General features: G+C 40.3%; 49 protein-coding genes and 2 pseudogenes (1 of these 51 running past the window's edge). 39 read left to right on the top strand and 12 right to left on the bottom strand.

The window, feature by feature from the left end:
* The 7 genes from JOC78_RS14095 to JOC78_RS14065 form a co-directional block, all read left to right on the top strand.
* Nucleotides 1–45 carry the 3' portion of a DUF305 domain-containing protein gene (locus tag JOC78_RS14095; protein ID WP_204556978.1) on the top strand. Its footprint begins 411 nt before the window's first position, so 45 of the gene's 456 nt are visible here — the last part of the coding sequence; its start codon lies off the left edge, out of view; it ends in the stop codon at nucleotides 43–45.
* Between the two features lie 252 nt (nucleotides 46–297).
* Entirely contained in the window at nucleotides 298–1,488 is a 1,191-nt protein-coding gene (locus tag JOC78_RS14090; protein ID WP_204556976.1) for a hypothetical protein, read from the top strand.
* A 25-nt stretch (nucleotides 1,489–1,513) separates the two neighbouring features.
* Nucleotides 1,514–3,616 carry a hypothetical protein gene (locus tag JOC78_RS14085; protein ID WP_204556975.1) on the top strand — a complete coding sequence of 701 codons (2,103 nt, stop codon included), beginning with the start codon at nucleotides 1,514–1,516 and terminating at the stop codon, nucleotides 3,614–3,616.
* Nucleotides 3,617–3,678: 62 nt separating this feature from the next.
* Nucleotides 3,679–4,254, top strand: a complete 576-nt coding sequence (locus tag JOC78_RS14080; RefSeq protein WP_204556974.1) for a sortase — start codon at nucleotides 3,679–3,681, stop codon at nucleotides 4,252–4,254.
* A 279-nt stretch (nucleotides 4,255–4,533) separates the two neighbouring features.
* The gene (locus JOC78_RS14075) at nucleotides 4,534–4,923 is read left to right on the top strand and encodes a double zinc ribbon domain-containing protein (RefSeq protein ID WP_204556973.1); all 390 of its coding nucleotides are present in this window, start codon (nucleotides 4,534–4,536) and stop codon (nucleotides 4,921–4,923) included.
* A gap of 19 nt (nucleotides 4,924–4,942) precedes the next feature.
* On the top strand, nucleotides 4,943–5,299 hold the full coding sequence (locus JOC78_RS14070; protein WP_204556972.1) for a DUF2085 domain-containing protein: 357 nt from the start codon (nucleotides 4,943–4,945) through the stop codon (nucleotides 5,297–5,299).
* A 17-nt stretch (nucleotides 5,300–5,316) separates the two neighbouring features.
* Complete coding sequence (locus tag JOC78_RS14065; protein ID WP_204556971.1) at nucleotides 5,317–5,742, top strand: zinc ribbon domain-containing protein; 426 nt, start codon at nucleotides 5,317–5,319, stop codon at nucleotides 5,740–5,742.
* Between the two features lie 69 nt (nucleotides 5,743–5,811).
* Here JOC78_RS14065 and JOC78_RS14060 read toward each other — a convergent pair whose 3' ends face one another.
* Nucleotides 5,812–7,104, bottom strand: coding sequence for an ATP-binding protein (locus JOC78_RS14060; protein WP_204556970.1), 1,293 nt, complete (start codon nucleotides 7,102–7,104; stop codon nucleotides 5,812–5,814).
* Nucleotides 7,105–7,357: 253 nt separating this feature from the next.
* Between JOC78_RS14060 and JOC78_RS14055 the strand changes: the two genes are divergently transcribed.
* Nucleotides 7,358–8,353 (top strand): aromatic acid exporter family protein, encoded by a 996-nt coding sequence (locus JOC78_RS14055; RefSeq protein ID WP_420829944.1) that lies wholly within the window; start codon nucleotides 7,358–7,360, stop codon nucleotides 8,351–8,353.
* 70 nt (nucleotides 8,354–8,423) lie between these two features.
* Here the strand turns inward: JOC78_RS14055 and JOC78_RS14050 are convergent, their stop codons facing one another.
* Nucleotides 8,424–8,993, bottom strand: a complete 570-nt coding sequence (locus JOC78_RS14050; protein WP_204556966.1) for a sulfurtransferase TusA family protein — start codon at nucleotides 8,991–8,993, stop codon at nucleotides 8,424–8,426.
* A 91-nt stretch (nucleotides 8,994–9,084) separates the two neighbouring features.
* Nucleotides 9,085–10,494, bottom strand: a complete 1,410-nt coding sequence (locus tag JOC78_RS14045; RefSeq protein ID WP_204556964.1) for an MBL fold metallo-hydrolase — start codon at nucleotides 10,492–10,494, stop codon at nucleotides 9,085–9,087.
* Between the two features lie 922 nt (nucleotides 10,495–11,416).
* Here JOC78_RS14045 and JOC78_RS14040 point away from each other — a divergent pair.
* From JOC78_RS14040 to msrB, 12 genes and pseudogenes are all read left to right on the top strand, one after another.
* The gene (locus JOC78_RS14040; protein WP_204556962.1) at nucleotides 11,417–12,415 is read left to right on the top strand and encodes a permease; all 999 of its coding nucleotides are present in this window, start codon (nucleotides 11,417–11,419) and stop codon (nucleotides 12,413–12,415) included.
* 12 nt (nucleotides 12,416–12,427) lie between these two features.
* A complete protein-coding gene (locus tag JOC78_RS14035; RefSeq protein ID WP_204556961.1) occupies nucleotides 12,428–13,345 on the top strand; it encodes a TIGR03943 family putative permease subunit in 918 nt (305 codons plus the stop codon).
* A 240-nt stretch (nucleotides 13,346–13,585) separates the two neighbouring features.
* The gene (locus tag JOC78_RS14030; RefSeq protein ID WP_204556960.1) at nucleotides 13,586–13,891 is read left to right on the top strand and encodes an antibiotic biosynthesis monooxygenase family protein; all 306 of its coding nucleotides are present in this window, start codon (nucleotides 13,586–13,588) and stop codon (nucleotides 13,889–13,891) included.
* Entirely contained in the window at nucleotides 13,891–14,244 is a 354-nt protein-coding gene (locus JOC78_RS14025) for a hypothetical protein (RefSeq protein ID WP_204556959.1), read from the top strand. Before JOC78_RS14030 ends, JOC78_RS14025 begins: the two co-directional genes overlap by 1 nt.
* A 21-nt stretch (nucleotides 14,245–14,265) precedes the next feature.
* Nucleotides 14,266–14,919, top strand: coding sequence for a cobalamin B12-binding domain-containing protein (locus JOC78_RS14020; RefSeq protein ID WP_204556958.1), 654 nt, complete (start codon nucleotides 14,266–14,268; stop codon nucleotides 14,917–14,919).
* Entirely contained in the window at nucleotides 14,906–15,670 is a 765-nt protein-coding gene (locus tag JOC78_RS14015; RefSeq protein ID WP_204556957.1) for an STAS domain-containing protein, read from the top strand. Before JOC78_RS14020 ends, JOC78_RS14015 begins: the two co-directional genes overlap by 14 nt.
* A 518-nt stretch (nucleotides 15,671–16,188) precedes the next feature.
* Nucleotides 16,189–17,142 (top strand): annotated as a pseudogene (locus JOC78_RS17910) (HAMP domain-containing protein); the annotation flags it as partial.
* A 192-nt stretch (nucleotides 17,143–17,334) separates the two neighbouring features.
* On the top strand, nucleotides 17,335–18,081 hold the full coding sequence (locus JOC78_RS17905) for a methyl-accepting chemotaxis protein (RefSeq protein WP_420829945.1): 747 nt from the start codon (nucleotides 17,335–17,337) through the stop codon (nucleotides 18,079–18,081).
* Between the two features lie 150 nt (nucleotides 18,082–18,231).
* Nucleotides 18,232–18,434: pseudogene (locus JOC78_RS17505) on the top strand (glutathione-dependent formaldehyde dehydrogenase); the annotation flags it as partial.
* A gap of 210 nt (nucleotides 18,435–18,644) precedes the next feature.
* A complete protein-coding gene (locus JOC78_RS14005) occupies nucleotides 18,645–19,580 on the top strand; it encodes a YsnF/AvaK domain-containing protein (protein WP_204556953.1) in 936 nt (311 codons plus the stop codon).
* Between the two features lie 226 nt (nucleotides 19,581–19,806).
* Nucleotides 19,807–21,228: a M20/M25/M40 family metallo-hydrolase gene (locus JOC78_RS14000; protein ID WP_204556951.1), complete on the top strand. Its 1,422-nt coding sequence runs from the start codon at nucleotides 19,807–19,809 to the stop codon at nucleotides 21,226–21,228.
* A gap of 202 nt (nucleotides 21,229–21,430) precedes the next feature.
* Entirely contained in the window at nucleotides 21,431–22,387 is a 957-nt protein-coding gene (msrB, locus tag JOC78_RS13995) for a peptide-methionine (R)-S-oxide reductase MsrB (RefSeq protein WP_204556949.1), read from the top strand.
* Nucleotides 22,388–22,447: 60 nt separating this feature from the next.
* On the opposite strand, the gene JOC78_RS13990 is transcribed toward msrB, so the two are convergent.
* Nucleotides 22,448–23,542 carry an acyltransferase gene (locus tag JOC78_RS13990; protein WP_204556941.1) on the bottom strand — a complete coding sequence of 365 codons (1,095 nt, stop codon included), beginning with the start codon at nucleotides 23,540–23,542 and terminating at the stop codon, nucleotides 22,448–22,450.
* Nucleotides 23,543–23,827: 285 nt separating this feature from the next.
* Here JOC78_RS13990 and JOC78_RS13985 point away from each other — a divergent pair, with 285 nt between their 5' ends.
* The 4 genes from JOC78_RS13985 to JOC78_RS13970 all read left to right on the top strand — a co-directional run bounded on the left by JOC78_RS13985 (nucleotide 23,828) and on the right by JOC78_RS13970 (nucleotide 30,665).
* Nucleotides 23,828–25,906 (top strand): hypothetical protein, encoded by a 2,079-nt coding sequence (locus tag JOC78_RS13985; RefSeq protein ID WP_204556939.1) that lies wholly within the window; start codon nucleotides 23,828–23,830, stop codon nucleotides 25,904–25,906.
* A 12-nt stretch (nucleotides 25,907–25,918) separates the two neighbouring features.
* Nucleotides 25,919–27,889, top strand: coding sequence for a beta-propeller fold lactonase family protein (locus JOC78_RS13980; protein WP_204556937.1), 1,971 nt, complete (start codon nucleotides 25,919–25,921; stop codon nucleotides 27,887–27,889).
* 245 nt (nucleotides 27,890–28,134) lie between these two features.
* Nucleotides 28,135–29,292 carry a cation:proton antiporter gene (locus JOC78_RS13975; RefSeq protein ID WP_338023213.1) on the top strand — a complete coding sequence of 386 codons (1,158 nt, stop codon included), beginning with the start codon at nucleotides 28,135–28,137 and terminating at the stop codon, nucleotides 29,290–29,292.
* A gap of 77 nt (nucleotides 29,293–29,369) precedes the next feature.
* Nucleotides 29,370–30,665: a PAS domain-containing sensor histidine kinase gene (locus JOC78_RS13970; protein ID WP_204556935.1), complete on the top strand. Its 1,296-nt coding sequence runs from the start codon at nucleotides 29,370–29,372 to the stop codon at nucleotides 30,663–30,665.
* 91 nt (nucleotides 30,666–30,756) lie between these two features.
* On the opposite strand, the gene JOC78_RS13965 is transcribed toward JOC78_RS13970, so the two are convergent.
* Nucleotides 30,757–31,737: a DUF4003 family protein gene (locus tag JOC78_RS13965; RefSeq protein ID WP_204556933.1), complete on the bottom strand. Its 981-nt coding sequence runs from the start codon at nucleotides 31,735–31,737 to the stop codon at nucleotides 30,757–30,759.
* A 148-nt stretch (nucleotides 31,738–31,885) separates the two neighbouring features.
* On the opposite strand from JOC78_RS13965, the gene JOC78_RS13960 reads away from it, so the two are divergent.
* The 5 genes from JOC78_RS13960 to JOC78_RS13940 all read left to right on the top strand — a co-directional run bounded on the left by JOC78_RS13960 (nucleotide 31,886) and on the right by JOC78_RS13940 (nucleotide 36,098).
* Nucleotides 31,886–33,829 (top strand): GTP-binding protein, encoded by a 1,944-nt coding sequence (locus JOC78_RS13960; RefSeq protein ID WP_204556929.1) that lies wholly within the window; start codon nucleotides 31,886–31,888, stop codon nucleotides 33,827–33,829.
* A 20-nt stretch (nucleotides 33,830–33,849) separates the two neighbouring features.
* On the top strand, nucleotides 33,850–34,077 hold the full coding sequence (locus tag JOC78_RS13955) for a group-specific protein (RefSeq protein WP_204556927.1): 228 nt from the start codon (nucleotides 33,850–33,852) through the stop codon (nucleotides 34,075–34,077).
* A gap of 147 nt (nucleotides 34,078–34,224) precedes the next feature.
* Complete coding sequence (locus JOC78_RS13950) at nucleotides 34,225–34,944, top strand: YebC/PmpR family DNA-binding transcriptional regulator (RefSeq protein WP_204556920.1); 720 nt, start codon at nucleotides 34,225–34,227, stop codon at nucleotides 34,942–34,944.
* A 194-nt stretch (nucleotides 34,945–35,138) separates the two neighbouring features.
* Nucleotides 35,139–35,549: an SET domain-containing protein gene (locus JOC78_RS13945; RefSeq protein ID WP_204556917.1), complete on the top strand. Its 411-nt coding sequence runs from the start codon at nucleotides 35,139–35,141 to the stop codon at nucleotides 35,547–35,549.
* A gap of 138 nt (nucleotides 35,550–35,687) precedes the next feature.
* Entirely contained in the window at nucleotides 35,688–36,098 is a 411-nt protein-coding gene (locus tag JOC78_RS13940) for a YbaN family protein (protein WP_239587181.1), read from the top strand.
* 28 nt (nucleotides 36,099–36,126) lie between these two features.
* On the opposite strand, the gene JOC78_RS13935 is transcribed toward JOC78_RS13940, so the two are convergent.
* The 3 genes from JOC78_RS13935 to JOC78_RS17500 form a co-directional block, all read right to left on the bottom strand.
* Nucleotides 36,127–36,567, bottom strand: a complete 441-nt coding sequence (locus tag JOC78_RS13935) for a hypothetical protein (RefSeq protein ID WP_204556914.1) — start codon at nucleotides 36,565–36,567, stop codon at nucleotides 36,127–36,129.
* A 12-nt stretch (nucleotides 36,568–36,579) separates the two neighbouring features.
* Nucleotides 36,580–36,930 (bottom strand): ASCH domain-containing protein, encoded by a 351-nt coding sequence (locus tag JOC78_RS13930; protein WP_204556912.1) that lies wholly within the window; start codon nucleotides 36,928–36,930, stop codon nucleotides 36,580–36,582.
* A 280-nt stretch (nucleotides 36,931–37,210) separates the two neighbouring features.
* A complete protein-coding gene (locus JOC78_RS17500) occupies nucleotides 37,211–40,099 on the bottom strand; it encodes a bifunctional diguanylate cyclase/phosphodiesterase (protein ID WP_239587180.1) in 2,889 nt (962 codons plus the stop codon).
* Between the two features lie 182 nt (nucleotides 40,100–40,281).
* Here JOC78_RS17500 and JOC78_RS13920 point away from each other — a divergent pair, with 182 nt between their 5' ends.
* Nucleotides 40,282–40,977, top strand: coding sequence for a pseudouridine synthase (locus JOC78_RS13920; protein WP_204556910.1), 696 nt, complete (start codon nucleotides 40,282–40,284; stop codon nucleotides 40,975–40,977).
* A 40-nt stretch (nucleotides 40,978–41,017) separates the two neighbouring features.
* Here JOC78_RS13920 and JOC78_RS13915 read toward each other — a convergent pair whose 3' ends face one another.
* Entirely contained in the window at nucleotides 41,018–43,990 is a 2,973-nt protein-coding gene (locus tag JOC78_RS13915) for an EAL domain-containing protein (protein ID WP_204556908.1), read from the bottom strand.
* Between the two features lie 179 nt (nucleotides 43,991–44,169).
* Between JOC78_RS13915 and JOC78_RS13910 the strand changes: the two genes are divergently transcribed.
* A complete protein-coding gene (locus JOC78_RS13910) occupies nucleotides 44,170–44,400 on the top strand; it encodes an excisionase family DNA-binding protein (RefSeq protein WP_204556900.1) in 231 nt (76 codons plus the stop codon).
* Nucleotides 44,401–44,585: 185 nt separating this feature from the next.
* Here the strand turns inward: JOC78_RS13910 and JOC78_RS13905 are convergent, their stop codons facing one another.
* The 3 genes from JOC78_RS13905 to argJ all read right to left on the bottom strand — a co-directional run bounded on the left by JOC78_RS13905 (nucleotide 44,586) and on the right by argJ (nucleotide 48,421).
* Nucleotides 44,586–44,933, bottom strand: a complete 348-nt coding sequence (locus tag JOC78_RS13905) for a hypothetical protein (protein WP_204556898.1) — start codon at nucleotides 44,931–44,933, stop codon at nucleotides 44,586–44,588.
* A 566-nt stretch (nucleotides 44,934–45,499) separates the two neighbouring features.
* Complete coding sequence (locus tag JOC78_RS13900; RefSeq protein WP_204556896.1) at nucleotides 45,500–46,729, bottom strand: NAD(P)/FAD-dependent oxidoreductase; 1,230 nt, start codon at nucleotides 46,727–46,729, stop codon at nucleotides 45,500–45,502.
* A 534-nt stretch (nucleotides 46,730–47,263) separates the two neighbouring features.
* Nucleotides 47,264–48,421, bottom strand: a complete 1,158-nt coding sequence (argJ, locus tag JOC78_RS13895) for a bifunctional glutamate N-acetyltransferase/amino-acid acetyltransferase ArgJ (protein WP_204556894.1) — start codon at nucleotides 48,419–48,421, stop codon at nucleotides 47,264–47,266.
* 180 nt (nucleotides 48,422–48,601) lie between these two features.
* Between argJ and JOC78_RS13890 the strand changes: the two genes are divergently transcribed.
* The 8 genes from JOC78_RS13890 to glaH all read left to right on the top strand — a co-directional run bounded on the left by JOC78_RS13890 (nucleotide 48,602) and on the right by glaH (nucleotide 57,527).
* Complete coding sequence (locus JOC78_RS13890) at nucleotides 48,602–49,075, top strand: N-acetyltransferase (RefSeq protein WP_204556892.1); 474 nt, start codon at nucleotides 48,602–48,604, stop codon at nucleotides 49,073–49,075.
* Between the two features lie 290 nt (nucleotides 49,076–49,365).
* A complete protein-coding gene (gene gabT / locus JOC78_RS13885) occupies nucleotides 49,366–50,703 on the top strand; it encodes a 4-aminobutyrate--2-oxoglutarate transaminase (RefSeq protein WP_239587179.1) in 1,338 nt (445 codons plus the stop codon).
* Between the two features lie 19 nt (nucleotides 50,704–50,722).
* Nucleotides 50,723–52,177, top strand: a complete 1,455-nt coding sequence (locus JOC78_RS13880; protein WP_204556888.1) for an aldehyde dehydrogenase family protein — start codon at nucleotides 50,723–50,725, stop codon at nucleotides 52,175–52,177.
* A 142-nt stretch (nucleotides 52,178–52,319) separates the two neighbouring features.
* Nucleotides 52,320–53,747 carry an APC family permease gene (locus JOC78_RS13875; protein WP_204556886.1) on the top strand — a complete coding sequence of 476 codons (1,428 nt, stop codon included), beginning with the start codon at nucleotides 52,320–52,322 and terminating at the stop codon, nucleotides 53,745–53,747.
* A gap of 247 nt (nucleotides 53,748–53,994) precedes the next feature.
* Nucleotides 53,995–54,672, top strand: a complete 678-nt coding sequence (locus tag JOC78_RS13870) for a GntR family transcriptional regulator (protein WP_204556884.1) — start codon at nucleotides 53,995–53,997, stop codon at nucleotides 54,670–54,672.
* Nucleotides 54,673–54,699: 27 nt separating this feature from the next.
* Nucleotides 54,700–55,911 carry an L-2-hydroxyglutarate oxidase gene (lhgO, locus tag JOC78_RS13865; RefSeq protein ID WP_204556882.1) on the top strand — a complete coding sequence of 404 codons (1,212 nt, stop codon included), beginning with the start codon at nucleotides 54,700–54,702 and terminating at the stop codon, nucleotides 55,909–55,911.
* Nucleotides 55,912–55,939: 28 nt separating this feature from the next.
* Complete coding sequence (locus JOC78_RS13860; protein ID WP_204556881.1) at nucleotides 55,940–56,275, top strand: DUF3870 domain-containing protein; 336 nt, start codon at nucleotides 55,940–55,942, stop codon at nucleotides 56,273–56,275.
* A 313-nt stretch (nucleotides 56,276–56,588) separates the two neighbouring features.
* The gene (gene glaH / locus JOC78_RS13855; RefSeq protein WP_204556880.1) at nucleotides 56,589–57,527 is read left to right on the top strand and encodes a glutarate dioxygenase GlaH; all 939 of its coding nucleotides are present in this window, start codon (nucleotides 56,589–56,591) and stop codon (nucleotides 57,525–57,527) included.
* Nucleotides 57,528–57,671 lie beyond the last annotated feature (144 nt).

The raw sequence follows: 57,671 nt of genomic DNA, 5'->3' as shown, positions 1-57,671 counted from the left end.
GAAATGAAGGCTCTAATCAAAGATATTGAAGAAGAGAAAAAATAATATGTAATAAAACTATTCGTAAAATACTTAAATGGATAAAGATAAGCTAGAAAAGAATTTAATTAGTAAATAGTAAAGCAACTATAAATTAATTGCTGAGCACTTCTTGAAGGGTAAAATTTTCAAGAAGCGCTCAGCAATTTTTATATTTATCAGCTCGTTAAAAAAAGAGCTAATAGTGAGTTTGGTTTTTTCATTTTAATGGTAAATATGTTAAGAAGGTCCACCTATTTGAAAGGAGGTGAAAAAAGCGTGCGCGCCCGTTTATGGAGCTATTTTATTGTCGCTGCAGCCTGTTTTTTACCGAGTCAGGCTCTTGCAGAAGAACTGTTGATGCCGCTTAATCCCAATGATACTATTGCAAATGCCGTGCCAGCTATTGTTGAAGCTGCAAAGGAAATAGTGAAGGTGGAAGCACCTGCAGATAAAGTGGAAACAAGTCCAGAGACGGGATCGGAAGTAACGACTCCCCTAGCAGAAATTAAGGTCGCGGAGGAAGCAGTGAAAGTAACAGCTTCATCGGTACAAGCAGAAGTAAGCAAGGAGTCCGGAGTAAAAGTGTCCACTCCAATTGCGGAAGTGGAAGCTTCAAACAAGGCGCTGCAAGTAGAAGTGCCAGACGTCAAATTGAAAGCAGAAGCAAGTCCAGAGACGGGATTGGAAGTAACGACTCCCCTAGCAGAAGTTAAGGGCACGGAGGAAGCAGTGAAAGTAACAGCTCCAGCGGTACAATCAGAAATAAGCAAGGAGTCTGGGGTAAAAGTGACCACTCCGATTGCGGAAGTGGAAACCGCGGGAGAAGCAGTGAAAGTGTCGACTCCAGCGGTAGAGACTGGAATCAATAAAGAAACACAGGTAAATGTCAAAGCTCCGGTGGCAGAAGTAGAACCTAGATCACCGCAGCCAGCAGATCTGCCAGAGATTGTACCAAATGTAGTAACTGAACCAGTAGTAGAAGGAGAGAAAGTAAATCCACCAAAAGAAGTTATTTCTTCTATTGTAGCTGTTGAAGAGGCAGCTGCTAATGAAGTAATGCCGCAACTAGTGATGGAACCAAAGCAGGTCAACAAAAATAATAAGACTGAATATTCAAATTTTAATAGTCGGAATTTAGTATTATTTGATTTTACAGATGTGAAAGAAAAGGAAAAAATTCAGTCAGCTCAGCCTGTTCCTCCTATAAATAACTCAGCAGAACAGACAACCATTCATTCTAGTGAAATGGTTGTTCCTGGAAATGGTTTTTCGGGAAGTAACGCACAAAATACAGCATCAGGAGCAGGGTTTGGTTTTCAGTTAGTCATTTGTGCCGCGTTTCTAATGATTCAAATTGCTCTTAGCCATCAACAGAATAACAAGCTTGCTTTTTTAATGAATCAATGGAAAAACGCTCCTCCCACTCCACCGCCGAATACCTTCTTCTTCTCAAAAGTAATTAGTTAAAAAATGAGAAGAAGGAGAGAGGAAAATGTATAAAAAAAACATGCTTCAAACATTGGTAATGGCCGGGATAGTGACAGGTTTGTTTTTTGGAACAAATGAAGCAGCAGCAGAAGAAAATACATCTTTGCCAATCAGCGAAACACAAGTAACAGAGACCGTCTCCGAAATTCAAAAAACTGTCGAGGAGCCCATTAAGCCAGTGGTTGATAGTGTGAGTCCAAGTGAACTGGCTGAGCCTCCTGTAACTGAAAAACCGCAAGAGAGTCAGCTGATTAAGGTTGAAGTGAAAAGTGAACCGATAGGGACTGTGGAAGTGAGTGTGGTGGAAAAGGAGAGCTCACCAAACAGTGAAAGCATAGCTTTAGTTGCTGCAGAAGTGGAGAAAACGCCAGTCGGTGATGTAAAAGCTGATGTTTTAGAAAATAAACAAACGAGTACAGCCACTGTAGAAAAAGAGGAAAAAGCAGTAGTAAACACAGATGTAACGAACACACCAGTTGGCGACGCGGATGTAGATGTGGTGAAAGAAACAAAAACAACTATGGAATCAGCGACGCAAGACCGTAGTGCAGTAGTGGATACGGATTTGGTGGATACACCAGTTGGTGATGTGGATCTGGATGTGCTGGAAGACACCAAAACGACTACAGATTCAATGACGCAAGACCGTAGCGCAGTAGTGGACACGGATTTGATGGACGCACCGGTAGGTAACGTGGATCTGGACGTGCTGGAAGATACAAACACAACTACGGAATCAACGACGCAAGACCGCAGCGCAATAGTGGACACGGATTTGATGGATACGCCAATCAGTAACGTAGATCTGGATGTGTTGGAAGACACCAAAACGACTACAGATTCAATGACGCAAGACCGTAGCGCAGTAGTGGACACGGATTTGATCGATACGCCAATCGGTAACGTGGATCTGGATGTGTTAGAAGATACAAACACAACCACGGAATCAACGACGCAAGACCGAAGCGCAGTAGTAGACACGGATTTGATCGATATGCCAGTAGGTAACGTAGATCTGGACGTGCTGGAAGATACAAACACAACTACGGAATCAACGACGCAAGACCGAAGTGCAGCAGTAGACACGGATTTGATGGATACACCAATCGGTAACGTAGATCTGGATGTGTTGGAAGACACAAAAACGACTACAGATTCAATGACGCAAGTCAGTAGCGCAGTAGTGGACACGGATTTGATGGACACACCGGTAGGTAACGTGGATCTGGACGTGCTGGAAGAAACAAACACAACTACGGAATCAGCAACGAAAGACCGCAGTGCAGTAGTAGACACGGATTTGATGGACACACCGGTAGGTAACGTGGATCTGGACGTGTTAGAAGATACAAACACAACTACGGAATCAATGACGCAAGATCGCAGTGCAGCGGTAGACACGGATTTGATGGATACGCCAATCGGAAACGTGGATCTGGATGTGTTAGAAGATACAAAAATTACCACAGACACTACAACGCAAAACCGCAGCTCAGTAATAGACACAGACTTGATCAACACGCCAATCGGTACGGTCGATCTAGATGTAGCGGAAAACTCAAACTCAGATCCGTTTACACAAGACCGCTCTGAAGCAGCGGAAGAGACGGACCTGATCGGTGACCCGGTTGATGAGATCGAGATTGATGTACTAGATGATGTGGTTCAAGTGACTGATGAAGAGGAACAGACAGCTGCATCTTCACCAGCGCCGGTTTTTGACGTTTTAGATGAAATCACAGTTCCTGATACAGATGAGGAAGTGGGAACAGATCAACAGCCATCTCCAGCAAAAGGAGAGTTGCCGGTAAATAGCGGTGGGACCGTTGACGTAGCCGATTCTCTAGTAAATGACATTAGTGAAGGAAGAGATAAGCAAACTCCGATTCTGCTAGACAACCGCTTGACAGCTGCAGATTCAGTTCGTTCTAGTTTGATGCCTATTGAGACAGCTGTCGAAGACGATTCAGCACAAGCTTTCGCACATGATCAGCAGCTTTTGCCAAAAACAGGTGGGCTTTTTGATCAAAGACTATTACTTGCTTTATCGATTTGTCTCATTTTACTAGGTGTGTATTTCACTTATTTCAAAAAAACTCAAGTGTAAGCTGTAGAGATCCGCTAGAAAGGACACACTTCTTCTTTCTAGCGGATTTTTTCACAAGTGAGGTGTTCATCATACGCAAGCTAGGTCTTTTATTCATCATTTTAGGAATTGGAATAGGCGGTTATGTATTATATGGAAGCTATCAGCAAGACAAACGGACAGAGAAAATGGTGAGAGAAATCGAACAATTGGGAGAACGGACGGTACCCACTTCTGCAGAAGCTTCTCAAGAGGAGCCACCTTCAAGGTGGGTACTCGTTATTCCCAAAATTGATTTAACCGTGCCAGTGTTAGAAGGTACTACTGAAGAGGTGCTGGATGTGGCCGCTGGAAAGCTAGAGAGTAGCGGACAGCTGGGTAAGAAAGGTCATAACTTTGTTGTAGCTGCACACCGAGCCTATCAATTCGGCCGTTTCTTCAATCGGCTGGATGAATTAGAAGGTGGGGATGAAGTGCTTGTACAATCAGCTGACACGACCTATCAATTTCAAGTGTCAGAGAAAAAAATCATCAATCCCAATCAAGCGGAATATTTAAACCCAAAACCTGATCACGCCATGCTTACTCTTCTGACATGCCATCCGATGTATTCAGATAGCAAGCGTTTGCTCGTATTTACAGAGTTACAAAACAATTAATTTCTTAGCTATCTAAGATTATGCTGTAATGAACAACAAAACTTAGATGAATCAATCGAAAAGGCAGCCGCATAGGCTGTTTTTTTTAATGAAAGCGAATCTATCTGCCAGCGGCTTCATTCTGTCAAATAAGCTTTATCACTAGCCAGTTTCACATATAACTAATGAACTCGAAAGCACTGAGGTATATTGACCTACATCTCTTAATATAAATTAGGGAACTGACATTTACTTAATATGGGTGCAGCTGCTTCTAGAAGTGGAGAGGAGACGATCAGATTGTATTGCAGAGAGTGCGGAAACAGCGTAAATGATCGAGCAGAGGTATGTTCTAGTTGTGGGGTTCGGCCTTTAAATGGCCAAAATTTCTGTCAGTCTTGCGGAACGGAAACGAAAGCGGCTCAAGAGCTATGTACGAAATGTGGGGAACGTCTAAAGAATTTAAAAGGTGCGGGGGTTGGTCAAGATCAGCCATCCGGCTTAGTAAACCTTGCTGCTTGCTGTTTTCCAATAGTTGGTTTGATTCTTTATTTTGTATGGAAAGATGAAAAGCCGAAGTCTGCTAAATCAGTATGTAAATGGGCAGCCATTGGGTTCATTGCTACGGTTGTGCTTTATGCCTTGTCGTTCTTTTTAGGAATACTGTCTGAAACTATGTACTATTATTAAAATGTTTGCGGGGAGTTCCATGGATAAAGTACTTCATGCTTTATTTGCTTGTCATAGACTGCCGGAGAGGTCTTTTTTTCATCGGGGTAAACAGTTTCCAATTTGCGCGAGGTGCACAGGAATTCTTGCGGGTTATCTGCTTGGACTCATTTATGCGATCGTAGTTGGAGCCATTCCACTATTAATAGCTGGTCTGCTTTTACTTCCGTTAATTGTGGATGGGGGGCTTCAATATATAGGTAAATGGCATAGCACGAATACACGCAGATTCATCACTGGCATATTAGCAGGTGTGGCTGTAGATTTCTTGATTTGGGGAATCGTTACGGCGGGTTTTAGTCATGGCAAACTAATCGTGCAGCATCTGATCGAATAAATGTAAGGGGGAGCTACATGTATTGTTCGAACTGTGGGGAACAAATATCAGACAAAGCAGAAGTATGTCCAAAGTGTGGAGTGCGGCCTTTTCATATAAGAAACCATTGCTTTAATTGCGGAAAGAAGGTAAACGAAAGCCAGGAAATTTGTGTGGATTGTGGTGTTTCGTTAAATAAAAGAAGCGTGTCTGTGTCTGTGACTAGTGATGCGAAAGAACCTTTGCTTATCGCCCTGCTGTCATTCTTAATTACTGGATTAGGGCAAATGATTGTTGGGCAGGTGAAAAAGGGAGCTGTTATTTTAATCTGCAGCGTTATTTTTGGAATGATTACCTTTGGTATGTCTGCCTTCATCACTGTTCCGATCGCTATCATTGATGCCTATTTAATTGCTAAGAAAAAGAAAGAAGGGAAAGAAGTCGGTGAATGGGAGTTTTTCTAACGGAGAATCGCTAATAGCAGTAACAGGACTGACACGCGGTGTCAGTCCTGTTTAAGTTATAATCTCCAATCACCCTGTTAATGAAGTGATATGATCCGACTGTACAGAAGGTTTATCAGGAAAGCATATCGGAAGTTTAATGGTGAACTTTGTTCCTTTTCCGACTTCACTTTCGACCTCAATTTTCCCCTTCATTAAGTCAATAATTTGATAAGAAATAGTTAATCCCACCCCTGTTCCGAGATCTTTTGTAGAGTAAAAAGGAGTGCCGAGCAGATCGATCTGATTTTTGCACATTCCTTTTCCATTATCAATAATTTCAATGACTGCCCACTTATCCTCTCGGAAGCTGTTGACTTGAATTCTTCCATTATTTCCGGTTGCTTCAATACCATTTTTTATTAAGTTAATTAACACTTGCTTTATTTCGCCTTGATTCCCTTTGACGAACAGTTGATCTTGAATGTTAGATTCGATAATGACACTTTGAATATTTGTATAGGATCGCATCAGTTCAATCACTTTTTCCATTTCGATACTGAGGTTGATGGGTTGCACAATTTTCGTGTTGGGTTTGGCCAGTGATAGGTAGTCATTAATAATTAATTGGACTCTGTCTAATTCTTCTAGTGAAATATCGATGTACTTTCTTTGAGTGTCATTGATGTTATTATCAGAGTACATCAGCTGCATAAATCCGCGGATAGAGGTCATTGGGTTACGAACTTCATGCGCCACAGAGGCAGCGAGCTGACTCACTACGCTCATCTTTTCCGACCTTTGAATTTGCTTTTGAAGAGCCAGTTGCTCGTTTAAGTTTTCGATGAATGAAATCACTACCAGCAGCGTGCACCAAATAATGATGGTGAACAGTAAATAAAGATCAATGTACTCATGTTGTTCGATATTATAAAGCTGAAATGCGCGGTTGCCAGCAATGAGCCAGTAGATTAAGCTGACAAAGATGTTTTTTCTAAGGAGAGTTAATTCATTATAGCGACGATAAAGACCAACTAACAGGACAAAGGCAATCGTGTAATTAAGTAAGCTTACAAGCAGTCCTGCTTGATCAAGGTACGTTCGATATATAAACATAGCTGCAATAACAATTAATCCTTGCATCGGTCCGCCATACAAAGTGGCGATGATAACTGGTACGATCCGTACATCGAAATGAAAGCCGCTGTCCATTTGGACCGGAAATGACATGGTCAGAAAAAGCATTACTATCAGCGCAAACAACAATTTCCCTTTCCATTTTGAATGGAATCTATAGCTACGTGTGAACCCCAATTGATAAAAAACAATCGGAAGTAGAACAATAAGAGCGTGTAAAAAAATTTGATCTACATGTAACGACATAAGCATACTCTCCCGTGTATATAGACTAAAAGTACTATATAATTATTTTCTACAAATTACGAGTGATATCCTTCTTTTTGGGTTTAAGGGGTTGAGGGGTCAGACCCCCGGTGCTTTAAAGTGATAAAGGAGATTTTTATATGGTGCTAAAGTATGAGTAATTCTGCGTTATAATGAATGAATACCAAAGTGGAAAAAGGACTGTTGTTATGTGGAATACTTAAAAAAGTTTAAGTTTGTTGGAGGAAGAGTGGTGAAAACAGGCATTGCGGTTTTTCTTACTGCTCTTATCTGCCAATTGCTCGGCTGGCCGCCGATGTTTGCGGTAATTACAGCGATTGTGACGATTGAGCCTACAGCAGCAGACTCTATTAAAAAAGCATATGTCAGATTTCCTGCTTCAGCTATTGGGGCGGCATTTTCAGTTATTTTTAATTTTGCATTTGGAGATAGTCCGTTAACTTACATGTTAGTGGCCATGGCTACGATCATCGCATGCTACAAACTTCGCCTTCATGAAGGAACATTAGTAGCTGTGCTGACTGGAGTCGCTATGATCTCAACGGTTCATGATCATTATGTGTCGTCCTTTTTTGTACGGCTCGCAACTACAGGGATTGGATTATCAGTGTCCACTTTAGTTAATTTGCTTGTCATAAGACCTAATTATTTTGATGCCATTCGAACGAAAACCGCGCAATTTATTTTAAAGACTGGTGATTTGATTGAAAAAAGAGGAAAAGAAATTATTGAGCTTCAGCCTCTTCATCAAGAGACAAAAGCTGATTTCGAGAAACTTTTGAAAGACATTGAATCAGTGGAGACGCTCTGTCAGTACCAAAAGAAAGAGTGGAAGCTGCACCAATTTAATCGGGAAGACATCCGAACGTTTCGGTATGAATATAAAAAGTTGAATCTTTTGCGGCAAATTAATTACCATGTGGGCAATTTAATCTCAGTTCCTACGCTGGAATTGTCTTTAAAGAAAGAAAGAATCATCGCTAATATGGTGACTGCTTTGAAGACGACTTTACATCATCCGCACTTTGAAATGGACCATCAGCATGTGCAGGTTGTTGAAGAACTGCTCGCCCATTTTAAACATACGGTAGGGGAGCAGGTACCGTTAGGACACAGTTTTTCTCCAGGAACAATTATATTGTACGAATTGTTATCTATTCATGACCTGCTGGAAGAGCTGCGGCACCTTCATACGCTGGAAATGCGTCATCAAGAGTTATTTGAATAGAAATAAAAAAGCCATGCAGAAAAAATTTCTGCATGGCTTTTGCGCTTTAAAGCGATGGGGGACTGTCCCCTTAGCTTTTTGGTGTGAATTGTTTTTCAACTGGGCCGTTCCAGTCGCCCATGCCAGGTACGACGCGGATGATGTTTGTATGACCCTTCATCCACATGGTGTCGCATGCCATTTGGCTTCTCATTCCAGATTTACACATAACGTAAATCGTTTGATCTTGAGGGATGGCGTTTAAATAGCCTTCTACTTGTGAAAGGGGAACAGAGTATGCTCCTGGTACGTGGCCTGCAGCATATTCTTCAGGCTCGCGCACATCTAATACAAGCATTGGCTCTGAGCCCAATTTAGAGATTAACTCTTCGTTAGAAATAGAAACGACGTCTGTTTCTACGTTTTCTTTTGGCTCTGCTTTTTTTACATAATGAATGAAAAGATCGCCTTCTTCAACAAGTGATAAATATTCGTGGCCTGTGCTTTTTGCCCAAGCAGGAATATCAGCTACGGAACCTTTATCAGTCGTAATCAATTCAAGTGTTTCTCCAGCGTTCATGTTTTTGATCGCGTTCTTAGTTTTTACGATTGGCATCGGGCAAGCAAGGCCTTTTGCGTCAACAGTTACATCTGCATTCATGTTTTAATAATCCCCTTTATTTTTAAAAATATTTTTAGACAGAGTTAATACATTTTTTTAGAAAGAGCTGACTTTCATCAGCTCTATTTAATTACTTAGGAGTCACAACGGAATCGCTGTTTTTCTTGCTCCAAGCACTGAATCCGCCTTCTAAGTGAGTAACATCTTCAAAGCCAAGGTGTTTCATAACACTAGCTGCAATCGCAGAACGAGCGCCAGATTGACAGTGAATCAGTACTGGTTTTGATTGATCAAGCTCTTTGCCTGTTTTTCTTAAATAGCCAAGCATTTTGTGTTCTGCACCTTGAATATGACCTTGTTTCCATTCAGTGTCATTACGAACATCGATGACTTGTGAATCTTCTTTTAATTGGTCAAACTTTTCTACATCCACTGTTTTGTATGTTTCTGTAGCTGCGCCTTTCACTGATTCAGCTGCAACTAGCTTCACGACATCGTCAAGGTGAATAGAGCGAAGGGCAATTAATGCTTCTTCAGCTTGATCTTTGTCTACAATAACAGCCATTTCTTCATCATAGCCAACTAACCAGCCAGCCCAGTTCGTAAGCATTTTTCCGAACGGAATGTTAATGGCACCTGGGATAAAGCCCTTTTCAAATTCAGAAGCCGGACGAGTATCTAATAATACGTGTTTGTCTTCTTTTGCCCAAGCTTCTACTTCAGCAGCATTGTCCGTCCATTCAGGCATGTCACCTGAAACGACATTAGGCCCAACTTTATTTACACGTTTCATTTCTGCAAAGTAAACAGGTGCTTCAGGCTGATCTTTTAATAATTCAGCAATGAACTCTTCTTTGTTATCAATCTTCATTGCCCAGTTGAATTGCTTTTCATAGCCAACTGTAGAAGAAGGCACCGCACCAAGAGATTTACCGCAAGCACTGCCTGCACCGTGTGCCGGCCATACCATCATGTAGTCTGGAAGCTGTTTGAAGCGTTGTACAGAATCATACATTTGCTGCGCGCCGCTGTCAGCTGTACCAGCCATTCCAGCTGCTTTTTCCAGCAAGTCAGGACGTCCGATATCACCAACAAACACGAAGTCTCCTGTGAAGATTCCCATCGGCTTAGAAGCACCGCCGCCAATGTCAGTTAAAATGAATGAAATACTCTCTGGTGTATGACCAGGTGTATGCATAACTTCAAATTCAATATTACCTACTTTAAATTTATCGCCGTCTTTAACAAGTTCAGCATTTATATCATCAACATATTGATATTTCCAGTTTTCATCGCCTTCATCTGATAAATACAGCTTTGCATCATGTTTCACGGCAAGCTGACGAGCACCAGAAACGAAATCAGCGTGGATATGTGTTTCTGCAGCAGAAGTAATAGTCATTCCTTCTTTTTTTGCAGCTTCGATAATGTGATCGACATGACGTGGAGGATCGATAAGGATCGCTTCACCTGTTCTTTGACATCCTACCATATAAGCGTATTGAGCTAACTTTTCATCAAAAAATGTACGAAATAACATAAGTTTACTTCCTCCTTTTTTATATACCTTGTGGGGTATCTAAATACTACCACAGGTATTTTATTATTGCAAACAAAAAAATAAAAAAAGTTTCATTTCTCATCATTCCCCGAAATGAATAATTGAAACAAAAAAGATATCTGCCCTGGATTGATGCGGATTCTGACACTGTGATCACTTCGATTGATATTTTTATTTTTTTAGAGTTCCTGTATAAAGTGTATGAAAGCAAGGGGGTAATGAGATGGGGGGGAGGGTATGTTTAAGGGTTGTTGATCTCTGTTCAGCTTCCTGTTTTTCGTAAGTATATGCATGGAGTTATCAACCAGCGAACTTGAATCATACGGCTGAGAAAAAAGTACAAAAAGTTAAAAAGGACTAAACAATATATGCCGACTTCTATTTATATGAAATTGATTGAACCTGGTTTTAATCTGTATTTAAAGGATTTTAGGCAACGGTTTATTTGATCAATAAGACTGCGAAAGGATGCTTAACTTATATACAGATATTCTATTTTTATTGGAACACCTATATTTAGTTTTGGAAAATTGAGTGCGGACACAGATTAATGAAAGAAAGGAACAAATCTATTAATTTGAAACATAGATCCAAGCCTATGAAGGTATGTGCAACCTTCTTAATAAGTTGCTTGAAATAAACTCTCTTTCCTCTGCCTGATAATGAAACCGTATTAAAGGAATAAAAGCATTTTCTAAAACATACTATACCTTTAGAAAAGTAAAACAGATTGTTTGTTAAAACGTAATAATTCTTATTAACAAGATAATTCTTCTCAAGAAGGACCTTTCGCAAAAGGACAAGCTATGGAAGTGGGGTACTTAAAAACGAGTAAAAGCTACGTATTTATTAATCATGCGCCCTAGCAGTCTAGAAGAAAGATAGAGAGTAGGAGGTTTATATGAATAGGATATTTAGCTTTAGTATCTTAGACTTCACAATGACTGTAATTGTAGCAATAGGCTCCATGCTAATTTTATATAATACCGGTTTTATGAATGATTTTGCACTCCCGGCATCCCTTTTAAACTTGAATACTATTTTCTTGAGTATATTAATTGAAGCACTTCCATTTGTATTAATTGGGGTGCTCATTGCGGGAACGATTCAAATTTTTGTTACTGAAGCACATATTCAAAAATGGATTCCTGAGAATAAAGTGAAGGCTGTGTTTATGAGTTGTACCATTGGCGCTTTATTTCCAGCGTGTGAATGTGGAATCGTACCTATTGTACGGAGGCTGATCTCTAAGGGTGTACCTATTCACGCAGCTATCGGATTTATGTTAACGGGCCCGCTAATTAATCCCATAGTAATTGCTTCTACTTATATGGCATTCGGAAATGATTTCAGAATGGCTGGATTTAGAATGATCTTGGGATTTGTCATCGCTATTATAGTTGCATTAACGGTAGGGGTCCTATTTAAAGGTCGTCAGCTAAAAGACTCTGTGGAAATGAATAGCCGCTCTCACTTTCACACGGAAAAGTCATTGCCAACCAAATTATGGTCAATGCTAACTCATTCCATTGATGAATTTTTTGATATGGCTAAGTTTCTCGTAATTGGTGCTTTCTTAGCGGCGGTTGTACAAACTTATTTGCCGGCTAGGGTGTTGTTGGAGTTAGGAAGTGGACCTATAGCTTCTTTACTTGTCATGATGGGACTAGCCTATGTTTTATCCTTGTGTTCGGAAGCTGATGCTTTTATTGGCGCTTCCTTTAGAGGGATATTTCCTGCCTCATCGATTTTAGGTTTTTTGATTTTTGGTCCCATGATTGATTTAAAAAATACGATTATGATGCTTAGTGTGTTCCGGTTTAGATTTGTGTTTGGGGTTTTAGGATTGGTCGTATGCGTGATCATTGTCATTATAACGGCACTACAAGGTTATCTTTAAGGGGGGACCAGCTTGAAGTTTCATATACAGCAGGGGGTAAGGGCAATGATTTTATTAGCCTTTTCAGCCATGATATTTAAATTGCATTATACTGGTGATATCAATAAGTTTATTAACCCTAAATATAGCGGGTTAAGTCAAACGGCTTCCATTGTGTTTTTAATTCTATTTTTTATACAGGTTACACGAGTGTGGACAAAAAAGAAAACCGGTCATCATTGTCAACATGAGGGCCATTCATGTGGACATGATCATGGAGACGCCCAATTTAACACGAAAAAATTATTTTCGTACATCCTTATTACCCTGCCTCTGCTCACTGGTTTTTTACTCCCTCCCAAAGTTCTTGATGCATCGATTGCTTCTAAAAAAGGGGCAATAGGCATTCTGTCAAATAAAGAAGAGTCATCTCAAGGTGCTAGTCGACCTCCATTACAAAATAGCCTTAATGAGAGTAATATAGATGAAAATCCAGAAGATCCCGGTCTGATTGATAATCAAGTGGAGATGTCAGCAGCAGAGTATGACAAGCTCATCAAAAATTTAGAAAAAACATCTGTAATTAATATGTCGGATAGTGTTTATAGTGTTTATTATGATGAGATTAATCAGAATATCCAACAATATATAGGCAGAACTATCTCAGTAACAGGCTTTGTTTATAAAGAGAAGGATTTTAATCATAACCAATTGGTCATTTCACGATTTATGATTACCCATTGTGTGGCCGATGCAAGTATTGTGGGGTTTCTCTCAGAGTTTCCGAAAGATCCAGGCATAAAGGAAGATACTTGGATTAAAGTAAATGGAACTTTGGATACCATGACTTACAATGGTGCGGAGGTGCCTTATCTAAAAATCACGGAGTGGGAGCAGATTGCCGAACCTGTAAATCCCTACCTTTATCCCATTTCGATAAAAATTTTGTAATTCTTATTGGCAAAAAAGCAGAAAGCTAACTCACTTAGAGTCCATACTCATTGACAATATAAGAGGAATGATCGGTTATTTTTACCTAAGAGGTGAGGCTTTCAATCCCTAGTCATTTCATGTAGAGTGATTAACTATATGAAGACAAGTCGAAAGCTGCCTCTTTTTTTATGTCCAAAATTTAAAAATATTGAAATAATAGGACGGAAGAATTATGGTAGAAAGAGAGGAGATTTTTCTATGTATATCGTTCATTCCACTTTTCCGGTCAAGGATCATCAGGCGGAAGAAGTTATTTCTATATATAAAAACCGCTCCCGTGCTGTTGATCTGGCAGAGGGGTTTGTGGATTTTTTACTTTTGCAGAATGAAAAGAACGCTGGAGAATTAACGGTTCAGCTTACCTTTCAAACGAAGGAACACTATTTGGACTGGGTAAGAAGTGAAGAGTTTAAGAAAATACATGAGTTAGAGAAAAAGTACCCCAATCAGGAACTGGCTTCTGTAACACCGAAAGTACGACAGTATAAGGTGGTGGCGAGGTAATGCCAATATCAATCAGCGATCTGGCTGAAAAGGCCACGGAACAAATATATAAGCGGGAACCACAGCTTTTGGAGCGCTTCGGTGAGCAAGGAAAGAACAAATGCAAGGAAGATAATGAGCATCACTTAAAACAGCTCAAAACAGCTTTCGAACTAGATAACCACCAGTTTTTTGTGGAGTATGCGATATGGCTGAATGGCATATTAACGAAGCATGGAATGGGGACAAAGCATCTCGTTGATAATTTTCAAATCCTTGAAGGGTTGTTAAAATCCAGTGACCAACTGGAAGAGAATGAATTAAATGCTTATTTAGATTATATAGATCGTGCGATTCGTGCGTTAGATTCTTAAATAAAAGCGGGGTGAAAAGCAATGGTGAGTCAGATAGCGAGTGAATTGGCTGATTACCTATTAGCAGGTGACCAGCAAGCAGCAATACAATGTATACAGCAAAATGAAGACATGACCAATCTGATGATTTTTCATCAATTGATCACCCCTGCTATGCAATATATAGGAGAGTTGTGGGAGAAGAACGAAATTACGGTAGCTGATGAACATTTGGCTACGGCGACTTGTGATTTTGTCTTCTCCCGTTTATTTTCTTGGCAGGGAGATCAATCGGCTAACGGAAAGAAAGCGATCCTGCTATGCCTTGAAGGTGAACAGCATTATCTAGGATTAAAAATGGTCAGCAGTCTTTTTGTGGAACATGGGTGGAACGTCCGCTTTTTCGGGCCAAACCTGCCACTTGAATATGCCTTAGAAACGGCAGAAAAATGGAAACCGGATGTCATTGGACTTTCTGTTTCTATTGTTTATCATTTGCCACACTTAAAACATTACGTTAAACATTTGTCTTCTTTATCCAATCGCCCGGTCATCATGCTAGGGGGACGCCTGGCTGCTACGCATGATTTAAGACCTTATTGTGATGGAAATACGATGATTCTCAAAGATTTATTGATGGCGAATCATTGGCTGTCTTCTGAGGTGCTGGAGGAGAAAACCAATGCGACCTTATGAGCATCCGTTCCCTGTGCCCTACCTTAAAATAGACACAGAAGGAATCATTCATTCTGTTTCAGGCGAAGCAAAAAATTATTTCGGCATGTTAGAGAATATTACTGACCTGGTGGATCCGGAAAGCATGAACAAGTTAACATTACATGGTTTTCAAACGGCAAAACCTGTCAGTTTAGAATTAAATCTGTTAACGAAGAAAAAACGTCTAGCTTTATTTGATGTGCATATTTCTTGGGATTCCTCTAATTACGGTCATTTTTTTCTGCTGCCGAAGGATGGGGCAATTGCAAAGCTTGAAAATCAATTGTTTGCTCTGCAGAGTCGGCTTGCCTCTACTAATTTCGAACTGCTCGATAAAAAGGAAGAACTTGAAGAGGCGATGGTGCGGTTAAGAGAACTCTCCGGCCCATATATTGCTTTATCTTCCAAGATTGCTTTACTGCCGTTATTTGGTGACATGACAGCGCAGAAGATAACAGCTATTACTGACCATGTTCTAAAGGCTGCTTCCGAAGAGCATCATGATTTAATTATTGTTGATTTTACCGCCGTCGGAAAAATCTCTTCAGAGGGAGTCACCCATTTAATCGACTTGTTCAAAATGTTGTCTTATATGAATAAAGTGACGATTAAAATTGCAGGGGTAAAGCCGCATCATTCAAAAGAAATGAGTAAGTTTCAACAGGACTGGCCGTTTGAATTTGCTTCTTCATTAAAGGCTGTGCTAGGGAATATGATCGATAAGCGTTAAGATAATGTTTTGTCAGATAATCAGAACTTTAGACTAACTGAATCTCGATTACTGATATCATATTAATCTTGTTCAATTAAAAAGAGTCTATAATAAGCCCGCAACCGAGTGAAATGGTTGCGGGTTAATTGTTTTTATGAATAAACGAAGAGCTGCGCTTTAAGGAATTTACTGGTTATTCAAGTCGGAAATATTTATTGCGAATTTGCAATCAAAGATACATCACATTACATTTATACCAAAAATACATTGACATTTCTTTTGGTTATAGTTTAAATTGACTATAAATATATTGCGAATATTTTAAAATATTAATAAATATTAATTTTAAACACAAAAACTTTTCTGAATAGGAACGGATAGGGAGAAGTTAGATTAGAGGAGCGGGTTGATAAGTGATCAGTTTTAATAAATTAAGTCATAAGATAACCTTCATCACTATTTGTATAATAATTGTTACGGTGTTCTCCCTTGCGTTTTTTACTTATGAATCTCAAAGAAAAGTCATTGATCAACAGATGAAAACAGAGGCAGAAGGGGTTTTAGATAAGCTAGAGAGTGATTTCAATTCATATAGCGGAACCTTGGAAATAGTCAAGGAAAGCCTAAAAAAAGATTACTTAGATTTAGCCAAAGCGGTTAGGGAAATTTTAAGAGGGCGAGATAGTTACACAGTTGAAGAGCTAGCGACTTTAGCTGAGAGAATTAATGTCTCAGAAATAGACGTAATGAATGAAAAAGGAATCCTGCAATTTAGCAGTAATTCAGAAGTAATTGGCTATAATTATGATTCCAACGAACAATCTAGACCTTATTTGAAAGGCATTACGGATAAAAACTTTGAGCTTGCACAGGAACCTGCTGTTCGTGGAGCAGACGGAAAGATGTTTATGTACGTGGGTGTAGCCAGACAAGAAAAACCGGGAATGTTTCAAATAGGCAAAGAGCCAAAGGAGTATCAAAGTTTGGTCGATTCCTTTAACTTACAAGATGAAATATCAAGTAACACATTTGCTGCAACAGGTATTACGTTTATTGCTAATTCTCAAGGTGAGGTCATTGCTCATCCTAAGAAAGAATATATAGGCAAAATGGTCACAGCACTTCCTTTTGGTCCAGCTATTACAGATAAAAAGGAAGGCAGCTTTCAATATGAAGAACAGGATAAAACTAAGTATTTAACTTTTCAGCGTACATCAAATGGGTCTCTTTTAATGAGTTCCGTGGAAGTTGAGGATTACTTTGCACCATTACATCAATTAATGCTTAAGTTCATCCTAGTAGGTGTCCTTCTGGTCTTTCTTTCTGCATTCATGATCATGATGTTAGGAAGAAGAAATATTACAAAACCCGTTGATGAATTAAAAGGCGCAATGAAGGAAATAGCTTCAGGTAACTTGACGGTTCCTGTGGCTTCTCATCGAAAAGACGAAATTGGAGAAATGTTTGACCATCTGAATCAAACGAGAGATGGTTTAAGGGAACTGATCAGTAGAATTTCAACAAGTTCTGAGACGATATCAGCCTCAGCCCTGCAATTGACAGCAAGTGCTGAGCAAACAGGACAGGCAGCTGAACATATTTCGTCCACGATTCAGGAACTTGCTTCCGGCTCAGAAAGTCAGAGTAACAGCGTAGAACAAACCACACAAATAGTGAATGAGATGTCACTAGGTGTTCAACAAATTTCAGATAATGCTACAAGTGTTTCTATTAACGCAAATGACACTTCAGAAAAAGCTAGTATCGGGAATGAAGCGATTCAAAAATCTATCGAACAAATGAATGCGATTCAAATGACGGTAAGCAGCTTGTCTAATGAAGTGAAAGTGTTGGGAGATCAATCCAATCAAATTGGGAATATTATTCAGACCATTACTGCTATTTCAAGACAGACGAATTTACTGGCGTTGAATGCAGCCATTGAAGCAGCTAGGGCAGGAGAGTATGGAGAAGGGTTTGCAGTTGTAGCAAATGAGGTTCGTAAACTGGCGGAGCAATCATCTGCTTCAGCGGAACAAATTACAGAACTAGTTTCTGCGAACAAACATCAAACCGAGGCAGCAGTGAAAAGCATGGAAAAGACCACACATGAGGTCGTAGACGGAATCAAGCTGGTGAATAAAGCCGGACAATCCTTCAAAGAAATTCAAAGAGCGACGGATGATGTAAAAAGGCAAACGGAGGAAGTGGCTTCTGCTATTCAGCACATTTCCGATAATGCTGAAATGATTGTCGCTTCGATTCATACGATCGCAGAAGCAGCCCTCCATTCTGCATCAGGGACACAAAACATGTCGGCTTCCACACAAGAACAGTTGGCTGCACTTGAGGAAGTATCCGCCTCTGCCTCCTCCTTATCAGATACAGCTGAGGAGTTACAATATCTTATTAAGAATTTTAAGCTTTAATAAGAAGTCTTGCTTCTTCATTTTTAAATAATCGTGGAGGATGAGAAGTGGCCTCCTTAAAAATAGTTAGCCATTGACTTATGGGGTCGATGGTTTTTGTTTATTAATCAAAGAAAACGAAATAAATAGTAAGTCAAAAAGTCTTGGCACTACTTTGAAAGGAACATCAAATTAAAAATGGGACAAGCACCAGTCACTCATTAGATGCCGGGTCTATTCGGAAAATAACAGCCAATGAAATTGATCCAACAGAAATAATAACCCATGTTATGCCGCTTGAACAGGCGCCTGAAGCGTATAAAATATTTAATGACCATGAAGACGAATGTGTCAAAGTTGTTTTAAAACCTTAAAAAAAGGTATAGATAACCTGAAGACGAAAAAAGATCCAAAAAGATTGAAACAGATGGAGTTCGATGAAAAAGAACTTCATCTGTTTTTTTTTTAGCAAATCGAAAGTTTATCTACTAAAAATATTTTTTTGGTATAAAGTTTTAATTATATCACACTGGGTAGACAATGACTATGGTAAATTCAGAAAAAATTCTAGGAGGCTGTTAAACATGAACAACGATAAAAAATTTATTGGTGTATTTAATAATCAAACAGAAGTTATTCGTAAAATTGATGAGTTGAAAGCGGAAGGTTATGACGCATCAGATATTTATGCAGTTGCAAAGGATAAAGATAATATCTCGATGGTAAGAGGGCGCACAGGAGCGGAAGTTGAATCAGCGGCACATGAGGCATCATGGATGGATAAATTTATGGCTTTTCTTTCTGGAGAAGATGAAGTTCGAGGCGGATTGAACCATATGGGACTAAGTGATGCAGACTCTGATCGCTATTATCGAGATATAGAAACAGGAAAAATTCTTCTGTATGTGGATAAAGATTATTATGATAACAATTACCGTGACCGTACGCTGACGAATGCAGCCGATCCTAATCTTGGACCAGATGCATTCGGAACAGATTCAGATTTAAGAGCAACGGATCGGGCAGTGGAAGGTGTACGAGCAGACCGAGTAACTGATCTTGATGAAGACTTGACAGATGAACAGAGAATCCAACTTAGCGAAGAACGTCTTGAAGTGGATAAAGAGCGTGTTCAAACAGGTGAAGTCTATGTAGAAAAAGATGTTGTTGAAGAGGAAAGAAAAGTCGACGTTACTGTTGAACGTGATGAGGTATATGTAGAGCGTCGTCCAGTCAATGAATCCACATTAGCGGATGATGGAACTCCAATCATTGAAGATGACGATAGCATTCGTATCCCAGTCACTGAAGAACGTGTAGAAGTAACGAAAAAGCCTGTCGTAACGGAAGAAATAGTCGTAGGTAAACGAAAAGTTCAAGATACGGAGACGGTACATGATACGGTGAAACGTGAAGAAGCTGATGTAAGAGGAGCGGACGAGCTAGATAAAGCGGATCGTGATTTAGACGATACTTTATTAGATCGAGACGATAATCTTGATCGCCGCAACCGTTTCTAATAATAGAGAAGTAGATTAACATAAGGCAGCGCAAGTTCCCCTGGAATCTGCGTTGTCTTTTTTTGTTTTGAAAAAAGTGGTATTTTATCCTATGAAAAATATCACTATTTGTCGATATAGTCTGTTTGTGGTTAAAATATTTAGTAATTTTAACTCTATTTATAATATTCTAACTATTATACTATGTTTCTATAAATACAAATATAGGTAATGGAGGAAAGAATTTATGAAGAAACCAGCAGTAAAAATCATGCTTGCCGCTTCATTAACTTTAAGTGCTTTCGGAACCCAGGCTGTATTCGCTCAACCTTCTAAAGAAGTGCATTCCCAACCATACAAAGTATTTGATCAAAAAATCATTAAACAAATTAATGCCGATTATATGTATAACAACATTGATTATTTAGCGAAAACGCCGCGCGTTGCTGGAACTGAATCGGAATACAATGCTGTTCAATATATTAAAAGTCAATTCGAATCGTATGGATATGAAGTGGAACTTCAGGAATTTTCTTTCTTAGGCTATACGCCGCCTAGCAGCATTGAACTGTCTGCAGATGGGTATGAAGGAGAACTTAAGCCTTCTGCATTTACCTATTCTGTCAGCGGGGATATCACGGGTGAACTAGTTCTTGCAGGGCTTGGAAAGAAAGATGAACTGGCTGATAAAGATTTATCTGGCAAAGTCGCACTTATTCAGCGAGGAGAGATTTCCTTTGGAGAAAAAGTGTTAAACGCCGCTGCTGCAGGAGCTGAAGGAGTTATTATTTATAATAACGCAGACGGTGAATTAAATGGTACACTTGGGGAAGCTAATGATGAGTATGTACCGGCTGTTGCTTTGACAAAAGCTGAAGGGGAAGCATTAGCGACTCATGTAGCGGATCAAAGTGTAAGCGTTTCCTTAAAAGTTACGGGAGCTGATACAAGTGAAAGAACCTCCCATAACGTCATAGCTACGAAAAAACCAACGAATAAGAGAAAAGCGACAGATGATGTCATCGTGATCGGTGCTCATCACGATTCGGTAGAATTGGCCCCTGGAGCAAATGATGACGCATCGGGCACAGCCATGACGCTTGAACTGGCCCGCGTGTTTAAAGACGTACCTACAGATACGGAAATACGTTTTGTGACTTTTGGGGCGGAGGAGCTTGGACTGATTGGTTCTAATCATTATGTGGATCAACTTTCAGATGAAGAGAGAAAGCGGATCATTGCTAACTTTAATTTGGACATGGTGGGAAGCAAAGATGCAGGCGATTTAGTAATGATGACGGCAGATGGGAAGCCAAACCTGGTTACTGAGCTTGCTCAGGCATCAAGTAAACGGTTAAATGGAGAGCCTACTCCTTATGAACAGGGAGGCCGAAGTGATCATGTGCCATTTGCCGAAGCGGGAATCCCTGCTGCCTTGTTTATCCACTCGCCTACAGAGCCGGGTTATCACACGCCAGAAGACTCTATTGACAAAATCAGCAAAGAAAAGCTTCAAGATGTAGCTGAAATTGTCGGGGCTGCTGTCTATGATCAAGCGAAATTTGATCATATGGGACCTAAGTTTAAGAAAGATAGAAAGGAACACAAAGAACCTAAAGGGAAAAAAGGTAAAGTACCGCACCACCATCATAAAAAAGATTTGAAATAATAGTAGAGATCCTTCCAGCGTACCTTACTGGAGGGATCTTTACTGTTTAAATCGATTCTAGTCAAGCCGATAGAAACCTGCTTGTGTATATCCTCAAGTAAATGTTATAAAATTTGCATAAAGTGTGTAAGTGATTCAAAATTACTTTATTTAATCTGTTTGAGAGGTACCGACACTTAAACGAATAAGGAGGAAAACCCGTATGCCTCATCATTTAGAGAAAGCGACATTTGCTGGAGGGTGTTTTTGGTGCATGGTCTCACCATTTGATGAAAAGCCAGGCATTAAAGGTGTCGTATCCGGCTATACAGGGGGTGAGGAAAAAAATCCTTCTTATGAGGAGGTAATTTCACAAACAACCGGCCACTATGAAGCCGTTCAAATTACGTTTGATCCTAAAGTTATGCCCTATGAAAAGCTGCTCGACCTCTATTGGAAGCAAATTGATCCCACAGATGCAGAGGGACAATTCAGTGACAGAGGATCGGCTTACCGAACGGCAATTTTTTATCATAATGAAAGCCAACGGCAATTGGCGGAAGCTTCGAAAGTTGAACTGTCAGCAAGCGGCCGCTTCCGAACGCCCATCGTAACGGAAATTCGTCCCGCCGGACCATTCTACAAAGCAGAAGAGAAGCACCAAGAATATTATAAAAAGTTTTCCTTTCATTATAACCACTATTGGGAAAGCTCTGGTCGCGCGCAGTTTATCCGTGAGAACTGGAAAAAGCGCAAGAGCGATGAGGCACTTCGAGAAGAACTGACATCCATTCAATATGAAGTGACTAGAAAGAATGCGACAGAGCCTCCCTTTCAAAACGAGTATTGGGACCATACAGAAGAAGGGATCTATGTGGATATTATTTCGGGGGAACCGCTTTTTTCTTCGACGGATAAATATGATGCGGGCTGTGGGTGGCCAAGCTTTACGAAACCGCTGCTCCGCTCAGAATTAAAGGAACAGTTTGATACATCACATGGTATGAGGAGGATCGAGGTACGAGCAAAAACATCCGATTCCCATTTGGGTCATGTATTTGATGATGGCCCTGGCCTAGACCGTGCCCGCTACTGCATTAATTCGGCTGCTCTCAGGTTCGTGCCTGTAAAAAGGTTAGAAGAGGAAGGGTATGGGGAGTTTCTGGCTCTTTTTCAATAAGATAAAAAATGCCCGATTTCATTGAATGAATAAATGAAATCGGGCATTATTATATGCGTTCTATATAGCCAGTTTTTTCTTTGAAGAATTGATATTCTTTTGACGCGGCTTCATTTTTGGGACGGTTAAAATGTATTGATTGTATGGAAGCAGCTGGATCAGGCTCACCATAGCAATGGAACCAAGCAGAATAATCGCATAGACGACAGGAAACAAAGCCGTATGCCAAATGAAGTCAGGAGCGATTAAGTGGAACATGCTGATGACAAAGGGATGAACGAGATAAATTGCCATAGAGAGTGTTCCGACTTTTTTGAGAAAACGGTTAAGTAAGCGCACCTTTTGCAAATCCTCTGCAATTCCCATAACGAACAGTGTAATGATAGGAATGTTGATCATATTCGTTTCCCGGCTCGCGCCAATCAGACCTGCAGTTTTATATTCAATGACAGCTCCAACCACAACAGCTAATGTGGCAACACCTAAGATTGTTTTATATTTCTTAGAAAACTGCTCTAGAGACTCCCAATGATAAGCCAAAAATCCGCCAAAGATGAAGAAGAACATCCAGTTTGGCAAGAAAGTCTGTGGGTTCAGTACCATCTTCCAAATTCCCTCATATGGCTGATGAGTATAAGAATTAAGAAAGTAAATATGTGCTCCAGCTGCTAAGGCTATTAATATCGACCAGCTGACCTTAGAGCGGAAAATTTGTAACAACGGAAATACCAAATAAAACTGAAAAACAATCGCCATGAAATATAAATGGTAAAAGGAGTTTCCCGATAAGAAGTTGCCGATGAACGTGCTGAGACCGGCATCAAACGGGTTCGTACCTTGTTTAATAAATAAAAACACCAGATAAAAAACACTCCAAAATAAAAACGGCAGTCCTATTTTGGTAAATCTGCTTGAAACAAATTTATTGAAATGAAATCCTTTGAATCTCATTTGATAAACAAGAAGAAATCCGCTTATGACCGCAAACAACGGCGTGCCAAAACGGCTAATTTGATTAAAGAAATAAGTGAACTCGTTGAACTGTTGTCCGTGTTCTTTATAAAAGGATGCTGATACATGAACAGCAAGAACACATAAACAGGCGAACGCTCTTAAAAAATGAATTTCAAATATATGTCCTCGTGCTTTATTCAAATTCCCACATCCTTGTGAAGTAATAAAGTCTTTACATATAGTAATAGAAAATGAGCAGAAGATCTTGAATGTAAGTAAGTTTTAATCAAAACGTATTTGTTTATTAATAAAACATCCAAAGGCTGGGGGTAGAGTCAGGGAAAACCTGCTGATGATATTTAAGTGTTTTGACCCGAGGATTAAAAAACCTATTGAGATAAGTTTTCAATTAGAATATAATTAACAAGTACATAATAATGATAATCATTATCAATTTTTTAGACGTTAGTGAGAGGAGATACATAGATGAACATTCCATGGAAAGTAGTGTCTGCATCCGTTTTGGCCTCAGCTTTATTTCTAGCAGGCTGTAACGGTGGCCAAGAAAGTGAAGCGAATAAAACAGAGGTAACTGAAAAAGAGCAAAAAGTCACCAGCCAATCAAAAGTAGAGGTGTCTGATTATTCATTTGATACAGCAGGAAATATGTTTGCCTACGCTGAATTTGAATTATCGGGTGAGCCGCTGGCAGAAGGATTAGGGTTAGACTTAGATATATTAGAATTTGATAAGCTAGACAAGCCGACAAAGTTTGACTACACAGCAGGCGTTGAGTCTTATGAGTATTCTGAAGAAGCCATGTATGAAGTAGTTGAGAAGTCAGGCTTAGGTCTTCACTTAGTAAATGGACCATCTGTCGCAACGCTTAAGGACGGTCAGACACTAGACGAGAAATTGGGCAACAGATTCTATGAACTAGCTGATGCGGTAGGGTATTCTAAAGAAGAAATTTTCACCAATATGTATCCGACATTTATTGAATATTCAAAAGGCGATCCCCACTACATACAAGAAGTAAATACAGAAGAGTATGCTGCTAACGATGATGGCAGTTATGTACCTAACTATCAAGTAAACTTTGAATCTCTGCGCTGGGATCGAAATAAAATGGAGAAAACACTGGTTCCATCTGCTTACGGAGCGACGTTCTTAAAGCAAGCTTTATGGGCTGGTGATTTCATGGGCGGATTCCATACTGTCGATAAAGATGAAGAACTTGGCGGGGAAACGTCAACCGATGATAAGGACAAGAACATTGCTTTAGGCGTTAGTTCAGCTGATGGGTTCCAAGGAGCTGTTTTAACAGAAGAAATCTGGAACAAAGTGAATTACATTTCCAATGAATTATTTGTTAACGGGTCGACTGGAAAGTTAACGTCTGCAGGCGCAGGCAGTCAATATGATCCTTCCAAAGGATTCGTTTATTTGCCGCATAGCATTGAAGTAGCAGAAGACGGAGAGAAAGCTCCGAATGCTAAGTCACTTGCTGTGAAGGATGCACGCAGTGTGCTTCAAGATCAGTGGATGATGCTATGGCCAAGTGCGGAATTCTTCGGAATGACGGATCAAAGAGAAAGCAATCCAAACAAAGTACCTTCATTCCAAGCATTATTTGATGGAGCACCATACCCTTCTGCTCCTAAAGAAAATGTGGATAAATCTGCGGATAATGATGTAAAAGGAACTGATCCTTTCACTGCCAATCGAGACATTATGCTGCATGTATTCAAAAACATGGACGCGATGCACTTTAATAATGAAAAAGGCTTCTTCGTTGCTGATCACGATGGCAAAGAACAAGGAACTTACATGGATACTTTCCAAGCGGGCTATGCGGTTGAGTCATTGAGGATCTTCCAGCGTGCTATTGATGGCTTGCCGGTGGGATATGCTTCTGGTGAGTCGGCGGAAGGGTTGAAGACAGAAGAAGGAAAACGTGCAAAGGAAATGATTCAGAAACAAGCAGATTTCATGTTAGAGAACCTGATTCTCGATTCAGGACTTGTGGCAAAAGGCTATGACGTAGAAAAAGGTGCCGATGAAACAATTACACTTGATGCTCAATTAGGCGCTATTCGCGGATTAACAGCTGCTTATTTAGCTACAGATGACGATAAATACCGCGAAGCTGCACGTTCTATTTATTCCGCGATGGATAAACAATTATGGAATAAGGAATTAAAAGCGTACGAAACGTCGAACGGCAAGATGGAATATACACCTTACACAGCAGGGGCTTTATCCGCTGCTTACCGTGTAGCTATTCAGAATTTAAGCAATAACGAAAATGACAAGGATGCACCTGAAAGTTTGGAGACTGAAACGATTACTTCACGCTATGCTGATTTTTACGACACAGTTATTGACGGTCCATCTCTTAAAGAAGGTATGCAAGCAAGTGAGTTCTGGGATACAGGCGACTATTATTATAGCGATGATGCATCAGGGAACTCAGATAAAGACAATGTTCCTCAAATCCAAGCCGGACATGGGAAACACGGAATTGCTCCAGTATTACTTCCTGTGACGGTAGAAAAAAGATAAAGTAGGGATACGATGAAGAAAATCCTAAGCTATGCCGCGGCGCTTCTAATTACAGGGGCGCTTGCGGCTTGTTCTATTCAAACGATGGGTGAAGAAACGTCTAGTTTTGAAACAATTCGACAAGAAGCAGTGCACAGCAACAACATTCTTATGAACAAAAACGGCACTAAAATATTTGTAGCTAATTTAGATGCCAATACCGTGTCGATCGTCAGTGAAATGACGAAAAAAATAGAAAAAGAGATTGCTGTAGGGAAAGAGCCTGTTCAGCTGGCTCTGTCTCCCGATGAAGATCGGCTCTATGTGTCAAGCCGTTATGATAATAAAGTAGAGGTGATTTCACTAGAAAAAAAAGAAGTGATTGATAGCTATGAAGTGGGAGCAGAACCTTTTGGATTGGTTACTAGTCAAGACGGAAAGACATTGTATGTATCGAACTACCGAGGAAACACCATTTCTTGTATTGATGTAGAGAAAGGAAAAGTGGTGGATACCATTAAGGTTTCTGACAGACCAAGAACATTGGCTCTAACTGCGGATGGGAAGAAACTGTATGTTCCTCATTATTTATCAGGGGAAATCTCTGTGATAGAAACAAAGCAGAACCGGGTAGTTAAAACTATCGAGCTGGCCAACTCACCGGATGTTTCTGATCCAAAGAAAAGTCAGGGGATTCCTAACACTCTTGAACAAATGGTGATTGCACCGGATGGAGAAACAGCCTGGATTCCGCATTTAGTGACGAATGTGGATACAAATATTCATTTTGAAGAAACCATTTTTCCTGCTATTTCTGTTATCGATTTAAAGAAGGATGAAGAAATGGTGGAAAAGAGAAAAGAGTTATTTGAAGAAATGAATGTTTTGGATTCTAAAAATCAGCCGATGATCGTTTCAAACCCGTATGATGTAACGTTTCAAAAGGATGGATCAAAAGCGTATGTCGTGATGTCGGGCAGTGAAGACATAGTGGTGTTTGATTTAAACCGAGGTGGAAATGCGACACAAGTAGTTAGAAGAATTAAAGGGGACAATCCTAGAGGCCTCGTGCTTTCTAAAGATGGAGAAACCCTTTATGCGCATAATGCGATGACACATGACTTGGCCTTGATTGATTCAGGCGGGACTTCTAGCCACTCAAGAGCCAGGAATTTAGGCGATTCCATCTCGTTAATTGCCAAAGACCCACTCGATCCGCAAATTCGCAGAGGTAAAACGATGTTCTACAGTGCAAACAGCGACGAATTTGCTGCTGATATTACCGGAAACAACTGGATGAGCTGTGCCTCTTGTCACGCAGATGGAGACATAAATGGCTTAACTTTAAGTACACCGAAAGGGCCGCGCAATGTGCCCACGAATATGAGGACGACAGAAACAGGCTTGTTCTTATGGGATGGCAGCCGTGACGATTTTACAGACTATCTATTAACCGTACAGGGTGAAATGGGCGGCATGATGAAGTATGATCCAGGCGATCCGTTGCCTAAAGACGTAGAAGCCATGTACGATGATATCTTTGCTTTCTTAAAGGAACCAGACTCTTTCCCAATACCTGAAAGTCCTTATAAAGAGAAAGGTGAATTGACAGCTAAGGCGGTTGAAGGCAGAGAATTATTCGAGGGAAAAGCATCGTGTATTTCCTGCCACAGCGGCAGTCAATTTACGGATAGTGTGAAAGCAGTTGATGGCAATGGAAAATTAACAACCGATGCCGCCGATTATCTGCATGATATTGGCACAGCGAACAAGCTAGACGTCTCGTCTGCAGGTGACCCCAGAGCAAAATTTAGGAACCCTCGTGACGGTAAAAGCTTTGATACTCCAAGTCTTGTAGGGGTTTGGTCAACAGCTCCTTACCTTCATGATGGCAGTGCGAAGACGGTTGAAGAAGCCATTACGCGCCATGAGTATGAACAGAAGAACCAATTAAGCAAAGTGGAAATGGCTAAAATAGCGGAGTATGTGAAGTCAATTGATTAAGCAAGGAAATGGATAAAGGGGCGTCAGATATTCCATCTGGCGCCCCTTTATTATGTTTTAGAAACTTCGTAGACCGGGAATTACTTATAAATAACGAAGAATTCGATTGCATAGGTGATAGTTTGTAGCGAAAGCAGTCCTGTCGACCCTAACAATAAGCGGGATTACTATAACGCTTTAAAGTAACGGGGGACTGTCCCCAAGGAGGTTATCTTATCGAACCCATACAAATTATTTTCTTGCTAGTGATCGGCTATAGCATATTTACCATTGATAAGAAGAAGGAAAATTTTCCTGTGCCGGTTGTTTTACTATTAGCGGGAATCGGTTTGGCTTTTTTGCCGATGTTTTCAGAAGTGAATTTAACAAAGGGAGTGATCTTTGACTGGTTTTTACCAGCTTTGTTATTTGTCTCGGCTTATCAATTTCCAGTCAAAGAGCTGAAAGAGCACGCCGGCATCATTTCCGTTTTGAGTACTATTGGTATCATCTTAATGACCTTGCTGATGAGTGCTCTGTTTTACTATAGCTTGCAGCCTTTTTTCTCCATCAGTTATATAGAAGCTTTGTTAATAGCTTCCATATTGACGCCTACAGATCCAGTTTCCGTCGTTTCGATATTAAAGCAATCATCCAATCGGAAGGATATAGCGGATGTAGTGGAAGGCGAATCAATGATTAATGATGGCACAAGCATTGTACTATTCACAGTAGTGGCAGCGATGTACATAGACGGAGAATCTTTTTCTATCTCTGCTTTCGCAGGTGAGTTCTTTTGGGTTTCCATTGGAGGCATACTAGCGGGAGTAGTATTAGGCTATATTGTCAGTAAAGCAATCCACTTTACATCCGACTCCCATTATCAAATCATGCTCAGTATTATATTGGCATACGGATCGTTTTATATTGGAGAGGAAATCGGTGTGTCCGGTGTGCTGGCCACGGTGTCTGGTGGAATCATGCTTTCTTACGAGTATGGAAAAACGATAAAGGAATCACATTTTCGTGAACAGTTAGATGGGTTTTGGGGTGTCATTGAACCAACGATATTAACTTTTTTGTTTCTTTTAATCGGAATTCAATCCACTAAGTACTTTTCAGCCTCCTTATTAGGATGGACTTTCTTGCTGTTTCTTCTCTCCTTACTTGTCCGCTATGTTATTATTATTGGAGTTGTGAAGATGAGGGAAAAATGGCGCAAGGCCTATGGTTGGCAGGAAGTGGTCATTTTAACGTGGGCAGGTATTAAAGGCACCATGTCAATTGCGTTATTGCTTGGAATTGAGGATCGAGGTCCAGAATCTCTCCAGTCATTAACATTTGGTGTCATCATTTTTTCGCTTATCATTCAAAGTTTAGCGATCTATCCTTTTTCTGCATTTTTGTTAAAGAAAAGCGAGTGAAAAAAGCTGGCTAATCATTGGTGGAAAATGTGAAATCATAAGGGTAAGACTACGATGAATACAGGTGATGGTCAACAATGAAACAAGCAAGAGACATAGCCCTCAAAATTGCTTTCACTTATGTACTGCTAGGTATTCTATGGGTAATCTTATCGGATTACGTGTCCGTGATACTGGCTCAGGAGAAGCTGAGTTTATATATTTACTTTCAAAGATATAAAGGCTGGTTTTTCATTTTTCTAACAGGCATCACTATTTTCTTGCTCGTGTATCGCAGAACCAATGAATTAATTTTAACTAATGAAAGGCTGACTGAAAAAGAGCAGCAGCTGCAAATACAAAACCAGCACTATCTTTCATTGTTTGAGCGAAATCCTGACGGTGTATTTGAGATTAGCTTGAATGGAAACGTCGTATCTGTTAATCAAGAAGCGGAAGAACTATTAGAATCTTCTTTAGAAGAGCTGCGAGAAGTGAGGCTGCGGAAATTCTTGGACGAAGAACATATTAGAAGAGTGACCCATCATTTTATTGACGGGTTAAAAGGAAAGGCCTCTAGGTTTGAAGCGAAAATTCACCTGCCAAATAATAAGAGTAAAATCCTGAGATGTTCTCTTCTGCCCATCATTGTAAACGAAAAGGTAACAGGAATGTATGCAGTTGCCAGAGATATCACTCAATACAGAAAAAATGAGGAAATGATGATTGCCTCCGAAAAGCTTTCCGTGATTGGACAGCTGGCTGCAGCCGTTGCCCATGAGATTAGAAATCCGCTGACTTCACTAAAAGGATTTATTCAATTAATGCAGAAGAGCAATACAATTAACCATAACCACTTAGATATTATGCTTTCCGAGGTGGACCGCATTGACCTCATATCAGGAGAGATGCTGATACTCGGCAAACAGCAAGATATTCGTTTTCAACATGAAAGCATCGACGACCTTCTAAAGCAAGTGATTGTATTAATGGAAGCGCAGGCCAATCTAGAAAATGTATCAATCCAGTATGATAACCAATCAGATGAATCACTATGTGTGATGGGGGAAGGAAGTCAGCTGAAGCAGGTGTTTATTAATATCATCAAAAATGCTGTTGAAGCTATTCCGCATACAAGAAAAGGGAAAGTCGCCATCTCATTGTCTCAAAGGGGCGATCAAGTTTTTGTAGTGGTTGAAGATAATGGAATGGGAATGGAGCCGGAGCGAGTGGAGCGGTTTGGCGAGCCGTTCTACTCTACAAAGGAAAAAGGCACCGGGCTTGGACTTGCTGTTTGTCAAAAAATTATTGAAAGACATAAAGGAGAAATTGCCTTTCATAGTGAGAAAGGAAAAGGTACGAGGGTGGAGATTTCTTTGCCGCTCAAGCAATAAACGCACAAACCCTTCTGAATAGCAGAAGGGTTTTATCCATGTGGAATCATCTAAACCTTTAATGGTCGGCTTCGTTTAAAACGAGTTTCGGTTAACCGCCGTCTCCACCCGAAGCACTTGCTGCAGAAGCGCCTGCGATGGCTGCCATTGATGCTGCCTGCTGTGCTTGGATGAGCACTTCGATCGTGGTGGATAAACTTGTTTGCAGCAGAGAAGAATGTTCAATTCGGCTGCTGATAAGAAAATGAACAGCCATCATGAAGTTCAAATCCTTATGCCATTTAAACAGTTTTTCTGCGTTTAGCCGTTCCTGAATATTTTTCACAATGGCTAGTTGCTCTGTATCATCTTCTAAAAATGAAAGCAGGGCAATCTGCGGGTAAAACATCGCTTTCGGTTTCATTCCCGCCAGTTTCATTTGATCAAAAATATGCGTGCAGCGGCTCACCATTTCTTCTGGATTCACAGAGTCTTTTAACGATAGGATATGGCTCATGCTTTGCAAGTCATTCCCTTTTTTAAATCCTGCATGGTTCAGTTTGCTGTAGTATTCTTCAATCAAGCCAATTAATTGATCTGCTGGCTGTTTTCTTTGGGCTAAAAGAGCGGCGAGCGGATAATCGCTTTGTCCAGTTAAGAATAAGTGCTCGGATTTCATTTTTTTATACAGCTCATTTGCCGAAGCGGCTGTTTCCTGGCCATTTTCTTCTTCCAACAAAGTAATAGCCGCGATGTAGGTGAAGATACTCCTGCTGAATCCCGTCTTTACCAATGTGTCATACATGGCAAGAAAATCTGCAACCCTTTCCTTAGGTGAGTCAAAGCGGGTATCGAGAAGGGCTGCAAAAGTAAAGCGTCCTTGGGATTTTAATGTTGAAAACACACCAACTTCATCTTTAATATAATCACTCAGCTCTTCAAACTGGTCCATATGAAACTCACGATTAGTTGTCACATATAGTGAGGCGACCATCATCAAAGTACGCGAGTCCGAAACCTTCCAGCGCAGCTTCTTTTTTAATTGGGTGTAGATTTCTTTATACTTTTCCACTTTATCTATCATTTCTTCCATGTTCCCTCACCCCTTTTGGTATTATTATACAATACATACGGATAGGTTCAAAAAAAGTTTCAACGGAGGCCAGCACGCACAGACTCTTCGGCAACCGCTTTTCTATTTGATATAATTCTCGTATATGAATGAATATTGAGGTGGCATCATGAAAAAAACAATTGGCATTCTTGCTCACGTAGATGCTGGTAAAACTACTTTTTCCGAGCAAATTCTTTATCATACAAAAAGCATTAAACAAAGAGGCCGGGTTGATCATCGAGACTCTTTTCTAGATAACCATGAGATTGAGAGACAAAGAGGAATTACCGTTTTTGCGGATCAAGGGATGATTACATACAAGGATTCCACCTGCTATCTAATTGACAACCCGGGTCATGTGGATTTTTCACCAGAAATGGAGCGATCTGTTCAGGTCATGGATTTAGCAATTGTCCTCATCAGTGCTGTTGAAGGGATAGAAGGACATACGGAAACTATCTGGCGCCTGTTGAGAAAACATCATGTGCCGACCTTCTTCTTCATTAATAAAATTGATCGGGCAGGGGCGGATGTAGATAGAGTGTTAGCAGAAATGCGGACAGAGTTCTCAGGTGATATTTGTGATCTGACGGACTCGTTTAAGGACGGTGTCATGAGCGAAGATTTAATTGAGTTTGTGGCTGAACAGGATGAAGACTTATTAGAACAGTATATGGACGAAGGGTACCAACAGGAGTTATGGCTCGACACGATGAAAAGGCTGATTAGCGACAATAAAATCTTTCCATGCGCCAGCGGTTCTGCGTTGCAGGATGTCGGGATCATTGATTTCTTAGATCATTTAGATCAGCTGACCGTTACTAATTACTCGACAGATGAGCCTTTTGCAGGACGGGTGTACAAGATTCGTCATGAGGACAATGGAACGAGGATTACATTTATCAAAGCATTGAGCGGCACGCTGAAAGTAAGAGAAGAAGTAAGGTACGGGGACACGACGGAAAAAATCACTCAGCTTAGAGTCTACAACGGCAGTAAATTTACCGTGGCCGATCAAGTAACAGCAGGCGACCTATTTGCTGTCACTGGACTGTCAGCGGCAGCTGCAGGCGATGGTCTAGGCGCGCTTCAGGAAAAAGCCATATATGAAATGATTCCTACATTAAAGTCGAAAGTGATCATCGAATCGGACATTCACTTGAAAGAGGCGCTGAAGTGCTTCCACATTTTAGATATAGAGGATCCATCTTTACATGTCACTTGGGAAGAGCGGTTGCAGGAGATTCATATTCATGTCATGGGAAAGATTCAGCTGGAAGTGCTGAAGCAATTAATAAAAGAGAGATTCGGATTTAATGTTTCCTTTGACAGACCTGAAATCTTATATAAAGAGACGATTGAAACAACTGTTAATGGGTATGGTCACTTTGAACCGCTCGGGCATTATGCAGAAGTGCATCTTCAGCTGGAGCCCACAAAAAGAAATAGCGGAATCTCATTTCAAAATGTCTGTCATGCGAACGATTTGGCGACAGGGCACCAAAACCTCGTTCGTCAGCACTTATTTGAAAAAGCTCATAATGGTCTCTTAACGGGCTCTCCAGTGACTGATGTTGTGGTCACATTGCTAACCGGCCGAGCGCATAATAAGCATACGACGGGCGGGGATTTCAGAGAAGCCACGTTAAGGGCATTAAGACAAGGATTAGAAAAAGCGGCGAATATTTTGCTAGAACCTTATTATTCTTTTAAAATTAAAGTAGAACTGGATCAGATGGGAAAGGTGATGTCTGATATTCAGCAGGCGCATGGCAGTTTTGACACGCCAAAAACAGAGAAAAATAAAGCAGTGTTGACCGGCCGAGTTCCTGTAGCGACCTTTATGAACTATAGTGCGGAACTTGCTTCTTTTACTCAGGGAAAAGGGATGCTGACACTCACATTTGGCGGCTATGACAGGTGCCATAACGAACAAGAGGTTATAGAAAAGATGGCTTATAATAAACAGGCTGATCCGGATTATAGCTCATCTTCCATTTTTTGTTCAAAAGGACAGGGCTTTACCGTTCCTTGGGATCAGGCAGAATCAGAAATGCATGCTTTAAAATGACAGTCGAAAGGGTGAGAAGAATGGGAAGTTGTAATCTCGATCATTCACTTGAGAGTGTGATTCAGAAATTAGAAAGCCAAGCTGATTATTTACCAGTGAAATTATATGAAGAGTTATCTTTATTTTTGCAGAAGGAACATTCGCAAGAAACGCTGAACGAACTGTTTCATTTATTAAAAAAGTACGATTTATCTTCTGAAGAAGAACAGCTGAGAAGAAGTCAAGCCATGCGCGAGTTGATCAAGTAATATTCTCCATATTAAACTCGTGAAAAAATGGGTCAATGAGGTATAATATAGAAAGTTAATCATAGAAATAATTGTCATTCGAATGGCAATTGGTTGAATCATTACTACTATCTAATTGTGATTTAAAGCGGAAAGAGAGTGTTCAATATGGGACGTAAATGGAACAATATTAAAGAGAAGAAAGCGTCAAAGGATGCCAATACCAGTCGTGTGTATTCAAAATTTGCTCTTGAAATCTATGTAGCAGCGAAGCAAGGCGAACCAGATCCGGAATCAAATCAGGCATTAAAATTCGTACTTGAACGGGCAAAAACGTACAATGTACCAAGAAATATTATCGATCGTGCCATCGAAAAAGCAAAAGGCGGAGTGGAAGAGAATTATGATGAGCTGCGCTATGAAGGGTTTGGGCCGAATGGATCAATGGTCATCGTTGATGCATTAACGAATAATGTAAACCGTACGGCTTCTAACGTGCGTGCAGCTTTCGGTAAAAATGGCGGAAACTTAGGTGTCAGCGGATCAGTTGCTTACATGTTTGATTCTACTGCAGTTATAGGATTAGAAGGCAAAACAGCAGATGAAGTGCTTGAAATTTTAATGGAAGCAGATGTGGATGCGCGTGATATCTTAGAGGAAGAGGATGCTGTGATCGTATACGCTGAGCCTGATCAATTCCATGCGGTTCAAGAAGCATTTAGAAATGCTGGTGTGATCGACTTCACCGTAGCGGAATTAACGATGCTTGCACAAAACGACGTCACATTGCCTGAAGAGGCGCAAGTCCAATTTGAAAAGTTAATTGACGCCTTAGAAGATTTAGAAGATGTTCAGCAGGTGTATCATAATGTAGATTTAGGTGAGTAATATAAATGAGACTGTTCTTCAGGGAGACTTGCTCTTTTTGAATGGAACAGTCTTTTTTTTTTTTTACATTTTGAGAATGAAAACGATTAAATCCATCATTTAACAGTTAGAATAGGTAATAACAGTTGCTTTCATTTGTGACAACTGTCAAGCTTAAGAAGGATTTAAACGAAAAGAAGGCATAGGTGATAAAGATGATTGAAATTAAGACTTCGAGGTTAACGGACTCAGATGAGTTAAATAGAGGAGTATTTGCAAAGCGCGACATTAAAAAAGGTGAACTTTTGCACGAAGCGCCCGTTTTGCCTTACCCAAATGAAGAGCATGAACATATCGAAAAAACGCTGCTGGCGGACTATGCATTTGAATATGGCCAGAATCATTCAGCTATTGTCTTAGGTTATGGGATGTTATTTAATCATTCGTACGAACCGAATGCTGTATATGACATTAACTTTGACAACCATACCTTTGATTTCTACGCATATAAAGATATTAAAGCGGGAGAAGAAGTGCTGATTAATTATAACGGCGAGGTCGATAATGATGATCCGCTTTGGTTTAATGAAGATTACGAAGAGAGAATCGCGGAAAGAGAAGAGTGATGTAAGTTACATCAAAGTCATTGTAAATGATATAACATGATATCAGCAGAATGACACAGAAGCGGGGGCTGCGGCTGTCGCTTTTTCTCTTGGAGAATAATGTCCGAAACTAGATTCATTGGTGGTGAATGTCAATTTATGAAAAGAATTATTAATCTATTATATATAATTGCTGGTTTCCTAGCTTTGGGGCTTGGTATAGCAGGCATCGTGCTTCCTGTTGTGCCGACCACTCCATTGTTTCTTCTTGCTTCCTTTTGTTTTGTGAAAGGCTCAAAAAGGTTTGAAGTTTGGTTTAAACAGACGGATCTCTACAAAAAACACTTAGAAAGCTTTGTGCGAGAACGCAGCATGACATTTAAACAAAAAGCTTCGATCCTGCTGTTTGCAGATTTCACTATTGTTGTCGCTTTCTTCTTAACTGATTTTCTTCCCGTCAAAATGATGCTGGTGGCGATAGTAATCTATAAATACTATTATTTCATTTTTAAAATCAAAACGATCAGAGAGCCGCAAGCGCCAGCCCACAAAAAAAGTCGCACAAGCTGAATGCATTGTGCGGCTATTTCTATTTCTATTACCATAAAGGCGGCTTAACGACCATAAACCAAAGCATGGCCATAAGCAGGATCAGATATGTCCAAATCGAACGCTTAAGTTTAGCTGCTACTTCTTCTTTATTTACGCCAGATTCCTGCAGTTTTCTAAGCTTAGGAGAAAAGGCGCGCGCTAAAAAGAATAATGAAGCAAACATGATCAGAAGCGTCATGACGATCCATGGGGTTTTGAAACTCCAAGGTCCAAGGATGACGAGCAGTACGCCAGTTGTTACTAGAATATGTCCGGCATGCTTAGATAATCGGACGACGAGCCAAAAAGGGTCAAGGTATGCGTTCAATTCAGCCGCTTGTGCGACCCGCAGTTTTTTGACCATTGGCAGCAATATAAAGAAAGGACCGATTGATGCGACCACGCTTAAAACGTGAATATAGATTAGTATGCGATAAAATAGATCCATGCGGTCTAGTAATTACTCGCTGATTGGGCTAAATTCATGGACCCAAACCCGCATTTGTGGAAGCCAAGGCATACCTGGGTGATAGGCTAAAATAGATTGCTTATACTCTTCTACTGTTTCGAAACCTTCCGTTTGAGCATGCTCGTCCGTTAGTTCGCCTAGAGATTGAGAATACACACGATCTACGATAAACTTTTTATCCTCAAGTATCATTACTTCTCCTACATCCGCATAACGGCCATTGCGGCGAGTTGCCGTTTTCTTCCCTTGAAGTACTTTTTCCACATCTTCTGGCATTGTGACAAGACGTTCGATTGTGCATGTTTTTGGCGGTAAAGCTTGGTGATTTTCTTGGTTAGACATAATAAAACTCCTTTTTTACTATAGTGTCAGTGTTAATGTACCATATTTATGTGGTAAGAGGAAAAAATTATTATATAAACAGTGAGGTCAGAGGTGAATTTTAGGGGGAATCATGGCATGTTGGTTCTAACGGCGGCTTTTGAATTTCTATCGGCGGTATTGGAGAATCTATCAGCGGCTTTGAAGGTTCTATCGGCGGTAGCCCAAAAATCTATCAGATCATGACGATGGTCAACATGCAGCAGCCGCGATTCCTCAAGTCGCGGCTGCTGTATGTTTTCTAGATTAACTGTGGAACCATATTACGCTGAAAGAGCTCCTCTATCTGACTTTTAGGCAGGGGCTTGCTAAAGATGTACCCTTGCAGCTGGTCGCAATGTATACTTTGCAGCTTTGCTTGCTGGCTGGCCATTTCGACTCCTTCAGCAACAACGGTCATGCCAAAGCTATGCGCCACTTCTATCAGTGCTTTAACAAGGGTCACATCCTTCTCGTCTTGGTCGATCTCATTAATAAAAGCACGATCGATTTTAAGAATATCAACAGGCAATTTCTTTAGATAATTGAGGGAAGAATACCCAGTACCGAAATCATCTAGTGCAAGTTCAATGCCTAGTTGTTTCAGCTGCTGCAGGCGCTCCATCACTAAGCTGGGCTGACACATAGCGACAGTTTCTGTGATCTCAAGCTTTAAACAGCTTGGCTGCAGCCCGCTTATTCTTAAATTTTCTTTAATCGTGTCCAGCAGGTTTTCATGCAAGAATTGCCTCATAGAAATATTGACGGACATACTAACCGGTCTAAAGCCAGCTTTCTGCCAGGAGACGGCATCTAAGCAAGCCGTTTGCAGTACCCATTCTCCGATTTCAATAATCAGCCCTGTTTCTTCTGCTATAGATATAAATTTGTCAGGGGAGACAAACCCCAGCTTTGGATGATTCCAGCGTATAAGAGCTTCCACTCCGCAAATTTCCTCTGTCACTAAATCAATTTGAGGCTGGTAATAGAGCTGCAGCTGATTTCGTACAATAGCATGTCTCAATTCATTTTCTATTTCCACCTTAGAAAGCACTTGCTGTTTAATCGTCTCATTATAAAACTGGTAATTGTTTTTGCCGTTGTTTTTAGCTGAGTACATCGCCATATCCGCATTTTTCAGCAGCGTTTGGCTATCGGTTCCGTCAATCGGGTACTGACTGATGCCGATGCTTGCCGTCAGGTGGTAGTCGTTGCCTCGTACATTATAAGGTTCAGCTAGCTTTTGGACCATGGTTTGAGCCGTTTGCTCTACAAGAAGAGTTTCTTCTATTTGAGGAATCAGCACAATAAATTCATCCCCGCCAATTCTAGATATAATAAAGTTCTCCTTGCAAACCGCTTTTAAGCGTGAAGATACTTCGATGAGCAAAGAGTCTCCTGCTTGATGTCCTAAAGAATCATTGATGGTTTTGAAACGGTCTAGATCGATAAAAAATAACGCCATTCTAGTGTTGGGATCAGCTGACTTGGCCAGTTTTTGGAAGGTCTTAATAAAGTAAGAACGAGTAAAGGTATGAGTCAGCGGATCATAATGAGCAAGGTATTCTAAATTATTATGGGCAGCTTGCACTTCAGAGAACATTCTATGTAACCTGTTTTCCATTTGCATAAAGTTATGAATAATATTGCTTATTTCAGAGATCGTAAGCTTTGGCCAGCGGATTCTTTCATTCTTTTTAATTTTATCTGGCAGATTATTCGTAAGCTGAATCACTGTTATTAAAGAGTGCTGAACCCAGCGGCTAAGTAAATAAGAAACGAGTAATGCTAATAAAGCTGCACCTAAGGCTAAGCCCAATAATTTAATATACTTTTCATATAACGCTTGTTTATAGACGTTGACCGGCATTTGAACATGGATATTCCAAGGCATCTCTTTGCTGATTTGTGAAGTCAGGCTATAAGATGTATTTATCCACTGCTCAAAGGAAGAATAGACTTCTTTTTCAGATGATAGCTGGTGAAGCTTAATGCTGTCAGAGTCTTTAATCGGACGGGTAATATTTTGATTCCTGTCATTTGAAATAATGACTTTATCCTGCCGGTCTGTGATCGTCACTTTCATCTCTTCTTTTGCCGCTTCTTGGACTAATGATAAAAACGAGACAGGTTTCAAAACGCCTGTGACATATCCTATATTTCGCTGATCTTTCTCAATAGGTACAGTTAACATGACGACAGGCTCTATAACGGGTACACTCCGCGTAACAAGATCAGATAGATATGGTTTTCGATCTTTTTTCGTGGGAGGGTATTGCCGATCAGATTCAATTCTAAAGTATTTCAGTGCATAGCGTGCATGTTTGGCTATCACGCGACCTTCTTCATCCATTGCATACAGCACTTTAAAAGCAGGGAGGGTATGCTGGATTGTAGCAAACTCTTTTTGAACAGCAGACCCTGAATACTCATCTGCATATTTTAGCTGGTTAGCGGTACCGCCTAAAGATGTGACATGGCGGTGGTAAAAGTTATTGAGCTGAATGGTTAGGGAGTGAGAGGTATCAGACATTTTTGTTTCAATATCTGATTTCACCGACTCAACTTCCTCGCGTCCTATATAAATTAAAAAAGTAACTAAAGGAATGAGAAAAAACAAAGAAAATAAATTAAATAGAATTTGCTGCAAAGAAGCTTGCCGGTTACCCGGATTTTTTGAAAATGAATCAAACAATACAAGTATAAGGTTGGCTAATAAAACATTCACCAGCATATTCACCGATTGTTTTAACATGATCAGAATAGAATTTGCCTCGTCTAACCCAATAAATAGCAGGCTGAAAAGGAGAGAGGAGGGCATGGCGATAAAAAATAAAAAAATGACATCCGCTACTATTACATCTCTCTTTACTCTATGATAATAAGAACCAACAAACCATGCTTCTAAGATTAAGGTGATCAAACCATATGGATTGTCCCATAAGAATATGGTGTAAGCTCCTGAAATAGCTGCTGCAACAACGGCTGGGAATGTTCCATAGTAGCTAATAATAAGAAAAATAAAAATAGAACTGAATAAAAAATGAACCCCCAAAAACAGCTCGATAGAAAAATAGTTTCCCATTGTTGATAACGCTGTAAGGAGTATAAATCCTAAAGCTTGACGGACTGATGGGACTTGCTTGTTCATAAGTGGCCTCCTGGCTATCAAGGTGATCCATATCGGATTCATCGTTCTTTTTTACAAAAAACACTAAAATAAGACAAAAAACCTGTGACAAATTGATTATAAGCGTTTTTATCTCCTTTAAATGTTAATTTATTATTAAGATCTTTTTCGCAAATGATGTAAGTAAGAATGGAGCAGTGTTTATGAATATTTATAAATACATAAGTCTGACAGGGCGTTTCTCCCGGCGTGAGGCGAAAAGGCTGATTGAGGCCGGGCGAGTTACTGTCAATGGAGAGGTGTGGGAATCGGGACAACTTATTCAATCAGATGATGAGGTGTTAGTGGATGGGAAAAGCCTTGAGAACCTAAGAGAGCTCGTTTATCTAGCTTTTAATAAGCCTGCAGGAATTACCACTACGGCTGCTAAGCATGTAGAGGGCAATATCATTGAATATGTTAATTATTCAGAGCGGATTTTTCCTGTTGGGCGCTTAGACAAAGAGACAGAAGGACTGATTCTTCTGACGAATGACGGAGATCTGGCTAATCGGATCAGTCATTCGGAAAATGGCCATGAAAAAGAATATACAGTTACAGTAGATAAACCTTTTACTAATGAATTTATTCGCAGGATGTCAGAAGGTGTGCAGCTGCCTAAAGCAGTTACCAAGCCTTGTGTGGTCGAGCCTATTAGTGATTGTGTATTTCGGATTACATTGACTCAAGGGCTCAATCGGCAAATAAGAAGGATGTGCCGAGCGTTTGGATATACAGTAACTAAACTAGAGCGGATCCGAATTATGAATATCTATTTAAGCGGGCTTCAAAGGGGGAGCTATCGGGAGCTGACTGTTCAAGAACTGGAGGAGCTTAAGCGGAGCTTGTACCAAAACTAAACCGCCTAGAGAGAATATTCACTTGGCGGTTTAAAAGATATTAAATGAAAGGCTGGATAACTTCCAGAAAACGCTCTGCGTCTACGGGAGGACTGTGTAAATATCCTTGGATCTCATCACAATTATGTTCTTTCAAGAAATCCAATTGCTCTTCGGTTTCAACGCCTTCTGCAATGACTCTCTTCTTTAAAGTATGCCCCATCGCAATAATGGTGGTGACAATATCTCTGTCATTGGCATCTGTTGAAATGTCTTTGACAAATGACTGATCTATTTTTAAGCGGTCGATCGGGAACTTCTTTAAATAGTTTAATGAACTATAGCCCGTTCCGAAATCGTCAATCGCAATTTTTACTCCTAGCTTCTTTAAATCCGCGAGCACAACTAAGGCTGTTTCAACGTGCATCGTCATCGATTCCGTGATTTCTAATTCCAGATATTTAGGGTCTAAACCGGTTTCTGTTAAAATCGCGCTAATTTTCTCCACAAGATCGGTTTGGTAGAACTGTCTGATCGATAGGTTAACGGATATCACAAAAGGAGGAATTCCATTATCTTGCCAAGCTTTGTTTTGGCGGCAAGCCGTTCGAATCACCCATTCTCCAATTGGAACAATCAATCCGCTTTCTTCTGCCAACGGAATAAACTTGGCCGGGGAAATCATGCCTAATTCCGAGCTTTTCCAGCGTATTAGTGCTTCTGCTCCGCATAAAACCTGCTTTTTCGTTTCTATTTGCGGCTGAAAATGCAACACGAATTCTTCCCGTTCTAATGCCTTGCGTAAAAGCATTTCCGTTTCGAATTTTTCATCAGAGAGATTATCTATTTCAGTTCGGTAAAACTGAAAATTATTTTTGCCTTGGCGTTTGGCATGGTACATCGCATTGTCTGCCCGTTTAATCAGGGTGTTGGCATCACGCGCCTGTGAAGGGAAAAGGCTGATTCCAATACTTGGCGTGACGACCACTTCATGTCCGTCTAAATCGTAAGGGGCAGATAAGAGATCAATAATTTGCTGAGCTATTACACTCGTTAGTTCTTCGGTTGTATTTTCTAGAAGGATGATAAATTCGTCCCCTCCCTGGCGAAAAAGCGTCCCTTGTTCTTCTATACAGCCGACCAGACGCTTCGATACTTTTTGCAATAGCAAATCCCCTGTATTGTGTCCTAATGAATCATTGATTAACTTAAACCGGTCCAAATCTAAGAAGAGCAAAGCAACTTCTTTTTTCTGCTTTTTAGCTTGTTCTAACGCAGAGTCTATATATTTTTGAAAAAGGCGGCGGTTTGGCAGGTCGGTCAAGTGATCATGGTAAGCCTGATGATGAATCAGTTCTTCTTTTTTATTATTTTGAATGGCTAAATTGGTTAAGTACGTAGCATGTGCAATGATATGAAAGTCATGTGCGTCAGGTGAGCGCCGTTCCCTATAGTACATGCCGAATGTGCCTTCGACGTTTTGATCATGATCGAGAATAGGGAAAGACCAGCATGACTTTAAGCTATAGAGTGCCGCTGCTTCTTTGTAATCTGCCCATAGCGGATCGGTTTCAATGTCACTTACAATCACTGTCTCTTTAAAGAAAGCGGCTGTTCCGCATGAACCAACCGAGGGGCCAATGGATATTCCATCGATAAGTTCATTATATTCTCTAGGCAAGCTGGGAGCGGAACCATACATCAGTTTCGTTTTTTCTTTATCTGTTAAAAGAATCGAACAAAGGCCGCCGCTCGATAGATTTTCAATCAAAGAAACAATTTGATCGAGTGTCGTTTGTAAAGGTGTGCCTCTCGCAATCATTTCGAGAATCTTGTTTTGACCGTCAAGCAGCTCTTTCGCTTTTATCTTTTCAGAAATATCCTTTAATATGCAGTACACACCTACAATTTGATTATTGGTATAGATCGGTATGTTGGTCACTTCAAGGTAAATTTTTTTGCTATTCTTTTCTACATAAGATGTATAACTTTTCGACTCTCCTTGAGCGGCAAGCTGAAAGTATTTCTCTATTTTCTCCAGCTCATCTGGAGGCGCAAATTTAGAATAATGGCTGTAAACCAATTCTTCTTCTAATCGTTCTAGCAGTTTCTCGCACATGGGATTAGCCCGGACGAAATTTCCGTTTAGATCTAATGAAAAGACACAATCGGGATTATGGTTAAAAAGAGATCGGAAACGTTCTTTGCTTTCTAGCAACCGCCTTTGTGTATCTTTTTGAATCGTAATGTCTCTCGCAATCCCAATAATTCCGATAATTTCATTGTCTAATATAATTGGAACAGCTGTAATGTTTAACTCCATTAAGCGATTGTTTTTAATTAACACAGCAAGTTCTAATACTTGTGTATGTCTTTGCAGCACTAAATTAAAATGATGTTTGGCCTTATCTAAATCTTTCGGATCAATTAGTGTTTCATAAGATACCCCGATGATATCCTTCTTGTAGAACAGTAATTTCTTTTCTCCAGCTGGATTGAGGTCGATAAAAGCACCTTTTGCATCAAGGGAAAAGATAATGTCAGGGTTAAATTGAAATAGAGAATCGAATTGCTTCCTGCTCTTTTTTAGGTTGGCTTCAATTTCTTTTCTGCGCCGGATATCCCTGGCGATTGATAACACGACAGTCCTGCTTGGATCTAGGGAGAGAATTCTGCTGCTGACTTCTACAGGAATTTTGATCCCCGATTTCGTGACATGAATGGATTCTACTGTCACGGAATGATGATTAAAAATATCTTCTGCTTCATCAGGCATTTGAGAGGCGCAACTTGGATCAATAATATCTAAAGGAGTGAGTGTTAAGAGCTCTTCGCGGCTATATTCAAGCATTTGACAAGCAGCTTCGTTAACCTCCACAAAGTTGCCGATATTTTTATTCTCATCAATTGCGGTTACATAGATCGCGTCACTAAAACGCCGCACTAATTTTTGGTAATCATGATCTAACAATTCATTTATTGGGAGGTTATTCTTAAAAGATTCATGCTTCTGTTTATCTGATTCAAATGACATGTGAGGAACCTACCTTTCAGTACATCTAAATACCTATTAAATGTAGAATGATTCTAAAAATCGTAAGAAGGGTCTTGATATATTGGTATGCTTATATGTTAGTTGGTATAATTCTTAGGAAAGATAAGGTTAATAATAGGTCGATAGTGTTAATTATATAATAAAATGAGGTGAAGCGTATGTACCTTTCTATAAAAGAAACAGCAGAATATTTATCGATGCCAGCGTCCCATATCGAAAAACTTATACAGCAAAAAAAGATCCGAGCCATGTTTGATGGGGAACAATACTTAATTAACAAAGAGCAATTTAATGAGCACTTCAAGCAATTGGAGAAATATAATGCGTTGAAGGAAGAATATATGAATGAGCCGATTCCCGAAGATTGGGATGCGAAGGATGAAGATTGAGAGATTTCTGTGTGCAGCTTAGATCAGGGGGCGGAATTTGGGAAATCGCCGATAGAAAGTGAAAAGCCGCTGATAGGATCTTCAAAGCCGCCGATAGAATCCAAAAAGCCGCTGATATCCAACAATCAGCAGCCTCATTCGAACAAAAAAGAAGCGAGAATCCCAATCTCGCTTCTTTTTCCTCATTAGGACGGCTGGAAACCAATAAATGTGGCTTTTTCGTCCACTCCAACCGTATCTTTCGTAGGAAATGTGAGAACAGAGCTAATATACTCCCATCTGATTAGTAGATGAACGGCACATGTTTCTTCTTTTTGCTCTTCAGAAGGGATGGGGTCACCATCTTGATTAACAATTTCTGTCCGTTTCAGACAAGGATTTTCCACCCAGATGCCCATACCTTCTGTAGCGACCAGCTTGACCATATACCAGTCATCAGGTCGGTGAATCCCGGTCACATCACCAGTTAGTTCTTCCGGGAAATTTCTTAACTTAATTTGAATTTGCTGATTAATAAAGTCATCTAAATACATGCGGATTCCTCCCATTCTGTTAGAACGTGTTTACTTATCCTTTACCCGTTTCGGCAGCTAAAATCTTTCGATACGAAGAAAATTTCTAATGAACGGTGAAAAGGAGCCTTGCTTTTGTTCTAGGAGTACATCCTGTTATAATGCAGTAAAGTAATGGAGCGGAAGGAGAGTAAGCGTGATCATTTCTTCACAATCATATGTAAGGGTTCATAGAGAAGTAAAAGACGAACAACAGCATTATATAGAAATAATAGAAGAATTAATGCTATATCGAGATAAAATAATAACGGGGTCGCATCAGTTTTTTTTGAAGGATGTTCTAGATATGTCGTATAAGCCATTATCTCAAAACGGCGGTTTTCTCTATCTGCATACCATCCAAGGAGTTTTTTCCTACAACGTGAAATTCGCTCCTGATGACTTTATCGAACAGTACAAAATGTTGAGATAGCGATCCTGTATTTTGCAAAATAAATAAATATCCCGATTATTTAATCGGGACGTTGATCCATTGCATCTGTCGGGTCTTAGTAAAGAAAGCTTTATATAGAAATAATAATTCGCCTTTATGTAAGCGAATGTTTGGCTAAAAGAGGACGGTGCTGATAATAAAGTTCTGCATCAGGACTGCTGCCGTTTACAACCAGCTCGGCAATGATTTTTGCGAGAATCATGCTATACACGGTTCCGTTATCACCGAAGCCAAATAAGAAATGTGTATTTGGATATTCATCATATTCCCCAATGATGGGAAGTCCATCGACCGTTCCTCCATAAAAAGCAGCGGAGTAATACTCTGCTTGTACCTGAATGGACGGAAACAGCTTTTGAAAGTCATGAATCAGCTGTTCTTTCTTGTGCATCAGCTTGCTGTCACGCTCTTCAGCATAAAACGTATCTTCATCAAGTCCACCAATAATAATTCGCTGATCGGCTGTCGTTCTTGCAAACAAATAAGGGCGGGCAGTTTCCCAGATAAGTGTCTGATTATGCCATGCAGACAAATCGGAAACAGGATTGGTGACTACTGAATACGTACTGACAAAAGAGGCTTTTTTCTCTTTTTTAAATTCCATTCCTTCATAACCAGCGGCGATAATGACTTTCTTCGCTTTAATCGTGTGGCCAGTCTTCGTTCGAATAGTGGCTCCGCCATTCTCGAATTTTTTTCCGTTTACTTCTGTCTGTTCAAAAATCTTCACACCTTTTTCCGCTGCGCAAGCAAATAAGGTGTGAGCAAATTTAAATGGATTTAATTCTGCGTCATTATACGAGTAAATGGCAGCAGGCTTTTTAAAAGGGTACTTCTTTCCGATTTCTTCTTCACTTAGAAAATCGAGCGGGAATTGATGAGCTTTCAAAAATAAATACTCTTCTTCAAGCTTTTGAACATCCTCAGGACAACTGGCAAAATATAAGGTGTCCCGTCGCTTAAAATCTGCATCAATTCCACCGGATTGGGACGCTTGCTCGATCTCATCAATGGCCTGTTTACATAACTGCAAGTGCCTGCTGATATATTCTTCTCCAAATGTGTGCACCAAATTAATAAATAGCTTTTCGCCCATATATTGAATGAGAGCGGTATTGGTGCTCGTGGTTCCACAGCCGACTTTTTCTTTTTCTACGACAATGACGTTCAGCCCTTTATCAGCAAGGTAATAAGCACATTGGGCCCCCGAACCTCCGCCGCCAATGATTAGTACATCGCAGTCCTCATCTGAATTTAATGAAGGATAAGATGGGGGAGAAGAGAACGTAGTAGGCCAGTAATATTCACCTGTTTGTAAATTCATGCAGTCGGACTCCTTTAAACTATTTTTATTCGAATAGTATAGCCATTTAAGCAATGATGATTCATGCGTAAAGGGAAGAAGAAAACGCAGAAAAAATCAAAAAATAAGTTGACAGAAATTTTTAATTTTTTTATATTATTAGTAACGGTTCACAAAAAATTTACTTTCAAAAAGAGTCTCCTCTTTTTGAGTCCGGTAAAATACGTGATCGGTTGCAGAAACTTTAATGAAGACTGCTAATTCTGTTTAACTTTCGAGGAATCGAAGTATATTCGCAGATAAAGCCAGTAATATTCCCGTCATACAAGGGATATTGCTGGCTTTTTTTAACCAGTTTTTCTTAATTAAAGGAATAAAACTTTAATGGGAGGAAAAACAAATGTGCAAATTGGCGTCTGGTTGTAAAAATTGCGGGGGATGCAAGAATTCCGGTAAAGTAATTAAACAGCAGAAGAAGTAAACGAAGAACACGAAGACGAAGACAGGGGAAAGCCGGTTCCTTTTATGGCTGAGAGGAACCGGCTGTTCTTGTAATTAGGTTGTGTATTCCCCATTAATTTTAACGTAGTCATAGGAAAGGTCGCAGCCCCAGACAGTCACTTGTTCACTGCCTGAGCCGAGAGAAATATTGATTTGGATTTCTTTTTCTATTAGATAATTTTGTAAAGCATCTTGGTTAGTAAGGATTGGGGCACTGTTGGCATAGACGCATATATTGCCAAACGAGATGGTCGCGGCTTCCGTATCAATAGGCGTTTCGCAATTGCCGATCGTTGAAATGATTCTCCCCCAGTTCGGGTCCTGGCCGAATATAGCTGTCTTCACAAGCGGAGAATTAACAATGGCTTTAGCAATGCTTTTTGCCGTCGTAAAATCATCTGCTCCTTCTACATTGACTTCCACAAGTTTGGTTGCTCCTTCACCATCTCTGGCAATCTCTTTTGCGAGTTCAATACTCATGGCTTGCAGAGCATGGCTGAATTCTTCTAGGTTTGGTTCTCCAGCTAATCCATTAGCCATAATAGCTACCGTATCACTTGTGCTCGTATCACCATCGACACTAATCATATTGAATGACTGGTTTACGGCTGTTTTTAAAAGCTCATTCAACGTGTCTGAGTCTATTTTGGCATCCGTGACAAAGTAGCAAAGCATGGTAGCCATATTCGGTTCAATCATCCCGGAACCTTTGGCAATTCCAGTTAAAGTCACATCTCCGACTTTGTAAGATCTGATTTTTGGATATGTGTCAGTCGTCATAATCGCTTTAGCTGACTGGTCAAGGCCGCCTTCCTGCAGCTCATTATTAATGCCTGGAATTCCTTTTAAGATTTTATCAATGGGCAATGGCACGCCAATGATGCCTGTAGATGAGGGTAAGATATCCTCAGCTGAAATAGATAGTTCGGCTGCTGCGGCTTCCGTAATTTTATATACATCTGCAATTCCTTTTTCCCCTGTAGCCACATTGGCATTCTTACTGTTGATGACAAAGGCCTGCAAGTGCCCGTCCGCTATATTTTTTCTCCCTACAGTAATAGGTGCGCCGCAGAATTGATTTTTTGTAAACATAGCGGCTGCCGCTGAACGTACAGATGAGGTGATCACGGTAAAATCTAGCGTGTCATCTTTAATGCCAACATTCTTTGAGCACGAATAGAAGCCTTTCGGAAATAACTCTGTGTGATTCATTTGAAACCCTCCCGTATCAAGCTGGTAATTGTTTTATTTATACAATGATTCATGGAAACGGTCAAGGGTAGTATGAATATTTATTCAAATTATTGATTAATTATTTAATAAATGATTGATCTCGATCGGTATTTCATTTAAAATACTATCTATAAAACTGACTGAAAAGGTGAGATCAACATGGTGATTAAAGATCAAAAGATCACGATTCAAAAAGCAAGAGTCCGTGATGTCGAAGAAATATATGAGTTGATTAAAATGTATGCAGAGCAAGGGCTGCTGCTTCCTCGTACACGTGAATCTTTATTTGAAAATCTTCAGGCGATCTCCGTAGCAGTCGTGGATGGTCAAGTAGTTGGGGCAGCCAGTTTGCATATATTGGCCAAGCAATTAGCAGAAATTCGTTCACTTGTTGTAAGAGAGGATGCGAAAGGCTGTGGAGTGGGAAAAATGCTTGTTCAGCAAATAGTAGAGGAAACCAAAAGAATGGAAGTAGAAAAGCTGATTTCATTAACGTATCAAGTTCCATTTTTTGAAAAATGCGGCTTCCGAGTGATAGAAAAAGTAGATATGCCGCAAAAAGTTTGGAAGGATTGTCTCCATTGTCCTAAGTTTCCTAACTGTGACGAAATAGCTATGGCCATTACCTTTTAATTAAATCTAAAGTGTTTTCAGAAAATTGTTGACAAATAAATAAATCCGTTGCTATATTAATTATCATAATCATGAGACAGTCGTTATAAACTGTTGAAAAGAGAGCTTTATAGCTAAAATTAGTAACTGTCAAATCTAATTGACTCTGCCCGAAAAGCGAGCAATCCTTAGATTTTGAGCCAGTTATATTGACGCGGGATAAATGTATCCTTTTATGGTTACTCGTCAATGTAGCTGGCTTTTTACTATGTTTTTTTAGCCAGAAAATAACGGATCAGGGGGAAATGAAAATGATAAATGGGGATGCAACAACAGTTGATAAAGCAACGGAATTACAGAAACGAAGAGAAAAAGCCGTTCCTAGAGGGCCTTACAATGTCACTCAAATTTACGTTGAGTCAGCAGAAGGTGCGCTAATTAAAGATGTAAATGGAAAAGAATACATTGATTTTGCTGGTGGAATTGGCATTCAAAATATCGGTCACAACCATCCTAAAGTAGTAGAAGCGATTCAAAATCAAGTATCAAAGTTTATCCATACATGTTTTCATGTAGCACCTTACGAAAGCTATATTGAGCTAGCGGAAAAATTAAATGCGCTTACACCAGGAAACTTTGAGAAGAAAACGATGTTTGTAAACAGCGGTTCTGAAGCAGTGGAAAACGCTATCAAAATTGCTCGTAAATATACAGGGAAACCTGGTGTTGTTTCCTTTGACCGCGGATACCATGGACGTACTTTATTAACATTAAGCTTAACTAGCAAGGTAGTTCCTTATAAGAAAGGCTTTGGTCCATTTGCAACTGACACGTACCGTATGCCTTATCCATACTATTACCGTTCTGAAGACAGCCTGACGAACGACCAGGTGGATGATCAAATTCTTGAGAAATTCAAAGATTTCTTCTTATCTGAAGCATCACCGGAAGATATTGGTGCAGTTATCATTGAGCCGGTACAAGGTGAAGGCGGTTTCGTCGTTCCTTCCGCACGATTTGTACAAGGGCTTAAAAAGATCTGTGAAGAAAACAATATCTTGTTTATTGCTGATGAAATTCAGACAGGCTTCTGCCGTACGGGCAAGATGTTTGCGATTGAACACTTCGGTGTTGAGCCGGATTTAATGACAATGTCTAAATCTTTAGCAGCCGGTATGCCTCTAAGTGCTGTAACAGGAAGAGCGGAAGTCATGAATGCGCCTGATATTGGCCAGCTTGGCGGAACGTTTGCAGGAAGTCCAGTATCTTGCGCAGCGAGTCTTGCCGTGCTTGATGTCATTGAAGAAGAGAAGTTAGTAGAAAGAAGCGCGTGGCTTGGGGAAAAAATTCAAGCGAAATTCAATGAATTTCAGCAGAAATTTAAAGAAGTGGGAGAAGTTCGCGGCTTAGGTCCAATGTGTGCGTTTGAATTAGTGAAAGACCGTGAAACAAAAACGCCTGATAAAGAATTGACTGCAGCAATCGTTCAAGAATCCTGGAAACAAGGCTTAATTTCTCTAAGTGCTGGCATTTACGGAAATGTACTTAGATTCTTGCCGCCAGTTACGATTACGGAAGAGCAGTTAGAAAAAGGATTCTCTATTTTAGAACAAGTCATTGCACAAGAAATCGCGAAGAAGCAAGGCTAAGGCAGAAGGGGGTACATTTGTGAGTCATTATCTTAACTATGTTGGCGGGGAATGGGTGGCAGCAACATCCGGTACGAAACACGAACACTTTAATCCTGCTAATCCATCGGTGTGTGTTGGCACAACAGAAAATTCAACTTCAGAAGATGTAGATCAAGCGATTATAGAGGCAAAGCAAGCTTTTGTGAATTGGAAAGAAATGTCTCCGGTTGCGCGCGGAGAAATCTTGCGGAAAGCTGCAGACCTATTAGAGCAAGATGTTCAAGACATTGCTGAAATGGCAACGAAAGAAATGGGGAAACGGCTAGTTGAAACGAAAGGAGAGGTTCTTCGGGGTGCGATGATCCTGCGTTATTATGCTCAGGAAGGCATGAGGAAAATGGGTGAACTGCTTCCTTCAATGAACCCGCAGAATACGCTTTATTCTATGAGAGTGCCACTTGGCGTTGTGTCATGTATTACTCCTTGGAACTTCCCAGTGGCCATTCCGATTTGGAAGATGGCACCGGCTCTGATTTATGGGAACACAGTTGTATGGAAGCCGGCTCAGGAAACAGGATTGACGGCTGCGAAGATTGCGGAAGTCTTCGAGAAAGCTGGATTGCCTAAAGGTGTGCTAAATCTAGTTAACGGTAGCGGCAGCACAGTAGGGAATGCTCTTGTTGAGCATAAAGACGTATCAGCGATTACGTTTACTGGGTCGAATCAAGTCGGCCGGCTGATTGCTTCAAAAGCGGTAGCGACAAATAAAAAGTTTCAATTGGAACTGGGCGGCAAAAATCCAGTCGTTGTCCTTGAAGATGCTGATCTGGATTTAGCTGCGAAATTAACTGTTGAAGGAACGATGAAACAAACGGGTCAGCGCTGTACAGCAACTAGCCGTGTGTATGTCGTAGAATCCATTTACGAACAGTTTAAAGAAAAGCTGGTTGAGAAAGTAAAAGAGATTAAAACCGGTGATGGCATGCAGGAAGACGTGACGATGGGACCTGTGGCTTCAAGTAAGCAGTTCGATACCGTCACTTCTTATATTGCTAAAGGGACAGAAGAAGGAGCCAATATTCTTTATGGCGGCAAGGCGTTAAAAGGAGAAGAATATTCTGGTGGATATTTCATCGAGCCTACCATTTTTGAGAATGTAACCAATGAAATGACAATTGCGAAAGAGGAGATCTTTGGTCCTGTGCTTGCAGTCATTAAGGTAGCTGATTATCAAGAGGCTTTAGATCAAGCGAATGACACGATGTATGGTTTGAGTGCTTCCTTGTTTACTTCCAATCTAGATAAAGCCTTCCACTTCATTAAAAACAGTGAAGCAGGCATGGTTCAGATCAATGGAGAGACAGGCGGAGCAGAACCGCAGGCTCCATTTGGGGGAATGAAGGAATCAAGTTCCGGAACGCGTGAACAAGGCCAGGCAGCGGTGGAATTCTTTACAGCTTATAAAACCGTTGCTATTACATCATTTCTTTAATCGTTTTATAGTTGGGGGACTATGGGGGTTAACGATAGTACGGGTCAAACAAGAGGGGATAAGTGAAAGTGGCTGCTTTTAAGAAAGACAGCCCTTTCACTATAAATATTTCAGATAATTTAGATTTATTTGAAGAAGGGGGATGATTATTATTAAACAGGATAAGAATTTTAACAAGGTGCTTTCAAGGGTGGATATCCTATTTCTAGCTTTTGGTGCAATGATTGGCTGGGGCTGGGTAGTGTTATCTGGTACTTGGGTGCAAGAGGCAGGAACGTTAGGTGCGATCATTGCCTTCATTATTGGCGGAGTTATGGTTATGTTTGTTGGTCTCACATACGCAGAGTTAGCTTCTGCGATGCCGGAAGCTGGAGGGGCTCTCTCTTATGTATTGAGGGGCGTCGGCGGGAAAACAGCTTTTGTCGCTTCATGGGCTCTAGCACTAGGTTATATTTCAGTAGTGGCATTTGAAGCTGTTGCATTGCCAACGGTTATTGAATATATATTTCCTAACTATAAAGTAGGCTATATGTACACCGTTATGGAATACGATGTGTATCTTTCTTGGGTACTTGTCGGAGTAGTCGGTTCAATCTTTGTTACAATCATTAACTTATTAGGGGTTAAATCAGCTGCTAAGTTACAAATGATTCTGACAATTGTAATCGCTTTAATAGGTTTGATGCTTATTTTTGGAGCTTCTATTAATAGTGACTTTGCTAATGCAGATCCGTTATTTGTTGGCGGAACAGCGGGTGTTATTACTGTATTAATTATGACTCCGTTTATGTTCGTAGGCTTTGACGTTATTCCGCAAACAGCTGAAGAGATGAATGTACCAGCCAAGTCTATTGGAAAGCTTCTTATTCTTTCTGTTGGGTTTGCTATTGCATGGTATGTTGCGATCGTCTTCGCCGTTGGGGTAGCGTTAGACAAAGACACGCTAAACGCTTCTGTGTTGCCGACAGCTGATGCAATGGCAGCTGCATTTGGTTCTAAAACGTTTGCCAATGTTCTAATTCTAGGCGGGGTTGCCGGAATTATTACCAGCTGGAATGCTTTTATTATCGGCGGAAGCCGTGTGTTATACGCAATGGCTGAGAAGAAAATGATCCCAGCGTGGTTTGGTAAGCTTCATCCGAAACACCACACACCTACAAACTCTGTATTATTCATTGGGTTGCTGGCGACAGTCAGTCCATTACTAGGACGTCCGATGTTGGTTTGGTTAGTTGATGCAGGTGGATTAGCGATTGTTATGGCATATTTCCTTGTTGCAGTAGCATTTGTGCAGCTGCGTAAGAAAGAACCTAACATGGTTCGTCCGTTCCGTGCTGGTGAATCTAGCTGGATCGGCTGGGTAGCGCTTGTATTAAGCATTGGTTTCATCGCTATGTACTTCCCAGGCATGCCAGCTGCATTAGTATGGCCGTACGAATGGTTCATTTTTGCAGGCTGGTGGGTACTAGGTTTTGGATTAATGTTCATGATGAGAAAAAATTACAGCAATGGACAAATGAAATATACACCGGTAATGGAAGAACCGGAAAAGAAAATTATCAACGGCTAAATAAAAATGAAAGAGGTTCTGTCTTATATCAAATGAGACAGAACCTCTTTTTTGTATCCAATTTAACAAAGATTGGATACAATTTTAATGTAATAGCTTTAGTGTTAATGCTTGCAAAAGTTAGTTAAAACCCTGTGTTTAGAGTTATTTCTGAATTTGCAGATTATTATTGATTTTAATGAACGACTATGATAAGTTTAATATTGTATCCAATATTAAATATTTCGGATGAAAAGAGGTAACGAGATTGAGTCAGTATTCCTCTGCAGCAGATAAAGTAACGACGTTAAATTATGTAACGAAAAGTTTAAGGCAAGCGATTCTTGATGGAACATTAAAAAAAGAAGACCGATTGATCCAAGAAGAGTGGGCAACACGGTTAAACGTGAGCAGAATGCCCATAAGAGAAGCACTTAGGCAGCTGCAAATCGAAGGACTTGTCAGGATCGAACCGCATAAAGGAGCCGTCGTTACTCCTATAACAAGTGAAGATATCGAAGAGATTTATCATACCCGTTCATTGCTTGAAGGGCTGGCTGTTGAAAAGTCTTTGCCTTTCTTAACGCGCGATGACAAAGAAGAACTGAAGGACATTCTGATTAAGATGGAAACTTTGCATTTATCAGATGAAACAAATGATGAATACATTCAATTAAATAACCGTTTCCATAAAAAATTGAGAAAAGGCTGTCCGTGGACTAGAGTCCATAATATGGTTGAAAATTTAGGGGTGTCGCCGATCGCACCCAGCTTATTGGCCGATTACTATCAGCAAACTCAAAGGGAACATCGGCTCATTTATGAAGCGGTCATGCGTGGCGATGCAGCAGAACTCAGGACGGCTGTTGAATATCACATTTTACGGACAAAGAACAATTTAATTGATTATATGAACCAGTTGCAAGGGGAGAAAGAGAATGAGTAACACTAAACATTTATTGGAGGGGTTAAGATGTTTGATTTTGCAATAGTAGGCGGGGGAATTGTTGGTTTATCAACAGGAATGGCATTGTATGAAAAATATCCAAATGCAAAAGTGCTGCTAATAGAAAAGGAAGAGCGATTGGCTGAACATCAAACAGGCCATAACAGCGGAGTTATTCATTCAGGTATTTACTACAAACCAGGAAGCTTTAAAGCTCGATTCGCAAAAAAAGGAAGTCAGTCGATGACGGAATTTTGCCAAATGCATGATATAGAACATGATATTTGCGGGAAGGTGATCGTGGCAACGAAATCGGAAGAGCTGCCGCTGCTTGATCAGCTTTATAAAAGAGGGCTCGAAAATGAGCTGGCTATTCAGCATATTACAAGCGGCGAACTGAAAGAAATTGAACCGCATGTAAGAGGGTTAGCTGCGATTCGAGTACCGATGGCTGGTATTGTGAATTACCGCCAAGTCAGTGAGAAATTTGGTGACATCATTCGTTCGAAAGGCGGCGTCATCAAGCTAGGTACAAAAGTAGAGAAGATCTATGAAACGGACGATGAAGTAACGATTGAAACAGCGAAGGAAACATTTAAAGCGCGTATGGTCATTAACTGTGCCGGGCTGCATAGCGATCGTGTCGCAAAAGCGGCTGGGTATAAGACCGATATGAAAATTGTTCCTTTCCGCGGAGAATACTTTAAACTGAAGCCTGAAAAAAGACATTTGGTAAAGCATTTGATTTATCCAGTTCCAAACCCTAACTTCCCTTTCCTTGGCGTTCACTTCACGCGCATGATCGGAGGAGAAGTTGATGCAGGACCAAATGCGGTTCTGAGCTTTAAACGAGAAGGGTATAAGAAAACAGACTTTAACTTAGCTGATTTTTCTGAAGTCATGAGATATAAAGGTTTTTGGAAGCTGGCATCGAAGTATATGAAAGAAGGAATGGATGAAATGGCGCGTTCTTTCAGCAAAGCTAAATTTGTTGAAAGTCTGCAAGAATTGATTCCTGAAATTCAAGAGAGTGATCTTGTACCTGGCCCTGCAGGAGTTCGGGCTCAAGCTTTAAAAGATGATGGCGGACTTGTCGATGACTTCCATATTATATTAGGAAAACGAAGTGTGCATGTTTGTAACGCTCCATCACCGGCTGCGACGGCCTCGATTGAAATCGGCAAAGAAGTGGTCAGCCAAATTCCGGTACAGAATCATTTGCTTATGGCGACGGTATAATTGATCAGGAGAAAGCGGGGGAAAATAGATGATTAATTTAAATACGATGTTTATCGCCGGTCATGCAAGGCTTCCTCAAGGCATGGCAGCTAAAAGCGTGTTTGATACTTTAACGATTACTGCTGAAGTTGATATTAAATATGGAGTGATATTAGAAGCATCCTGTACGCTTGCGACCGACCATGGCAGAGCCTTCATTGGTCAGTTACTGAAAGGAATTAGTTTAAATGACGGGATTGATCAGCCGATTGAATATATCCAGAAATATTATCGCGGGAAAGCAACGAACGCGTTAATAGCTGCGTTGAAAGACTTGGATCTTCACTTCCATCAAATTAAAAATGAAAGAAAAAAAGAAGAATAATAAACTAAATATTTCAAAAACATTGACTAGTATAAAAGATGATGATAGAATGACAGTAGTTATTTAACATATATATTCACCTTTTGAAAAGTGCCTTTTCATAAACGTGGATAATATCATATAAACTAAGCTGTTATACAATCGAAAATAAAATTTCAATGACTGAAATATTTACTATGACTCTATTGCCGTAGAGCAGTGAAGTAAATAATAGCCAGTTATACTATGGGGTCCGTCCGTTCATAGTGTAGCTGGCTATTTTTATTGTTCGATTTCATTAACAGCCTAAACTACACACTCAGGAGGTTTTATCATGAACGCAGTTGATCAAAAGGTAATGAAATTCGTACAAAAAACACAAGCTTACGAGGTGATGCCTCACCCGCAAAGCAACCGTATGTACCATATTGAAATCAGTGCACATGTGATTGAAGAATTCTTAACTAAGCTGAAGGAAGAAGATGTTTCCGTTCAGCGTTTGGAATATACTCCTTATATGCGCCATATTATCGCTAATTATTTACAGCAATTAGTAGGAGAAGAATTCGGTGAAATCATCAGAGGAATTCTTCACGATCGTGAAACAGGCGGCTACACAGTAGGTATGAAAGGATTAACGGAAGATACAGAGGAATATGTGATGTTTGCAACAGCGATCACACACCTGATTGGCTTACCGAACTTTGATGCGATGTCTAAGAAATATTATGCTAGATTTACTGTTCAAGATACGGACAATAGTGATTCTTATTTACGCCAAGCCTACCGTTTATTCACGCTTCACACGGACGGAACATTTGTTGACGAGCCAACTGACTGGCTGTTAATGATGAAGATGAAGGAAGAAAATGCTGTTGGCGGAGAGTCTCGTTTATTGCATTTAGATGATTGGGAAGAGATGGGTAAATATTCGAATCATCCACTTGCATCTCACGAGTTTACTTATAAAGCGCCAGGAAGTAAAAACGTAGATCAAGAAGTTCAAAGAACAACATTTTTTAAAGATAATAATAAGCCTTGCATTTGTTTCATTGATCAATTCGTATACACAGAAACAATTGAAGAAGCTGAGTATTTAAAAGGTCTGTCTGATTCAATGGAAAACGATAAGAGTGTCATTGAATTGAAATTGCCTGTAGGTGACTTAGTCATGGTCAATAACCTGTTCTGGCTGCATGGCCGAGCAGCCTTCCAAAAAGATCCTAACTTAAATCGTGAATTAATGCGCTTGCGCGGCCGATTTGCGAAATAAGATTGAGTGCTTACTCAAACCGCTGCCGAGGAATTCTCCTTGGCAGCGGTTTTTTTATGGTTTTGAAAACCCCTGGCTATGCCGGGGGTTCTAAAGAGCTTCAAGCGAGGTATAAAAAAATCCTCACTTCATGGTAGGATAAAG

It is taken from the genome of Bacillus ectoiniformans (genome assembly GCF_016908875.1).
Taxonomy (GTDB): Bacteria; Bacillota; Bacilli; order Bacillales; family Domibacillaceae; genus Bacillus_BX; species Bacillus_BX ectoiniformans.
Note: the sequence above shows the minus strand (reverse complement) of the source record. Positions and strands in the feature narration are given on the sequence as shown.

Coding starts and splice junctions, on each gene's coding strand:
- JOC78_RS13985 (WP_204556939.1), top strand. CDS start 23,828: ATGAACATTCCATGGAAAGTAGTGTCTGCATCCGTTTTGGCCTCAGCT.
- JOC78_RS14000 (WP_204556951.1), top strand. CDS start 19,807: ATGAAGAAACCAGCAGTAAAAATCATGCTTGCCGCTTCATTAACTTTA.
- msrB (WP_204556949.1), top strand. CDS start 21,431: ATGCCTCATCATTTAGAGAAAGCGACATTTGCTGGAGGGTGTTTTTGG.
- JOC78_RS13910 (WP_204556900.1), top strand. CDS start 44,170: ATGTACCTTTCTATAAAAGAAACAGCAGAATATTTATCGATGCCAGCG.
- JOC78_RS14015 (WP_204556957.1), top strand. CDS start 14,906: ATGCGACCTTATGAGCATCCGTTCCCTGTGCCCTACCTTAAAATAGAC.
- JOC78_RS13930 (WP_204556912.1), bottom strand. CDS start 36,930: ATGTCTAACCAAGAAAATCACCAAGCTTTACCGCCAAAAACATGCACA.
- JOC78_RS13970 (WP_204556935.1), top strand. CDS start 29,370: ATGAAACAAGCAAGAGACATAGCCCTCAAAATTGCTTTCACTTATGTA.
- JOC78_RS13905 (WP_204556898.1), bottom strand. CDS start 44,933: ATGTATTTAGATGACTTTATTAATCAGCAAATTCAAATTAAGTTAAGA.
- JOC78_RS13890 (WP_204556892.1), top strand. CDS start 48,602: ATGGTGATTAAAGATCAAAAGATCACGATTCAAAAAGCAAGAGTCCGT.
- JOC78_RS13940 (WP_239587181.1), top strand. CDS start 35,688: ATGAAAAGAATTATTAATCTATTATATATAATTGCTGGTTTCCTAGCT.
- JOC78_RS13920 (WP_204556910.1), top strand. CDS start 40,282: ATGAATATTTATAAATACATAAGTCTGACAGGGCGTTTCTCCCGGCGT.
- JOC78_RS14060 (WP_204556970.1), bottom strand. CDS start 7,104: ATGTCGTTACATGTAGATCAAATTTTTTTACACGCTCTTATTGTTCTA.
- JOC78_RS14085 (WP_204556975.1), top strand. CDS start 1,514: ATGTATAAAAAAAACATGCTTCAAACATTGGTAATGGCCGGGATAGTG.
- JOC78_RS14030 (WP_204556960.1), top strand. CDS start 13,586: ATGTATATCGTTCATTCCACTTTTCCGGTCAAGGATCATCAGGCGGAA.
- JOC78_RS14025 (WP_204556959.1), top strand. CDS start 13,891: ATGCCAATATCAATCAGCGATCTGGCTGAAAAGGCCACGGAACAAATA.
- JOC78_RS13965 (WP_204556933.1), bottom strand. CDS start 31,737: ATGGAAGAAATGATAGATAAAGTGGAAAAGTATAAAGAAATCTACACC.
- JOC78_RS13915 (WP_204556908.1), bottom strand. CDS start 43,990: ATGTCATTTGAATCAGATAAACAGAAGCATGAATCTTTTAAGAATAAC.
- JOC78_RS13945 (WP_204556917.1), top strand. CDS start 35,139: ATGATTGAAATTAAGACTTCGAGGTTAACGGACTCAGATGAGTTAAAT.
- JOC78_RS14070 (WP_204556972.1), top strand. CDS start 4,943: ATGGATAAAGTACTTCATGCTTTATTTGCTTGTCATAGACTGCCGGAG.
- JOC78_RS13960 (WP_204556929.1), top strand. CDS start 31,886: ATGAAAAAAACAATTGGCATTCTTGCTCACGTAGATGCTGGTAAAACT.
- JOC78_RS14050 (WP_204556966.1), bottom strand. CDS start 8,993: ATGAATGCAGATGTAACTGTTGACGCAAAAGGCCTTGCTTGCCCGATG.
- JOC78_RS13875 (WP_204556886.1), top strand. CDS start 52,320: ATGATTATTATTAAACAGGATAAGAATTTTAACAAGGTGCTTTCAAGG.
- JOC78_RS13860 (WP_204556881.1), top strand. CDS start 55,940: ATGATTAATTTAAATACGATGTTTATCGCCGGTCATGCAAGGCTTCCT.
- JOC78_RS13980 (WP_204556937.1), top strand. CDS start 25,919: ATGAAGAAAATCCTAAGCTATGCCGCGGCGCTTCTAATTACAGGGGCG.
- lhgO (WP_204556882.1), top strand. CDS start 54,700: ATGTTTGATTTTGCAATAGTAGGCGGGGGAATTGTTGGTTTATCAACA.
- argJ (WP_204556894.1), bottom strand. CDS start 48,421: ATGAATCACACAGAGTTATTTCCGAAAGGCTTCTATTCGTGCTCAAAG.
- gabT (WP_239587179.1), top strand. CDS start 49,366: ATGATAAATGGGGATGCAACAACAGTTGATAAAGCAACGGAATTACAG.
- JOC78_RS17905 (WP_420829945.1), top strand. CDS start 17,335: ATGTCACTAGGTGTTCAACAAATTTCAGATAATGCTACAAGTGTTTCT.
- glaH (WP_204556880.1), top strand. CDS start 56,589: ATGAACGCAGTTGATCAAAAGGTAATGAAATTCGTACAAAAAACACAA.
- JOC78_RS17500 (WP_239587180.1), bottom strand. CDS start 40,099: ATGAACAAGCAAGTCCCATCAGTCCGTCAAGCTTTAGGATTTATACTC.
- JOC78_RS14040 (WP_204556962.1), top strand. CDS start 11,417: ATGAATAGGATATTTAGCTTTAGTATCTTAGACTTCACAATGACTGTA.
- JOC78_RS14020 (WP_204556958.1), top strand. CDS start 14,266: ATGGTGAGTCAGATAGCGAGTGAATTGGCTGATTACCTATTAGCAGGT.
- JOC78_RS14065 (WP_204556971.1), top strand. CDS start 5,317: ATGTATTGTTCGAACTGTGGGGAACAAATATCAGACAAAGCAGAAGTA.
- JOC78_RS13900 (WP_204556896.1), bottom strand. CDS start 46,729: ATGAATTTACAAACAGGTGAATATTACTGGCCTACTACGTTCTCTTCT.
- JOC78_RS13955 (WP_204556927.1), top strand. CDS start 33,850: ATGGGAAGTTGTAATCTCGATCATTCACTTGAGAGTGTGATTCAGAAA.
- JOC78_RS13950 (WP_204556920.1), top strand. CDS start 34,225: ATGGGACGTAAATGGAACAATATTAAAGAGAAGAAAGCGTCAAAGGAT.
- JOC78_RS13935 (WP_204556914.1), bottom strand. CDS start 36,567: ATGGATCTATTTTATCGCATACTAATCTATATTCACGTTTTAAGCGTG.
- JOC78_RS14005 (WP_204556953.1), top strand. CDS start 18,645: ATGAACAACGATAAAAAATTTATTGGTGTATTTAATAATCAAACAGAA.
- JOC78_RS14045 (WP_204556964.1), bottom strand. CDS start 10,494: ATGTTATTTCGTACATTTTTTGATGAAAAGTTAGCTCAATACGCTTAT.